The 57,671-nt window shown below is 72.4% G+C and carries 49 protein-coding genes and 1 riboswitch (1 of these 50 running past the window's edge); of the genes, 13 read left to right on the forward strand and 36 right to left on the reverse strand.

From position 1 onward, the window contains the following. Positions 1-74: 74 nt before the first annotated feature. The 10 genes from rny to AB0B48_RS03250 all read right to left on the reverse strand — a co-directional run bounded on the left by rny (position 75) and on the right by AB0B48_RS03250 (position 11,718). Positions 75-1,841 carry a ribonuclease Y gene (gene rny / locus AB0B48_RS03205; RefSeq protein ID WP_357195141.1) on the reverse strand — a complete coding sequence of 589 codons (1,767 nt, stop codon included), beginning with the start codon at positions 1,839-1,841 and terminating at the stop codon, positions 75-77. A gap of 554 nt (positions 1,842-2,395) precedes the next feature. Further along, positions 2,396-3,100, reverse strand: coding sequence for a 3-keto-5-aminohexanoate cleavage protein (locus AB0B48_RS03210; RefSeq protein WP_357195144.1), 705 nt, complete (start codon positions 3,098-3,100; stop codon positions 2,396-2,398). A 37-nt stretch (positions 3,101-3,137) separates the two neighbouring features. Further along, positions 3,138-3,836 carry a regulatory protein RecX gene (locus AB0B48_RS03215; RefSeq protein WP_357195147.1) on the reverse strand — a complete coding sequence of 233 codons (699 nt, stop codon included), beginning with the start codon at positions 3,834-3,836 and terminating at the stop codon, positions 3,138-3,140. A 14-nt stretch (positions 3,837-3,850) separates the two neighbouring features. Further along, on the reverse strand, positions 3,851-4,897 hold the full coding sequence (gene recA, locus AB0B48_RS03220; protein WP_124778261.1) for a recombinase RecA: 1,047 nt from the start codon (positions 4,895-4,897) through the stop codon (positions 3,851-3,853). Positions 4,898-5,081: 184 nt separating this feature from the next. Beyond that, complete coding sequence (locus AB0B48_RS03225) at positions 5,082-5,282, reverse strand: DUF3046 domain-containing protein (RefSeq protein ID WP_030489422.1); 201 nt, start codon at positions 5,280-5,282, stop codon at positions 5,082-5,084. A 5-nt stretch (positions 5,283-5,287) separates the two neighbouring features. Further along, the gene (locus tag AB0B48_RS03230; protein WP_357195151.1) at positions 5,288-6,679 is read right to left on the reverse strand and encodes an MFS transporter; all 1,392 of its coding nucleotides are present in this window, start codon (positions 6,677-6,679) and stop codon (positions 5,288-5,290) included. Positions 6,680-6,862: 183 nt separating this feature from the next. Then, positions 6,863-7,444 carry a hypothetical protein gene (locus AB0B48_RS03235; RefSeq protein ID WP_357195154.1) on the reverse strand — a complete coding sequence of 194 codons (582 nt, stop codon included), beginning with the start codon at positions 7,442-7,444 and terminating at the stop codon, positions 6,863-6,865. A 102-nt stretch (positions 7,445-7,546) separates the two neighbouring features. Further along, positions 7,547-9,151 carry an FAD-dependent oxidoreductase gene (locus AB0B48_RS03240; protein WP_357195156.1) on the reverse strand — a complete coding sequence of 535 codons (1,605 nt, stop codon included), beginning with the start codon at positions 9,149-9,151 and terminating at the stop codon, positions 7,547-7,549. Between the two features lie 150 nt (positions 9,152-9,301). After that, on the reverse strand, positions 9,302-10,006 hold the full coding sequence (locus tag AB0B48_RS03245) for a UdgX family uracil-DNA binding protein (protein ID WP_357195159.1): 705 nt from the start codon (positions 10,004-10,006) through the stop codon (positions 9,302-9,304). Between the two features lie 371 nt (positions 10,007-10,377). Beyond that, the gene (locus AB0B48_RS03250; protein ID WP_357195162.1) at positions 10,378-11,718 is read right to left on the reverse strand and encodes an aminotransferase class I/II-fold pyridoxal phosphate-dependent enzyme; all 1,341 of its coding nucleotides are present in this window, start codon (positions 11,716-11,718) and stop codon (positions 10,378-10,380) included. A gap of 36 nt (positions 11,719-11,754) precedes the next feature. On the opposite strand from AB0B48_RS03250, the gene AB0B48_RS03255 reads away from it, so the two are divergent. Together AB0B48_RS03255 and leuE are read left to right on the forward strand one after the other, a co-directional pair. Then, a complete protein-coding gene (locus tag AB0B48_RS03255; RefSeq protein WP_357195165.1) occupies positions 11,755-12,999 on the forward strand; it encodes a bifunctional pyridoxamine 5'-phosphate oxidase family protein/GNAT family N-acetyltransferase in 1,245 nt (414 codons plus the stop codon). After that, a complete protein-coding gene (gene leuE, locus AB0B48_RS03260) occupies positions 12,999-13,670 on the forward strand; it encodes a leucine efflux protein LeuE (protein ID WP_357195268.1) in 672 nt (223 codons plus the stop codon). The genes AB0B48_RS03255 and leuE overlap by 1 nt, the downstream gene beginning before the upstream one ends. A 372-nt stretch (positions 13,671-14,042) precedes the next feature. On the opposite strand, the gene AB0B48_RS03265 is transcribed toward leuE, so the two are convergent. From AB0B48_RS03265 to AB0B48_RS03310, 10 genes are all read right to left on the reverse strand, one after another. Next, positions 14,043-14,975, reverse strand: coding sequence for a sporulation protein (locus tag AB0B48_RS03265; RefSeq protein WP_357195168.1), 933 nt, complete (start codon positions 14,973-14,975; stop codon positions 14,043-14,045). A 144-nt stretch (positions 14,976-15,119) separates the two neighbouring features. Then, complete coding sequence (locus AB0B48_RS03270; RefSeq protein ID WP_355009521.1) at positions 15,120-16,184, reverse strand: hemolysin family protein; 1,065 nt, start codon at positions 16,182-16,184, stop codon at positions 15,120-15,122. Next, positions 16,181-17,536, reverse strand: coding sequence for a hemolysin family protein (locus AB0B48_RS03275; protein WP_357195172.1), 1,356 nt, complete (start codon positions 17,534-17,536; stop codon positions 16,181-16,183). The genes AB0B48_RS03270 and AB0B48_RS03275 overlap by 4 nt, the downstream gene beginning before the upstream one ends. A 184-nt stretch (positions 17,537-17,720) precedes the next feature. Continuing rightward, on the reverse strand, positions 17,721-18,080 hold the full coding sequence (gene mnhG, locus AB0B48_RS03280) for a monovalent cation/H(+) antiporter subunit G (protein ID WP_355009596.1): 360 nt from the start codon (positions 18,078-18,080) through the stop codon (positions 17,721-17,723). Beyond that, on the reverse strand, positions 18,080-18,343 hold the full coding sequence (locus AB0B48_RS03285) for a monovalent cation/H+ antiporter complex subunit F (RefSeq protein WP_355009523.1): 264 nt from the start codon (positions 18,341-18,343) through the stop codon (positions 18,080-18,082). Before AB0B48_RS03285 ends, mnhG begins: the two co-directional genes overlap by 1 nt. Then, entirely contained in the window at positions 18,340-18,951 is a 612-nt protein-coding gene (locus AB0B48_RS03290; protein ID WP_357195176.1) for a Na+/H+ antiporter subunit E, read from the reverse strand. Before AB0B48_RS03290 ends, AB0B48_RS03285 begins: the two co-directional genes overlap by 4 nt. After that, the gene (locus AB0B48_RS03295) at positions 18,948-20,453 is read right to left on the reverse strand and encodes a Na+/H+ antiporter subunit D (protein ID WP_357195179.1); all 1,506 of its coding nucleotides are present in this window, start codon (positions 20,451-20,453) and stop codon (positions 18,948-18,950) included. The genes AB0B48_RS03290 and AB0B48_RS03295 overlap by 4 nt, the downstream gene beginning before the upstream one ends. Beyond that, positions 20,453-20,932 (reverse strand): Na(+)/H(+) antiporter subunit C, encoded by a 480-nt coding sequence (locus AB0B48_RS03300; RefSeq protein ID WP_357195182.1) that lies wholly within the window; start codon positions 20,930-20,932, stop codon positions 20,453-20,455. Before AB0B48_RS03300 ends, AB0B48_RS03295 begins: the two co-directional genes overlap by 1 nt. Next, complete coding sequence (locus tag AB0B48_RS03305; protein ID WP_357195185.1) at positions 20,929-23,763, reverse strand: Na+/H+ antiporter subunit A; 2,835 nt, start codon at positions 23,761-23,763, stop codon at positions 20,929-20,931. The genes AB0B48_RS03300 and AB0B48_RS03305 overlap by 4 nt, the downstream gene beginning before the upstream one ends. 414 nt (positions 23,764-24,177) lie before the next feature. After that, on the reverse strand, positions 24,178-24,564 hold the full coding sequence (locus AB0B48_RS03310) for a hypothetical protein (RefSeq protein ID WP_357195188.1): 387 nt from the start codon (positions 24,562-24,564) through the stop codon (positions 24,178-24,180). A 178-nt stretch (positions 24,565-24,742) separates the two neighbouring features. Here AB0B48_RS03310 and AB0B48_RS03315 point away from each other — a divergent pair, with 178 nt between their 5' ends. After that, on the forward strand, positions 24,743-29,413 hold the full coding sequence (locus AB0B48_RS03315; protein ID WP_357195191.1) for a DEAD/DEAH box helicase: 4,671 nt from the start codon (positions 24,743-24,745) through the stop codon (positions 29,411-29,413). 212 nt (positions 29,414-29,625) lie between these two features. Here AB0B48_RS03315 and AB0B48_RS03320 read toward each other — a convergent pair whose 3' ends face one another. Beyond that, positions 29,626-30,180: a hypothetical protein gene (locus tag AB0B48_RS03320; RefSeq protein WP_357195194.1), complete on the reverse strand. Its 555-nt coding sequence runs from the start codon at positions 30,178-30,180 to the stop codon at positions 29,626-29,628. Between the two features lie 102 nt (positions 30,181-30,282). Here AB0B48_RS03320 and AB0B48_RS03325 point away from each other — a divergent pair, with 102 nt between their 5' ends. Together AB0B48_RS03325 and AB0B48_RS03330 are read left to right on the forward strand one after the other, a co-directional pair. Next, a complete protein-coding gene (locus AB0B48_RS03325) occupies positions 30,283-31,083 on the forward strand; it encodes an SAM-dependent chlorinase/fluorinase (RefSeq protein ID WP_357195197.1) in 801 nt (266 codons plus the stop codon). A gap of 25 nt (positions 31,084-31,108) precedes the next feature. Next, the gene (locus tag AB0B48_RS03330; RefSeq protein ID WP_238671784.1) at positions 31,109-31,351 is read left to right on the forward strand and encodes a CPCC family cysteine-rich protein; all 243 of its coding nucleotides are present in this window, start codon (positions 31,109-31,111) and stop codon (positions 31,349-31,351) included. Between the two features lie 33 nt (positions 31,352-31,384). Here the strand turns inward: AB0B48_RS03330 and AB0B48_RS03335 are convergent, their stop codons facing one another. Then, complete coding sequence (locus AB0B48_RS03335; protein WP_357195200.1) at positions 31,385-32,644, reverse strand: hypothetical protein; 1,260 nt, start codon at positions 32,642-32,644, stop codon at positions 31,385-31,387. 109 nt (positions 32,645-32,753) lie between these two features. Here AB0B48_RS03335 and AB0B48_RS03340 point away from each other — a divergent pair, with 109 nt between their 5' ends. Beyond that, positions 32,754-33,563, forward strand: a complete 810-nt coding sequence (locus AB0B48_RS03340) for a DNA-formamidopyrimidine glycosylase family protein (protein ID WP_357195203.1) — start codon at positions 32,754-32,756, stop codon at positions 33,561-33,563. A 165-nt stretch (positions 33,564-33,728) separates the two neighbouring features. Further along, complete coding sequence (locus AB0B48_RS03345) at positions 33,729-37,340, forward strand: hypothetical protein (protein WP_357195206.1); 3,612 nt, start codon at positions 33,729-33,731, stop codon at positions 37,338-37,340. 71 nt (positions 37,341-37,411) lie between these two features. Here AB0B48_RS03345 and AB0B48_RS03350 read toward each other — a convergent pair whose 3' ends face one another. From AB0B48_RS03350 to AB0B48_RS03380, 7 genes are all read right to left on the reverse strand, one after another. Further along, on the reverse strand, positions 37,412-38,197 hold the full coding sequence (locus AB0B48_RS03350; protein WP_357195209.1) for a hypothetical protein: 786 nt from the start codon (positions 38,195-38,197) through the stop codon (positions 37,412-37,414). A gap of 23 nt (positions 38,198-38,220) precedes the next feature. After that, positions 38,221-39,093, reverse strand: coding sequence for a PspA/IM30 family protein (locus AB0B48_RS03355; RefSeq protein WP_357195212.1), 873 nt, complete (start codon positions 39,091-39,093; stop codon positions 38,221-38,223). 197 nt (positions 39,094-39,290) lie between these two features. Beyond that, positions 39,291-39,725 (reverse strand): helix-turn-helix transcriptional regulator, encoded by a 435-nt coding sequence (locus AB0B48_RS03360; RefSeq protein ID WP_357195216.1) that lies wholly within the window; start codon positions 39,723-39,725, stop codon positions 39,291-39,293. A 209-nt stretch (positions 39,726-39,934) separates the two neighbouring features. Beyond that, entirely contained in the window at positions 39,935-40,414 is a 480-nt protein-coding gene (locus tag AB0B48_RS03365) for a CinA family protein (RefSeq protein ID WP_357195271.1), read from the reverse strand. A gap of 240 nt (positions 40,415-40,654) precedes the next feature. After that, positions 40,655-41,245, reverse strand: coding sequence for a CDP-diacylglycerol--glycerol-3-phosphate 3-phosphatidyltransferase (pgsA, locus tag AB0B48_RS03370; protein WP_357195219.1), 591 nt, complete (start codon positions 41,243-41,245; stop codon positions 40,655-40,657). Between the two features lie 77 nt (positions 41,246-41,322). Then, the gene (gene rimO / locus AB0B48_RS03375; RefSeq protein WP_357195273.1) at positions 41,323-42,831 is read right to left on the reverse strand and encodes a 30S ribosomal protein S12 methylthiotransferase RimO; all 1,509 of its coding nucleotides are present in this window, start codon (positions 42,829-42,831) and stop codon (positions 41,323-41,325) included. A gap of 79 nt (positions 42,832-42,910) precedes the next feature. Then, entirely contained in the window at positions 42,911-43,834 is a 924-nt protein-coding gene (locus tag AB0B48_RS03380; protein WP_357195222.1) for an ornithine cyclodeaminase family protein, read from the reverse strand. A gap of 92 nt (positions 43,835-43,926) precedes the next feature. Then, positions 43,927-43,996, forward strand: a riboswitch (guanidine-III (ykkC-III) riboswitch). Between the two features lie 62 nt (positions 43,997-44,058). Between AB0B48_RS03380 and AB0B48_RS03385 the strand changes: the two genes are divergently transcribed. Together AB0B48_RS03385 and AB0B48_RS03390 are read left to right on the forward strand one after the other, a co-directional pair. Further along, entirely contained in the window at positions 44,059-44,373 is a 315-nt protein-coding gene (locus tag AB0B48_RS03385) for an SMR family transporter (RefSeq protein WP_357195224.1), read from the forward strand. An 82-nt stretch (positions 44,374-44,455) separates the two neighbouring features. Beyond that, entirely contained in the window at positions 44,456-44,701 is a 246-nt protein-coding gene (locus AB0B48_RS03390; protein ID WP_112586600.1) for a hypothetical protein, read from the forward strand. Positions 44,702-44,767: 66 nt separating this feature from the next. On the opposite strand, the gene AB0B48_RS03395 is transcribed toward AB0B48_RS03390, so the two are convergent. Further along, positions 44,768-47,227: a DNA translocase FtsK 4TM domain-containing protein gene (locus AB0B48_RS03395; protein ID WP_357195229.1), complete on the reverse strand. Its 2,460-nt coding sequence runs from the start codon at positions 47,225-47,227 to the stop codon at positions 44,768-44,770. A gap of 113 nt (positions 47,228-47,340) precedes the next feature. On the opposite strand from AB0B48_RS03395, the gene AB0B48_RS03400 reads away from it, so the two are divergent. Both AB0B48_RS03400 and AB0B48_RS03405 read left to right on the forward strand, forming a co-directional pair. Continuing rightward, positions 47,341-47,820 carry a YbjN domain-containing protein gene (locus AB0B48_RS03400; protein WP_355009542.1) on the forward strand — a complete coding sequence of 160 codons (480 nt, stop codon included), beginning with the start codon at positions 47,341-47,343 and terminating at the stop codon, positions 47,818-47,820. An 86-nt stretch (positions 47,821-47,906) separates the two neighbouring features. Further along, positions 47,907-49,478, forward strand: a complete 1,572-nt coding sequence (locus AB0B48_RS03405) for a YbjN domain-containing protein (protein WP_357195276.1) — start codon at positions 47,907-47,909, stop codon at positions 49,476-49,478. A 63-nt stretch (positions 49,479-49,541) separates the two neighbouring features. On the opposite strand, the gene AB0B48_RS03410 is transcribed toward AB0B48_RS03405, so the two are convergent. The 5 genes from AB0B48_RS03410 to AB0B48_RS03430 form a co-directional block, all read right to left on the reverse strand. Further along, positions 49,542-51,230, reverse strand: a complete 1,689-nt coding sequence (locus AB0B48_RS03410) for a ribonuclease J (protein WP_355009544.1) — start codon at positions 51,228-51,230, stop codon at positions 49,542-49,544. Positions 51,231-51,282: 52 nt separating this feature from the next. Further along, positions 51,283-52,209, reverse strand: a complete 927-nt coding sequence (gene dapA / locus AB0B48_RS03415) for a 4-hydroxy-tetrahydrodipicolinate synthase (protein WP_357195234.1) — start codon at positions 52,207-52,209, stop codon at positions 51,283-51,285. 47 nt (positions 52,210-52,256) lie between these two features. Beyond that, positions 52,257-52,997, reverse strand: coding sequence for an FAD-dependent thymidylate synthase (thyX, locus tag AB0B48_RS03420; RefSeq protein WP_357195279.1), 741 nt, complete (start codon positions 52,995-52,997; stop codon positions 52,257-52,259). Between the two features lie 640 nt (positions 52,998-53,637). Then, on the reverse strand, positions 53,638-54,261 hold the full coding sequence (locus AB0B48_RS03425) for a DUF2752 domain-containing protein (protein ID WP_357195237.1): 624 nt from the start codon (positions 54,259-54,261) through the stop codon (positions 53,638-53,640). Positions 54,262-54,265: 4 nt separating this feature from the next. Next, positions 54,266-55,495, reverse strand: a complete 1,230-nt coding sequence (locus tag AB0B48_RS03430) for a crosslink repair DNA glycosylase YcaQ family protein (protein WP_357195240.1) — start codon at positions 55,493-55,495, stop codon at positions 54,266-54,268. A gap of 79 nt (positions 55,496-55,574) precedes the next feature. On the opposite strand from AB0B48_RS03430, the gene AB0B48_RS03435 reads away from it, so the two are divergent. Next, positions 55,575-56,126, forward strand: a complete 552-nt coding sequence (locus AB0B48_RS03435; RefSeq protein WP_357195244.1) for a GNAT family N-acetyltransferase — start codon at positions 55,575-55,577, stop codon at positions 56,124-56,126. Here AB0B48_RS03435 and AB0B48_RS03440 read toward each other — a convergent pair. Beyond that, positions 56,025-57,299 carry a glycosyltransferase 87 family protein gene (locus AB0B48_RS03440; protein ID WP_357195247.1) on the reverse strand — a complete coding sequence of 425 codons (1,275 nt, stop codon included), beginning with the start codon at positions 57,297-57,299 and terminating at the stop codon, positions 56,025-56,027. The genes AB0B48_RS03435 and AB0B48_RS03440 overlap by 102 nt on opposite strands. A gap of 35 nt (positions 57,300-57,334) precedes the next feature. Between AB0B48_RS03440 and AB0B48_RS03445 the strand changes: the two genes are divergently transcribed. Further along, on the forward strand, positions 57,335-57,671 hold the 5' portion of the coding sequence (locus AB0B48_RS03445; protein WP_357195250.1) for a GNAT family N-acetyltransferase. It continues 239 nt past the right edge of the window; 337 of the gene's 576 nt are visible here — the first part of the coding sequence; the start codon lies at positions 57,335-57,337; the stop codon falls past the right edge of the window.

The following is a 57,671-nucleotide window of genomic DNA, read 5'->3' on the forward strand; positions in this document are numbered from 1 at the left end:
GGGCGTACCAGTCGGCCTGCGGGTCCTCGTCGAACGCCGCCAGCGGGACCAGCTCGTCGGGCGGCCGGGCCGACTCAGCGGGCGATCTCGGTGACCCGGGACTCGCGGACCACCGTGACCCGGATCTGACCCGGGTAGGTCAGCTCCTCCTCGATCTGCTTGGCCACGTCGCGGGCCAGCACCGCCGCCCCGATGTCGTCCACGTCGTCCGGCTTGACCATCACCCGGATCTCGCGGCCGGCCTGCATGGCGAAGACCCTGTCCACGCCGAGCTTGCCGGCCGCGATCTCCTCGATCCGCTCCAGCCGCTTGACGTACGCCTCCAGGCTTTCCCGGCGCGCGCCCGGCCGACCACCCGAGCAGGCGTCGGAAGCCTGGGTGAGCACGGCCTCGATGGTCTGCGGGGGCACCTCGTTGTGGTGCGCCTCGATGGCGTGCACCACGTCCTCGTGCTCGCCGTATTTGCGGGCCAGGTCCGCGCCGATGATGGCGTGGCTGCCCTCCACCTCGTGGGTGAGCGCCTTGCCGATGTCGTGCAGGAACGCGGACCGTTTGATGATCGGCACGTCCAACCGCAGCTCGGCGGCCATGATGCCGGCGATGTGGGCGGTCTCGACCAGGTGCTTGAGCACGTTCTGCCCGTACGAGGTGCGGTAACGCAGCCGACCGAGCAGCGTCACCAGCTCCGGGTGGATCTCGGTGATGCCGACTTCGACAAGGGCGTCCTCGGCGGCACGGAGGCAGAGCTGCTCCACCTCCTGCCGGGCCAGGTCGTAGACCTCCTCGATCCGGTGCGGGTGGATGCGCCCGTCCAGGACCAGCTTCTCCAGAGTCACCCGACCCACCTCGCGACGAACCGGGTCGAAGCAGGAGAGCAGCACCGCCTCGGGGGTGTCGTCGATGATCAGGTTGACGCCGGTCACCGACTCGAAGGCGCGGATGTTGCGCCCTTCCCGGCCGATGATCCGCCCCTTCATCTCGTCACCGGGGAGGTGCAGGACGCTGACCACGCTCTCCGCGGTCTGCTCGCTGGCGACCCGCTGGATCGCGTCCACCACGATGTGTCTGGCGCGCTGCTCGGCCGTGTTGCGCGCGTCGGACTCGATGTCCCGCACGAGCAGCGCCGCTTCCCGCTTGGCAGACGTCTCGATGGCGTCGACCAGCTCCAGACGGGCGGAGTCGGCGGTGAGCCCGGCGACCCTCTCCAGCTCCCGGCGGCGCAGCTCCTCCGACTCGGCCAGCTCGGCCTCGCGCTGGGCGAGCGCGGCCTCCCGGGCGGCGAGGGCGGCTTTCGCGGCGGTGAGCTGCCGCTCCCGCTCGGCGAACCGCTCCACCTCCTCGGTGTGCATCCGCTCCCGCTCGTCCATCCGAGCTGCCCGACGTTCCACCTCGGCGGCCTGTTCCCGGGTGGTGGCGGCGAGTACGGCGACCTCCCGCTCGCCGCTGCGCCGGGCTGCCGTCCGCAACTGTTCGGCGTCCGCCTCGGCCTGCTTGTGGGCGCGTTCCAGAACGGTGTCCGCCTCGGCCCGGGCGTCGTCGAGGACCCGCCGTGCCTCGGCGCGGGCCGCCTTCGCCTCGGCCTTCGCCGCCGCCGCCTCGGTACGGGCCGCCGCGGCCGCTGACTTCGCCACGTCGATCGTGCTGTTCGCCTCGTCGGCCGCGGTCCGTAGGGCAGCCAGGGACTGCTCCTGGCGGTCCTTCTCGGCGATGAAGGCGGGATCCTCCGGTGCCGGCGCGGCGCCCATCCGGCGCAGTGTCCGGATGCCGACCAGCACGGCCCCGATCACCACCACCGCGAGGACGAGGACGGCCGCGAGGAGCACGACGTCGAACGCGTTCATGCCGGGACCCCGTCGGGTCTACCGCTGAACCTGTGCCGCCGCCCCGCCATGGCCGCCTCCCCTAACGTCGAGACCGCAGCGACCGTGCCGGGGGCACACTCCTGCGGCTGTGGACGCCCGACCGGAGCGGCTGGCCGTGGGTAGCTTTCTCCGCCGGCGGTGCCCATGGGGCAGCGTCGGCGGCCGGGTGCAGTTGTCGCAGCGTTCCGGACCGGCCTGTCCGGAACTGCCGCCAAAGGCCGCGGAGTCGGCCAAAGTGATGCTGTTCTGTTACGCGATCTATGTTGTGCGCTTAGCCTGCGCTGGTCGGGCAATGTGAGCCTGTATGGCGAGGCTAGGTCTCCGGGGGTGTTCTGGTCAAGGACTCATGATCAAACCCCCCGAACGGAGAGAAGTTGAACCGTCACCGCGCGCTGATATCTCGGCGGACAGGAGGGGACAAACTCCGCGAGGCTGCCGAGGCCTTGACGTGTCGAGCCTGCTCAGCGCCGTCCAGCCGACTGTCAGACGCGGCCGACGACAAGCGAGGTGTGACGGAACCGTCTCACCAGACGTCAGTCGGCTCCGACCGCCACCGCCGCGACGACCAGTGCCGCGTTGCCCCCGGCGGGTGAGCCGTCCGGCAGGCACAGGGTGTCCTCGAGCCCGATTCGGGTGTCCAGACCCCGGCGCACCGCCTCGGCGAGGACCGGCCAGGTCGCCGGACCCTCGCCGTGCAGCAGCACCGACGGCGCGCCCGCCGGCAGCGCGGCGAGAATCCGGGAGGCGTCGGCCAACGCGACAGCCACGTCCTCGGCCATGCACTCGACCAGAACCCGCCCGGCCGGCACCCGCCACCGCCGGTACGCCGCGACCGCGTCGAGCGTCCACAGCCCTGCCTCGACGAGCACACCACGCTCGTGCAGGGCAGCCGCGACCGCCTCGGCACCGGGCTCGTGCGCGTTGACCGAGGCGAAGTCGGGCAGCACCGGCCAGGCCCGGACGGCGGCCACGCGGGCAGCCGGATCCGGCGAGATCCAGGCGCCGGTGCTCACCCCGACCGGCAGCCCCGGCCGAGCGGCACGGATCGCGGTCAGCGCGTCGGCGATCACCGCCGGCCGCAGCGACTCGGCACCGGCCTCGTCCCGGGGATGGACATGGACGGCCGCCACGCCGAGCGCCGCGCAACGGGCCGCGTCGGCGGCCAGCTCCGCCGCCGTCAGCGGCACGGCCGGATGGGCCTCCCGGCCGTGCCCGCCGTTCAGACATGCCTTCAACATCGGGCCCGCACCTCCATCGGGAGTCGCAGCGGACCGCTCACTCGACCAGACGGTTGTCGCGCTCCAACTCACCCTCGGCGTCGGCGAGAGCGTCGGCGTCGATCTGCTCGGCAAACTCGGCCGCCTCGGCGCTCTGCGCGGCGAGCGCGTCCTTCACCGCCCGGATGGCCACACCGGGTGGGTAACCCTTGCGGGCCAGCATGCCCACCAGCCGGCGGAAGACCGCGTCCGGCTCGCCTCGGGCGGTGCGCAGCTTGCGCTCCACCAGACCACGGGCGGTGTCCGCCTCGGTCTCCTCGTCCAGCTCACCCAGCGCCTCGGTGGCCACCTCGCCGTCCACGCCCTTGCGGCGCAGCTCGTTGGCGAGTGCCCGGCGAGCGAGGCCGCGGCCGTTGTGCCGGCTGGACACCCAGGCCCGGGCGAACGCGGCGTCGTCGATGATGCCGACCTCGTCATACCGGTCGAGCACCTCGGCCGAGACCTCCTCGGAGATGCCCCGCTTCGCCAACACCCCGGCCAGCTCGGCCCGGGTGCGGGGCCGGACAGCAAGCTGGCGCAGACAGATCTCGCGGGCCACCTCGGACTCGTCGCGGGGAGGGGCCGGAGACTCGACGGAGTCGGCCTCCTCGGACCGACCCCGGCGGCCTCGGCGAGGGCGGGGTGCATCGGTGGCGTCGCCCGTACGAGGCGGACTGGCATCCCAGCCCCGCCCCGTACGAGCGCGTCGTCCTGCCATGGGTCAGCGACCGGTCAGAAGTCGACCGGCGGCAGCTCCGGGCCACCGGCGGCGTCACCCGCGCCGACCCCGACGCCGAGCTTCTCCAGGATCTTCTTCTCGATCTCGGCGGCCACGTCCGGGTTTTCCTTCAGGAACTCCCGGGCCTTCTCCTTGCCCTGGCCGAGCTGGTCGCCGTCGTACGTGTACCACGCTCCGGACTTGCGGATGATCGCCTGCTCCACGCCGACGTCGATCAGCGAGCCCTCACGCGAGATGCCCTTGCCGTACATGATGTCGAACTCGGCCTGCTTGAACGGCGCGGCGACCTTGTTCTTCACGACCTTGACCCGGGTGCGGTTACCGACCACGTCGGTGCCGTCCTTGAGGCTCTCGATGCGTCGCACGTCGAGCCGGACCGAGGCGTAGAACTTCAGCGCCCGACCACCGGTGGTGGTCTCCGGGCTGCCGAACATGACACCGATCTTTTCCCGCAGCTGGTTGATGAAGATCGCCGTGGTGCCGGTGTTGCTGAGAACACCGGTGATCTTCCGGAGCGCCTGGCTCATCAGCCGGGCCTGGAGGCCCACGTGGCTGTCGCCCATCTCGCCCTCGATCTCGGCGCGTGGCACCAGGGCCGCCACCGAGTCGATCACGATGATGTCCAGAGCGCCGGAGCGGATCAGCATGTCCGCGATCTCCAGCGCCTGCTCGCCGGTGTCCGGCTGGGAGACCAGCATCGCGTCGGTGTCGACGCCGAGGGCCTTCGCGTACTCCGGGTCGAGCGCGTGCTCGGCGTCGATGAAGGCGGCGATGCCGCCGTTGCGCTGGGCGTTGGCCACCGCGTGCAGTGCCACAGTGGTCTTACCGCTGGACTCGGGACCGTAGATCTCGACCACCCGGCCACGGGGCAGGCCGCCAATGCCGAGGGCCACGTCGAGCGCGATGGAGCCGGTCGGAATGATCGCGGTCTGGATGACCGGCCGATCACCCAACCGCATCACCGAGCCCTTGCCAAATTGCTTGTCAATCTGAGCGAGAGCAAGGTCGAGTGCCTTCTCCCGGTCAGGCCCTGCTGCCATGGTTGCCACCCCTGCCTTCGCCGGCGTCTTTGCTGAGCTTCGCGTCACGCGGACACGCTAGGCGCTAGGTCCGACAGAAAACCAGCCGACGGGCCGCGAGCTGTGGACGAGCACCCCGCTGTGGACAATAGCCGAACAGGTGTACGACTCGACAAGCGACACGCGGAACCGGCAAAAAGGCTGCTCAGCGTAGTCGCGCGGGCACGCGGTCGGGGTACGCGGCACAAACCGCCCGCCACACCACGTGCGTCTGCTCCCCCGATGCCAGGGCCTGCTCGATGGTCCGCCCGCCGAGCTGGGACAGCACCTGATCGCGGGCGATGCTGGCCGCGTAGCCGGGCCCGAACGCCTCGTCCAGCCGCGTCCAGAAGTCGGTCAGCCGCACAGTGATCAGCCCTCCTCGTCCGGTGCCCCGGTCGGCACCGGGCGCAACGCTAGCGCCACCAGGGGCGCCGCCGCGACCGCTGCGAGCAGGGTGAGCACGGGATAACCGGCGAACTGCATGACAAACCCGCTGACCACGGCAGCCCCGGCCCCGGCCAACCCCATGATCAGGTCGGACAGCCCCTGAACGCTCGGCCGCACGGCAGCCGCCACCGACTCGGACAGCAGGGTCGAGCCGGCCACCATCGTCCCCGACCAGCCCAACCCGAGCAGAACCAGACCGACCGAGAGCCGAGGCGTGTGGTGCCCGGCGGTGCCGGCGACCGCGCAGGCGGCCAGCAGCAGGCCGACCCCACCGAGGATCACCGCCCGTCGACCGAGCCGGTCGGTGAGCCAACCCACCACCGGGGAGAACGCGTACATGCCGGCGATGTGCAGGCTCAGCACGATGCCGACCAGCCGCAACACGTCGGCGTCGGCGTGCGACTCACCGAGCCGGACCGGGGTCATCGCCATCACCGCCACCATCACCAGGTGACCCACCGCCACGGCGGCGATGCCGAGTCGGGCGGCGGGCTGTCCGCGTACCACCGACCAGGCCGCACGCATCCCGGCGCCGCGCGGCACGCGCACCTTGACCGGCGCGGCGGCCGGCGTCGCGTCGCCACCCGCCGCCGGCGCCTCGGCCGCCACAGCGGTCGCCGTCGCGTCGGCGGCCGGCGGCAGATCGGCGGCCGGTGCGTCGGCCGCCGCGAGCCGCCGCGCCGCGAGCAGCGGGTCGGGCCGGAGCAACCCGAGGAGTACGACGGCAGCCAACACGAACGCGGCCGCGCTGAACGCGAACGGGCCGGCCAACGGGGGCAACCCCCAGCCGGTGGTGACGCGGTCGGCCAGCGCGGCGAAGTTCGGCGCGGCCACCGCACCGATGGTGGTGGCCCAGACGATCAGGGAGAGCTGCCGCCCTCGGCGGACCGGCTCGGCGAGGTCCACGGCCGTGTAGCGGGCCTGGAGGTTCGCCGCGGTGCCCCCGCCGAAGAGCAGCATGCCGAGGAAGAGCAGCGGCACCCAGCGGGTGGCCGCGGCCAGCACCACCAGCAGACCACCGACGGCGCCGATCGCGTACGCCAGCACCAGGCCCGGCCGGCGGCCGTGCCGCGCCATGATCCGGGTGACCGGGACGGCGAGCAGCGCAGCACCGACCACCCCGGCGCTCTGCGCGACACCGGCCACCGCGGTCCCGGCGATCCGTGCCGCGAGCAGCGCGCCCACGGCGATGCCGATGGTCACGCCGATCCCGCCGATGATCTGGGTGGTGAAGAGCAGCCGCAGGGTACGCCGCTGGATCGACGCGACGTCGGGTCGGGCGACGGTACGCGGCGCGGTCAGGTCGGTCGCCATCGGCGCTCCTGTCGGAAGGGGTGGCTCATCCTCGCGCACCCACACCTACCAGCGGCAGTGGGTTTTGCCGACAGCCGAACCGACAGCCGGTTCCCGGCGGGCGGCGGGCGGCGGGCGGCGGGCGGCGGGCGGCGGGCGGCGGGCGGCGGGCGGCGGGCGGCGGGCGGCGGGCGGGAAATCGTCCTACCCGCGCGGTTGTGGTGGGTTGGGCGCGGCCAGCAGGGATGCCAGCCGACGGATCCGGGTCAGGGTGCGTGCGGCGACGACCACACTGACGGCGGCGACCACACCGAAGATCACCGCGAAGCCCTCGTTGTCGGCGGCGAGCAGAGCGAGCAGGACCAGCCCGAGGCAGATGCCCAGGATGGCCAGCAGCGCTGCCCAGGTGGCCCGCCGCTGCTCGACCAGATAGCGGGGCAGTATGGCCCGTGTGGCCTCGTCCGCGGGCACGGCGCTGGTGTGCACTGCCTGGCGCAGCGCGTACCCCTCGGGATCGCGCCGGGCGGCCTGCTCGCCCGCGCTCCACCGACTGAAGTACACGGCGGGGCCGACCCAGACGAGGTTCAGCGCACCGTTCAGCACGGCCTCGACCAGCGGCTCCTGCCGGTCGAGGAGCCAGCGCACCGGCAGCCCGATGAGCACCGTCATCGGCACCCAGTAGACGGCCATGAGCTGCAAGCCGGGCGCCCGCTCGAAGAACCGCTTCCATCTCCCGCGCCGCCCGGCGGCCACACCCACCCGACGCTCCCCGTTGTCAATGTCCATCGACACCGGTTACCCAGCCACTCGATCCGCGACGCACCGTCAATCTTGGACAGTTTCCGTCATCCGCTGACGGAAACTGTCCAAGATCTGCACAGCTCAGGGTCAGCCGGCCATCACCCGCTGGTGCAGCGCGGAGACCGCCGAACGCGCCGCCACGAAAGCGCCGTGCTGCCAGGCCACCTCGTGGCTGAGCCAGTCCCCGGCGAAGTAGACCCGCCCGGCCGGCTGGAGCAGCAGGTTGTAGCCGGCCGTGCCGTACCGGGGCGACGTCCAGGCGCCCTCGATGTAGCGGGTCCGGTCCCAGGCGTGGGAGTACGAGGTGACCAGCTCACTGCGGTACTTGTCACCGTGGATCTTCACACCCTGGCTGATCGCGCGCTCGCTGCGCTGCTCCGGCGTGAGCCCGCTGTACGCCCTGGCGTTCGCCCCGGTGTTGTAGTACCCGACCACCAGGCCGCGCTTCCCGTGGAAGCCGTAGGACGGGTACCAGATGTGCGACAGGTCCAGGTCGGTCTCGGTGATGCCGCCGTAGATCCGCTGATCGGTCTCCCACCAGCGGCTGCGGTATTCCAGGCCGATCTTCCCGGAGGCGGTGACCGGAAAATCGGCCAGGGCCGCGGTCACCGCCGTGCCGAGATTGTGCGGCACCCGGGCCATCAGGTGCGGCGGTAGCGCCGCCACGCAGTAGTCGGCGGTGATCTGCGACTGCCGGCCGCCCTGCCGATAGGTCACCTCGACCCGGCTGCCCCGGTCGGTCACCCCGGTGACCTCGGCGTTGAGTCGGATCCGGTGCGGGCCCACCGCGCGGGCCAGGGCTCGGGGGATCTGGTCCATCCCGCCGACCGGCTGGAACATCAGCATGGCCTGGTCGTAGCCGAACTCGAAGGAGAAGTACCGGCCGATGTTGCTGGCGAACACGTCGGCGAGCGCCGGCGGCGCACCGAGCGGACTCCCCACGTCGTTACCCGCACCGGGATACGCGGAGAAGCCGCGACGGTTGGTCCCGGTGTACGCCCAGTCGCTGGTCCGTCCGCCGATCGCGCCGAAGCTCTGCAGGAACGACAGCAGCCGGTCACGGTCCTCGGTGGTGAGCCGGGCGTCCAGCGCGCCCTGGTCGGTGGCCTTGGCGAGCAGCTCCGAGACGTAGCCGTACACGTCGGCCTTGGCGGTGCGGTACCGGACCGGCTCGGTCATCCCGGCGGACTCGTTGTAGATCCAGACGTCGGCGTTCTGGTTGGTGAAGACCTCGATGGGTACGCCGAGTTCCCGGCAGTAGTCCATCGTGACCATCCACTGTGCGATGCGGCCCGGCCCGGCGTTGAAGTAGACCCCGTCGGAGAAGCCGGCCCGCTGGGTGCGTCCGTCGAGGTCGGTCTCGACGTCGCCGCCCCGAATGGTCAGGTTCCGCCCACCGACGCGGTGCCGCGCCTCCAGGACGGTGCAGTGATAGCCGGCCTTGCCCAACTCGTACGCCGTGGTGAGCCCGGCGATGCCGCCGCCGAGCACGACCACGCTGGCGCCCGACCGCCCGCTGAGAGTGAAGTCGGAGGGTTCCGGCGGCCGGAATGCCGGGGTGACCGAGGCCGCCGCGCTGGGGGCCAGCCCCATGGCGCCCATGGTGGCGAGCATCGCTCCGGCACCACCGCTGATTCCGACCGTACGCAGGAACCCACGCCGGCTGACCATCGACTGCGTCTGATCGCTCATAACGGCCTCCCCTACAAGATCGACTCGCATGAGTCTGCAGAGGATCTGTTACGCGGTTCACGCATCGCCGTTTCCGACGGGTATCGCCTCGGCGCGCGACCCGGGCGGCAATTTCCGCCGGCTCGGGCCGCGGTAGGCCCTGGTCGCCAGCTAGGCAGGCAGGGCGCGGGTGACGACGGTGAGGTCGGCGACCAGCCCCTCGTACGCCTTGTCCTGGTCGTCGGCCCGCAGGACGGCGGACGGGTGGATGGTGGCCAACAGCCGAGCCTGCGGCGCGTCGGCCCGCTTTCCGGCGTTGTCCACCGGCACCTGCTCGAAGTCCGCGGGATGTTGGGCCGACTCCGGCCAGGGCAGCAGCTCGCCCCGCTGCCGGGTCACCCGGAAGGACGGGCCGAGCAACGCCTTGGCGGCGGTCGCGCCGAGCACCACCACGACCTCCGGACGCAGCCGGGCGAACTCGGCGACCAACCAGGGGCGGCAGGCGGTGATGTGCGCCTGGTCCGGGGTCTGGTGGATCCGCCGCTTGCCGCGCAGCTCAAAACGGAAGTGCTTTACGGCATTTGTCAGGTAAAGGTGGCCCGGGTCCAGTCCGGCGTCGTCGACCGCGCGGCGCAGCAGGCGGCCGGCCGGGCCGACGAAGGGCAGCCCTTTCTGGTCCTCCATGTCGCCGGGCTGCTCGCCGACGAGCACCACGCGGGCGCTCTCGTCACCCCGGCCGAAGACCGTCTGCGAGGCGTCCCGGTACAGCTCGCAGCCCCGGCAGCCGCCTGCGGCGGTGCGCAGGTCGTCGATGGTGTCGGCGTCGGGCGGGATGAACCGCTGGGCGCCCGGAGCACTCCCGGTCTGCTCGGCCATGCCGACTGTTATATACCCGTTCGATGCTCACCGCCGGATACGCCCCGGCCGCGACGCGTCAGTACCCGTTTCCACCGCCGTCGCCGCCGGACGCGATCGCGATCAGCACGATGACGATGATGATGATCGCCACCGCAATGGCGATCCAGATCCCCTTACGAGCCCCACCTGAAGCCATGTCCCCCACCTCCGGGCGCCCGCATACCCGTCCCCGCCGTCCCGAATCCCCGCGATCTTGCACTTTCTGCGCCGACGAACCTCCACAGGCCCGACATTTCGCCAACCGAAACTGCAAGATCGCGGGGGCGGGGCGGGGCGGGGCGGGGCGGGGCGGGGGCGGGGGCGGGGCGCGCGGGGGGCGAGGGCGGGGGTCAGGTGGGGAAGCCTTTGGTGGGGGGTGGGTTTTCGGCGTGGGTCAGGGCGGCGGCCAGCGGGGCCAGGTCGGCGATGTCCAGGGAACTGACGGTGATGCGCAGGGCCGGCGGGGCGGCGATCCGGTAGAGCGCGCCGGGGGCCACCGCCCAGCCGGCGTCGCGGAGCGCTGTCACAGTGCTGGTCTCGTCCGCGACCGGCAGCCAGACGTTGATGCCGCTGCGACCGTGTGCGGTCAGGCCGCGATCGGCCAGAGCGGCGAGCAGCCCCTCGCGGCGCTGCTCGTAGCTCTGCGCCGCCCGCTGCACCAACTCGGTGACCGCCGGGTCCCGCCAGAGGGCGAGCACCAGACGTTGCAGCACTGTGGAGACCCAGCCGGCACCGACCCGGGTACGACCGCTCACCCGGGCCACTGTCGTTTCGTCGCCAACCAGCACCGCAAGCCGTAGGTCCGGGCCGAAGGGCTTGCTCACCGAGCGGAGGAAGGCCCAACTCGCTGTCGCACCGGCGAGCGGGTGCAGGGGTACGAGGGCCAGTTCGGCAGCGTGGTCGTCCTCGATCAACAGCAGGTCCCGTCGGCCGGCGAGGAGCGTCCGCAGCGCCTCGGCGCGGTCCGCGGAGACGGCGGCACCGGTCGGATTCTGTGCCCGGCTGGTGACGATCAGCGCCCGCGCCCCGGCGGCGAGCGCCGCGGCCACCCCGGCGACCAGCGGCCCTTCGTCGTCCACTGGTACGCCGATCGGGCGCAGGCCCAGCGCGGCGACGAGGTCGAGCAGGTTGGCCCAGCCCGGGTCCTCGACCGCCACCGCGTCGCCGGGGCGCAGGTGGGCGCCGAGCAACCGCTCGATGCCGTCCAGCGCACCGCCGGTCAGGGTCAACTCCCCGGCCGGTACGCCGTCGGCACGCAGCCGGGCGCGGGCCGTCTCGGCCAGTTCGGGCAGGACTCCGGCATCGGAGTAGCCGACCGACGGGCCGTTCTCGCCGGCGAGCGCCGCCAGGTGCGGGCCCAGCGGGGGCAGCAGACGGGGGTCGGGTTCACCGCGGGACAGGTCCCGGGCGCCGGGCAACGGTGGGGGACGCAGTGCGGAGCGACGGGCGGCCACCGGCGGGCGGGGGCGCACCCGGGTGCCGTGCCGGCCAGCGGTGGCGAGCAGTCCGCGCTGGCGTAGTTCCTGGTAGGCGCGGGCGACGGTGGCGGGGCTGACACCCAACTCGGTGGCGAGCGCCCGCACGGGCGGCAGGGCGGCTCCCGGTGACAGGGCGCCGGTACGGATGCCCGACTCGATGCTGGCCGAAATCTCGACGGCTGTCGTCCCGGTGAGCTGATACTGTGCTGACACAAACAAGAGATTGTACTAGAACAAAGGGGCGAGCGCATGTATCCACCCACCGCCCGGACCACACCCCACCGCTCCCGCGACAAGATGAGCTACGACCAGGCCGCCGCCCACGCCGTGCTCGACGAGGCGTACGACTGCGCGCTCAGCTTCACCGTCGACGGCCAGCCACGGGTGCTGCCCACCCTGCACGTCCGCATCGGCGACACGCTCTACCTGCACGGCTCCACCGGCAGTCGGCCGCTGCTCGCCGCCCGGGGCGACGACGGGTTGCCGGTCTGCGTCGCGGTGACGATTCTCGACGGGCTGGTCTACGCCCGCTCCCAGTTCCACCACAGCGCCAACTACCGCTCGATCGTCGCGCACGGCACCGCCCGACTGGTCACCGACGAGCGGGAGAAGCTCGCCATGCTCACCGCGCTGGTCGAGAAGGTCGGCGCGGGACGCAGCACCGCCACTCGTCCGCCCAGCCGTCGCGAGTTGGCCGAGACCGCCGTACTGGCGCTACCACTGCGCGAGGTGTCCGTCCGGGCCCGCACCGGAGGGGTCCGCGAGGACGAGGCCGACCTGGACCTGCCGCACTGGGCCGGCGTGCTGCCGCTGCGACTGACCGCCGGGGCACCCGAGCCGGACGCCGGAGTCACCGCGCCGCTGCCGGCGTACCTGCGGACGCCCCGCACACCCTGGCACGACCCGGTGCCGCTGCACGGCGAGCACGTTCGGCTGGAGCCGCTGGACCTCGCGCACACCGACGAGTTGCACGCCGCCACCACGGACCCTGAGGTGTGGCGACACCTCAACGTCGCGCCGCCCGCCGTCCCCGCCGAAACCGCCGAGGTGATCGGCACCGCCCTGGCCGCCCAGCACCGGGGCGAGCGGGTGGCCTGGGTGCAGCGGTGCACGGCGACCGGGGCGGTGGTGGGCAGCACGTCCTACTACGAGATCGACCCGGAGCGGCGGGCGGTGGCCATCGGGCACACCTTCCTCGGCCGGCCCTGGTGGCGTACCGGGATCAACACCGAGGCGAAGTTGCTGCTGCTCGGTCGGGCCTTCGACGACCTGGGCGCGGTACGGGTCACCTGGCACACCGACATCCGCAACGTTCGCTCCCAGGCGGCCATCGAACGGCTCGGGGCGACCCGGGAAGGGGTGCTGCGAATGCACCGACAACGCCTGGACGGCTCCTGGCGGGACACCGTGCAGTACGCGATGACCGTCGACGAGTGGCCGAACGCACAGGCCAGGCTGCGGGAAAGACTTCTGCGGACGGCACCGGTGGCGTGATGATGGCGGGCGTGCTGGGGATCACCGACATCTGGACGTACGTGCTGGGCACCGTGGCCATCATCCTGCTGCCCGGGCCGAACTCACTCTTCGTGCTCTCCACCGCCGCCAAACGAGGCGTCGCGGTCGGCTACCGGGCCGCCGCGGGCGTGTTCGTCGGCGACGGGGTGCTGATGTTCCTCTCCGCCGCCGGGGTGGCGTCGTTGCTCAAGGCGTACCCGCCGCTGTTCATGGTGATCAAGTACGCCGGTGCCGCGTACCTCGGTTATGTCGGGGTGACCATGCTGCTCGGCGCCGTGCGGCGCTGGCGCGACCGCAACGACCCGAGCACGCCGCGGCTCATCGACGCCGCGGAGCCGGCGGCGATGCGCAGCCCGTTCCGAAAGGCGCTGGTGATCAGCCTGCTGAACCCGAAGGCGATCCTGTTCTTCATCTCGTTCTTCATCCAGTTCGTCGACCCCGGTTACGCGTGGCCGGCGCTGTCGTTCCTGCTGCTCGGGCTGATCGCGCAGGTGACCAGCGTGCTCTACCTGACCGCGTTGATCTTCGCGGGCACCTTCCTGGCCGCCCAGTTCCGCCAACGCCGCCGCCTGGCGGCCGGCGGCACCACCGCCGTGGCAGCCCTGTTCCTGGCCTTCAGCCTCAAGCTGGCCACCGCCACCGCCGGCTGACCCCGCGCCCCCCGCGCCCGCCCCCGCTCCCGCCCGCCCGCAGCCCCGCAGCCCCGCAGCCCGCAGCCCGCAGCCCGCAGCCCGCAGCCCGCAGCCCGCAGCCCGCAGCCCGCGATCTTGCACTTTCGGTTGACGAAACGCGCGCTTTCTACGAATTTGTCGCCGCAGAAAGTGCAAGATCGCGGAGGTCAGCGATGTCACGTCCTCCGCACGCGTCGATCTTGGAGTTGTGGTGCCTCACGAAAGGCGCGAAACGGGATGTTCATCCCACCACAACTCCATGATCGACGGGCCGTAGGACAGCGCGGGGTCGGCGCGGGGGCGGCGCGGGGCGGGCAGCGCGAAGGGGCGGGCAGGGCGGGGCTGGGGAGTTCACGTGCCGTCGCCGCCGCCGGAGCCGCCGCCTCCTATGCCGGCGCCGCCGGCTGTGCCGCCGAGGCCGTAACCCGGTCGGATCGGCTCGTCGGGGTGGCGGCTGACATGGGCCGATCCCGCGATCTGCGCTGACCAGTCGGCGTGTGCGGCAGCGGCGGCGTGCCGGTTGATCGCCTGGCGGATCCAGCCGTCCACAGTGGCGACCCAGTCCCGCCGGTCGGCGCCCTCGTGCCAGATCCGGAACCGGCTGATGCTCTGGTGGGTGATGCCGGCCAGCGCCAGCCGGCGGTCCATCCAGAGGATCGCCTCCAGACCCGCCGAGTTGGTCACGAAGATCACTTCCAGCTCGGTGATCGGGCCGGCGTAGAGCGGTCCGACCCAGTAGCCCCAGCGCTGGTGCAACGGCAGGGTGTGTTCCACCCCCGGCAGCCCGCCCTCCTGCAACCCGGACTGGCGGATCATGAAGCCGAGGGTGTCCAGCGCCGCCAGCACGTGCTGCTGGGTGGGGATCGGGTGCACGAAGACCGGCACCATGGCCCCCTGGTCGAGATCGGGGTCGAGGGACACCTCGGTCCGCAGACCCATCCGCAGGCTCAGCAGCGGCACCCCACCGAAGGTGGTCACCGGGGTCTCCCACGGCAGCGGGAACGCGAAGTCGACAGCCCGCCGCCGACCGGCCGGTACGACGAACCGGCCGGCGATCGGCAGGTCGAAGAACTGCATGAGACGCCGGGGCGCGGACGGGTCGTCCGGCTCGACGGTGGTGACCAGGCCGAGTCGGATGTGCCGCACCAGCACGTTGTCCGGGCCGGCCGCGAGGGTCACCCGCCCGGGCAGGCGCAGGCCCGGTCGGGTACTCGGGTTGGGCAGCGTGGTCTGCACGGAGAGCCCGGTCCCACCGGACTCCGGGGACACTCCCGTCAGCCGCACCGCACGCCCCCCTCCCGGGACGGGGGCCGTGCCGGCCCCACCCGGCGCGCCTACCCGGTCGAGGTGACCTCAAGCTTGCCGCGCCGACCCGGCCACGCATCCTCGACCCGGCCGCGCCTCCTCGGCGCGGCCGGGTCGTAGGGGTCAGCGCAACCGCCGCCCGCGGGGCACCGTGTCGGTCTCGTCGTCGAACTCCCCGATGACCTCCTCCAGGAGGTCCTCCAAGGCCACGAAACCGATCGGCCGGGCCGGGCCACCGCCGTTGCGGACCAGCGCGAGCTGTGACTGCCGGGCCCGCATCGCCGCCACCGCCTCGGTGACCGAGGACGTCGCGGGCAGGGTGAACGCGGGGGTCATCAGCTCCCCGGCGGTGGCGACCCGGCCGGTGGTGACCACCCGTACCGCCTCCCGCACGTGCACGAGCCCGCACACGTCGCCCGCCTCGTCGAGCACCGCGAGCCGGGATCGGCCGCTGTCCCGGCTGACCTCCTCGATCCGCTCGGCCGGGTCGTCGCGGCGGACGGTGACCATGGTCGCGAACGGTTCCATCACCTGCGCCACCGACGTGCCCTGCAACTCCAGCATGCTGGTCAGCAGCTGGTGCTGCTCAGCACCGAGCAGCCCGTGCTCCCGGGACTGCTCCAGCAGCATCCGCAGCTCGTCCGGGCCGTGCACCTGGGCGAGCTGGTCCTGCTGATTCACGCCGAACAGCCGCAGGATCGCGTTGGCCAGGGCGTTCAGTGCGGAGAGCACCGGCCGGGAAACCCGGGCGAAGGCGCGGAACGGCAACGCGAGCAGCGTCGCCGAGCGCTCCGCGTCGGTGATCGCCCACGACTTCGGTGCCATCTCCCCCACCACCAGGTGCAGGAAGGTCACCACCCCGAGGGCGAAGACCAGGGCGATCAGGTGACTGGCAGCGTCCGGCAGACCCACCGCGTGCAGCAGAGGGCTGAGCAGGTGCTCGATCGCCGGCTCGGCCAGCGCGCCGAGACCCAGGGTGCACAACGTGATGCCGAGCTGCGCGCCGGCCAGCATCAGCGACAGCTCGCGGACGCCATCCAACGCGGCCCGTGCCGCCCGGCCACCGTTTGCCGCCGCCTGTTCCAGGCGGTAGCGCTTGCTGGCCACCAGGGCGAACTCGGCGGCCACGAAGAACCCGTTCAGCGCCAGCAGGATCACCGAACTGAACAGTGCGATCCCGGGGCTCATGCGGTCACCTCGGGTTTGGTCAGCTGCAACCGCACCGAGTCGGCCACGTGCCGGTCCACGGCCAGCACCTCGACCAGCGCCCGGGGCTCCGCCTCGTTGACCTCGCCGTCCGCGCCCTCGGGTTGCAGGCTGATCTCCAATCGGTCACCGACCTCGGGCACCCGGCCCAGCTCCCGCATCACCAACCCGGACAGGGTGTCGTACTCGGGGGCCTCGGGCAGGGCGATGCCGGTGCTGTCGGCGACCTCGTCGATCCGCCAGCGGGCCGGCACCACCCAGGACCCGTCGTCCTGCCGGGCGGGTGCCCGGTCCGGTGGGTCGTCCTCGTCGCGGATCGGGCCGACCAGTTCCTCGGCGATGTCCTCGAGCGTGATGACGCCGGCGAAGCCGCCGTACTCGTCGACCACGCACGCCATCTGCCGGTGCCCGGACCGCAGGCGGTCGAGCACTGTGGGCAGGGGCAACGTCTCCGGTACGAGCAGCGGCGGCCCGGCCACCGCGCTCACCGGTGTGGTGGCCCGCTCCGCCGGGGGTACGCCGAGCACGTCGGCGATACCGACGATGCCGAGCAGGTCGTCGACGCCCTCCGCACCGCGTACCGGGAAGCGGGAGTGGCCGGTGTCCAGCAGCTCGACCACCCGGCTCACCGGTTCGTGCGCCCGGAGGGTGTGCACGTCGACGCGGGGCACCATGGCCTCGCCGGCGGTCAGCTCGCGGAAGTCCAGACCTCGGTCGAGCAGCGTGGACATCTCGGCGTCGAGGCTGCCCTCCTCGCGGGACTCGGCGATGATCTGTTCCAGGTCGGCCGGGGTGGCGCCGCTGGGCAGTTCCTCGATCGGTTCGATGCCGATCCGGCGCAGCAGCCGGACCGAGGCCCGGTCGAAGAGCCGGATCAGCGGCCCGGCGACGGCCAGGTAGATGAGGGTGGACCGGCTCAGCGCCCGAGCCAGTTGCTCGGCCCGCGCGATGGCCAGGTTCTTCGGGGCCAGCTCACCGAGGACCATCTGCACGATGGTGGCGATGACCAGGGCCAACGCCACCGACAGCGGCAGGCTGACCGCCTCGCTGACGCCGGCTACGCCGAGGAGGTCGGCGAGTCCGCCGCCCAGGTACGGCTCGGCGACGTAACCGACCAGCAGGGCGGTGACGGTGATGCCGAGTTGCGCGCCGGAGAGCATGAAGGAGAGCCGGCTGGTGACGGTCAGGGCCCGGGCGGCGGCTGGATCGCCGTCGTCGGCGAGCTGGCGCAGCTTGCCCCGGTCCACGGCGACGTAGCCGAACTCCTGCGCCACGAAGTAGCCGGTGGCGGCAGTGAGAACAATGATCAGAAGGAGACCAACGACGATCAACACGGGTCGCTCAGGGCTCCCGGGGTCGTCGGTACGGGGATATGCCGGGCACGACCCGGCTGGCTACTGCTGCCCTCCTGGGCAGAAGAGTCGATCATGCCGCTATTTTATCGGCGCTGGCTGGGACTCCGCTGGGGGTGGGCCGAAGGAGCGGATCGTCCGGTTCACCGGAACCGCCCGGGGCCGTTCACGCCGGGCCCGCCGATCCACCACCTGATCCGCGTTCGGCCAGCTCATCGGCGTCGAGCAGGCTCCGGTCAAGCCGCCCCGACCGGTACGCGGCCCGCCCGATCATCTGCGCCGCGACCGGCGCGGTGGACAACTGGAAGACCGCCACCAGCAGGATCATGCCCAGGTCCGCCGGGGACCGCAGCCGCAACGCGATGCCCAGCAGCAACAGGAGCACCCCGAGCACCTGTGGTTTGGTGGCCGCGTGCATCCGGGACAGCGCGTCCGGGAACCGCAGTACGCCGATCCCGGCGGCCAGGGCGAGCAGCGCGCCGGCCACCAGACAACCGGCGCCGAGCCAGTCCGCGATCGTCGCGATCACTGCTGCTCCCGGACGGCGAAGCGGACCAGCGACACCGAGCCCACGAAGCCGAGCAGGGAGAGCACCACCAGCACGGGCAGCGTGGTGGCGTGCCGGTTGACCGCCGCCTCGGCGCCCACCCCGGCGACCATCGTGGCGAGCAGCATGTCCGCGGCGATCACCCGGTCGACCAGCGACGGGCCACGGTAGAGCCGGGCCAGCGCGAGGAGCGCGGTGACCGACAGCAGTGCGGTGAGGACGACGGCCAGGAAGGTGGTCACGGGCGGGTTCCCTTCTCGGGTGAGGTGACGTCGAGTCGGCGCAGTTCGCTGGTGGAGCCGATCGCGCGGACGATTCGCCGCTCGACGGTGAGCGTGCGGGCCCGGGCCACGTCCAGGTCCCTGGGACTGTGGGTGTCCAGGACGTGCAGGTAGAGAGTTCCGGAGTCCCGGTCCACCTCGAGGATCAACGTGCCCGGCACCAACGAGACCGCCTCGGCGGTGAGCGCCAGGTTCAGGTCGGTGGCCACCCGCAATCGGACCCCGATGATCGCCCCGCGCGGTCGGTAGCCGGGCTGCACGGCGATCCGGGCGATGTGCAGGCTCGCGCTGACCAGCTCGACGGCGAACCGGCCCGCGAACACCAGCAGCGCCCACGGTCGCAACCGGCCACCGAAGCTGACCGCCGGCAGCGGGTAGAACACCAGCACGGCCGCACCCACCAACAGGCCACCGATCAGGTTGGCCCAGTTGACGTCACCCCAGAGCAGGATCCAGACCACCACCAGCCACCCGAGCGCCACCGCCTGGTCCCGCCAGCGCCCGAGCCGCCCTCGCCCCACGATGGCGGGCCCGGGGGTGTCGGGAGCCGGCTCCGGGGGGCCGGTCACGGCACACCGCCCGGCAGCACGGCACGGACGTACGGGGTGCGCAGCCTCAGGTCTGAAGCCGCGTCGGTGGTGACGTCGAAGAGCGGACCGGCCAGCACTGTCAACGCGAGCCCGAGGGCGACCAGGGCCACTGTGGCGCCCACCATCAGCCTCGGCAGCTGGATCCCCGGCTCGCTGGTGGCCAGCCGGGGCGCGCGCCAGAAGGCGATGTTCCACACCCGGGACGCCACGTACAGGGTGAGCAGGCTGGTCAGCGTGCCGGCCGCGACCAGCACCCCGGGCAGCGGCCCGCCGGCGGCCACCCCGGCCTGGAGCAGGCCGAGCTTGCCGAGGAAGCCGGAGAACGGTGGTACGCCGGCGAGATTCATGGCCGGGATGAAGAAGAGCACGCCCAGCAGCGGCGCCACCCGGGCCAACCCGCCGATACGACGCAGGTCGGTGCTGCCGGCACGCTCCTCGACCAGGCCGGCGACGAGGAACAGCGTGGTCTGGATGGTGATGTGGTGCACCACGTAGAAGATCGCGCCGGAGAGGCCGGCTACGGTGCTCAACGCCACCCCGAAGATCATGTAGCCGATGTGACTGACCAGGGTGAACGAGAAGAGGCGCTTCAGGTCGGACTGGGCCACCGCGCCGAGGATGCCGACCACCATGGTCAGCCCGGCGACGACCATGAGCAGGATGTGGGCACGCCCACCCGGAAACAGCAACGTCTCGGTACGGATGATCGCGTAGACGCCCACCTTGGTGAGCAGACCCGCGAAGACGGCCGTGACCGGAGCCGGTGCGGTGGGGTAGCTGTCCGGCAGCCAGGCCGACAGCGGGAAGACCGCCGCCTTGATCGCGAAGGCCAGTAGCAACATCAGCTCCAGGGCCAGTCGGACACCGCCGGGCAGGTCGTCGAGACGCTGGGCGAGCTGGGCGAGATTGAGTGTGCCGGTGGCCGCGTACACCAGACCCACCGACGTCAGAAAGATCATCGAGGAGAGGATGCTGACCACCACGTACGTCGACCCGGTCCGGATCCGGGTTTCCGTCCCCCCCAGGGTGATCAGCACGAAGCTGGCGGCCAGCAGGATCTCGAACCCGACGAAGAGGTTGAACAGGTCACCTGCCAGGAACGCGTTCGTGACACCCGCCGTGAGCACCAGGTACGTCGGGTGGAAGATCGACACCGGGGAGCTCTCAATCGTCTCGCTGCCGCCCTGGCCCACCGAGTACAGCAACACGCACAGCGTCACCGCCGACGAGACCACGACCATCAGCGCGGCCAGCTGATCGGCCACCAGGACGATGCCGACCGGCGCCGGCCACCCCCCGACCGCCACCACCACCGGCCCGTGCCGGTACGCCTGCACCAGCAGCACCACCGCCACCGTGAGCGTGCCGCTCAGACACAGCACGCTGATCGCGCGCTGGATTCGGGGCTTCCCGGCCAGCAGCAGGGTCAGCGCCGCACCGAGCAGCGGCACCACCACCGGCAGCGGCACCAGGGCGCGCATCACGACTCGTCCCCGCGTCGTAGCCGTCGGCGGGCCGGCTCGGGATCGACCTGTTCCGGGTCTCCGTTCGGGCCCTCGCCACCGTGATCGACAGTACCCACCTCGTTGCGTCCGGCCCGGCGGATGATCTGCCTGTCCTCCAGGTCGTCGGGCACCTCGTCGTCCCCGGACAGATACCAACTGCGGTACGCCACAGCGAGCAGGAACGCGGCGAACCCGAAGGTGATCACGATGGAGGTCAACACCATCGCCTGCGGCAGCGGGTCGCTCATCCGCTCCACCGGACCCGTGCCGACGATCGGCGCCCCACCCGACCGGCCGCCCAACAGAATCAACAGGTTCACCCCGTTGCCGAGCATGATCACCCCGAGCAGGATCCGGGTCAGGCTGCGCTCCAACAGCAAGATCACCCCACACCCGACCAGCACCGCGACGGCGAGCACCAGCACCAACGTCGGCCCCGCACCGCTCCTCGTCATGCCCGGTCCCCCTTGTCGACGGCCAACCCGCCGCTGGCCGTTCCAGTGGCCTCGATGTGCCGGTCCACCTCGGCACCGAGGCTTCGCAGGATGTCCAGGACCAACCCGATCACCACCAGGTACACGCCGATGTCGAAGAAGAGCGACGTGACCAGATGGGCATCGCCGATCAGTGGCAGGTTTCGGTCGACCTTCGCGCTCTCCAGCACCGACCCGCCGAGCAGCAGCGCCACCACGCCACTGCCCACCGCCATCGCCAGCCCGGCGCCGAGAATCGCGCCAGCGCCGATCGGGGCCGCCTCGGTCAGCTCGTACCGGCCGCCGGCCAGGTAGCGCACCACCAGGGCGAGACCCGCCACCAGCCCGCCGGCGAACCCGCCGCCCGGCGCGTTGTGCCCGGAGAAGAGCAGGAACAGCGAGAACAGCACCACGGTGTGGAAGATCAGCCGGATGACCACCTCCAACACGATCGAGCGGCGCTCCTCGTAGAGGGTGGGGCCACCGCGCAGCCACACCGGCCGGCCGCGTCCGCTCTCCTCCTGCTCGGCACCGGGCCGGCGCGGCCGCGGCCCGGTGCGGGAGCGCTCGAAGATCAGGCTGGCCACCCCGGTCGCGGCCACCACCAGCACCGCCAGCTCGCCCATCGTGTCCCAGGCCCGGATGTCGACAAGGGTCACGTTGACCACGTTGCGGCCGTACCCGTGCACCACCGCCAGATCCGGAAAGGCGGCGGAGATGTCCGGTGCCCGGCGGGCACCGACGGCGGTGAGGGCCAACCCGGCGGCCACCACACCCGCCGCCACCCCGATCACCCGACGGACCCAACGGGTACGGCGCAGCGGGCGGGCCGAGAACCGCTCCGGCAGGCGACGCAGCACCAGCACGAAGACCGCGATCGTCGCGGTTTCCACCAGGAACTGGGTGAGCGCCAGGTCGGGCGCTCCGTGCAGCACGAACAACATCGCCGTGCCGTAGCCGGTCATGCCCACCAGCAGCATCGCGGTCAGCCGGCGACGGGCGCCGACCGCCAGCACCGCCGCCACCGTGATCACCACGACGACCACCGGTTGCAGCGCGCTGTCCCAGAGTGGAATCCGCGCACGCCAAGGGCTGGCGGAAAGCATCGCCGCACCTGGCACCAGCACCAGTGTCACCAGGATGATGCCCAGATACTGCGGCAGCGAGCCACGCTGGGTCGCGCTGGTGACCTCGATGGCCATCCGGTCGAACCGGCCGACCACCCACTCGTACCCCTGGTTGCCTCCCACCGGTGACCGGAGCCGGGCCAGCACCGGGGCGAGCGGCCCGCGCGCGGCGAAGAGCAGACCGCCACCGACGAGCGCCAGCACGGACAGGCCGAGCGCCGGGGTCGGTCCGGCCCAGAGCGCCAGGTGCGCGTCGACACCGCCGAGCAGATCGGCGTACGGGCGCAGCAGGTCGTCCAGCACGCTCGCGGCCGGACCGGCGAGCAGACCGACACCGGCGAGCACCGCGGGCGGGACCAGCAGCGACGCGGCGATCGAACCCTGCGGGACCGGCGCCACACCCGGCCGGTCGGCGAACGCGCCCCAGAGGAAGCGGGCGCTGTACGCGACGGTGAGCACCGTCCCGGCGACCAGGCCGGTGAGGAGCACCGGCTGGTCGGTGAAGGCCGCGAACACCGCCTCCTTGGCCACGAAGCCGACCAGCGGCGGCACACCGGCCATCGACGCCGCGGCCAGCACTGCGACCACTAACAGCGGCCGGGACCAGTGCCGCACCCCGGACAGCTCGCGCAGGTCACGGGTGCCGGCACCGTGGTCGATGATGCCGACGACCAGGAACAGCGCCGCCTTGAACAGGGCGTGCGACAGCAGCATCGCGGTGCCGGCCAACGCGGCGTCGGGCGTGCCCGAGCCGGTCACCGCCACCAGCAGGCCGAGCTGGCTGACCGTCCCGTACGCCAGCAGCAGCTTGAGGTCGGTCTGACGCAGCGCGGCCCACCCGCCGAGCAGCATTGTCGCCACGCCGGCGACCTGCACCAGCGGCCGCCACGGGCCGACCGTGGCGAGGACCGGCGCGAGCAGCCCGACCAGGTAGACACCGGCCTTGACCATGGCGGCGGCGTGCAGGTAGGCGCTGACCGGAGTGGGTGCCGCCATCGCGACCGGCAGCCACGAGCTGAACGGCAGCACCGCCGACTTGGACAGCGCGCCGGCCAGGATCAGCAGCACGGCGCCCACCAGGTACCCGCCGCCGGGCAGAGGCTGCTCGCTGATCTCCGACCAGCGGTAGGTGCCGGCGTGTTCGCCCAGCATGATGAAGCCGACCAGCATGGCGAGTCCGCCCAGCGTGGTGACTGTTAACGCCTGTGCCGCCGCCCAACGGCTGGACCGCCGTTCGGTGCTGTGCCCGATCAGCAGGTACGAGAAGATCGTGGTCAGCTCCCAGCCGACGTAGAGCAGCAGCAGGTCGTCGGAGAAGACCAGCGCGAGCATCGCGCCCGCGAAGGCGACCAGGACCGCGACGAACCGCGCCAGCCCGCTGGAACCGGCGCCGAAATACCGGGCGCTGTAGACCAGCACCAGCGCGCCGACGCCGCCGATCAGCAGCGTCATCAGCCAGGACAGCGTGGTGAGCCGGAACGCGATGTCGAGGCCCAACTGCCGGATCCACGGGTACGTCTCGACCACCGCCCCGCCATCGGCGACGGCCGGAGTGCGGGCCACCGCCCAGCAGAACGCGGCAGCCGGCGCGAGCGCCAGCGGGTAGCACGCACGCGGACCCCACCGGCGGACGAGCAGGGGCGCGGCGAGAGCCGCCACGAGATGGAGGATGAGCAGTACCAGCACCTGCGCTCCCGATCGACATGGCCGACGCCCGTGGCAGCGGTGGCGCCTAGCAGCGATCAGACGCCAGTTCCTCCCCCGCCGGGCGGTTTTGCCAGAATTCGTCCCCTCAAGCCCTCCAACCCCACTCCACCCCCACCCCGACCCCCGCCCCTCAGCCCCAGGAAGTGCAAGATCGCGGGGAACGAGGAGCGCACCCCGGTCGATCATGGAGTTGTGGTGCCCGATTTGGTCTTTCACGGGGCACTTGTCACCCACCACAACTCCTTGATCGACGGGTGGGTGGGGGCGGACGGGGCACGCGTGGGGCGCGGACCGCAGCCAGGGGTACGGGGCGCGGGCGAAGGCGCGGGGCGCGGGGTGGCGGTGGGGCGCGGGGTGGCCGTGGGGCGCGAGGCGCGGGGTGGGGCGGGGTTGTCAGGTCAGGAGGGCGTTGTTGAGGGGTTGCGCGTCGTCGGGTGCGGGGCGCTCTCGGCGCAGCTCGGCCAGCAGGTCGGGGCGGCCGAGTTGGCGGGCGACCCGGTCGACCACCCGCTCGGCGGCGGTCAGCGACCGCACCGACAGCAGGCGGCCACGGCTCTCGCGACGCAGCACGAAGTAGTGCACTGCCACGCGGACCTGACCACGGTCGGCGGCGCTGGCCTGGGCGGTGCAGAGAACCATCTGCCGTAGACAGTGGGCCAGGCGTTCGGCGAGCTCGAGCTCGGGGCCGTGCAGGCCAGCGCGGAGCGCGGCGAGGTGGCTGTCGACCTTGCGAATCAGCACGTCGGTGCCCGGTTCGACGGTGCGCTGCTCGCCGGCCATCACATCCCCTCACCCCGGTTCGCGTTGCGAGTGAAGTTACTTTATGTTGCTCCTCAGAAGCAAGCAGTTAAGTGAGACTTAACGTATTAAGCGCACCTTCCACGCTTTTTGCCTTTTGCTGGTTCATTCCGTCGTGAGGTCGCTCGTGCATGTCGGACCCGCGGGGCACGATGGACCGGTGACCGGGGCAGACGCAGACGCCGGCGCGGTGCTGGCCGGGTTCGGCCCGGCCACCCGCGCCTGGTTCGACAACGCCTTCGCCGCCCCGACCGCCGCGCAGACCGGCGCCTGGCGGTCGGTCGCCGCCGGCCGCAACGCGCTCGTCGTGGCGCCCACCGGCTCGGGCAAGACGCTCGCGGCCTTCCTCTGGTCACTGGACCGACTCGCCAGCGAGCCAGCACCCGCCGAGGCCCGCCAGCGGTGCCGCGTGCTCTACGTCAGCCCGCTCAAGGCTCTCGCCGTCGACGTTGAGCGCAACCTGCGCGCTCCGTTGGCCGGCATCCGGCAGGCGGCCACCCGGTTGGGCGTCGCACCGCCCGACATCACCGTCGGCATGCGCACCGGCGACACGCCCGCCGACGAGCGACGCGCCTTCGCCCGCACCCCACCGGACATCCTCATCACTACGCCCGAGTCGCTGTTCCTGCTGCTCACCTCCGCGGCTCGCGACTCGCTGCGCGGCGTCCAGACGGTGATCGTCGACGAGGTGCACGCGGTGGCCGGCAGCAAACGCGGCGCCCACCTCGCCCTCTCCCTAGAACGCCTCGACGAGCTGCTGCCCGCCCCGGCGCAGCGCATCGGCCTTTCGGCCACCGTCCGGCCGATCGACGCCTGTGCGCAGTTCCTCGGCGGCGCCCGCCCGGTCGACGTGGTGCAGCCGGCCACCCCGAAGACCATCGAGGTCAGCGTCGAGGTCCCGGTGGAGGACATGACCCGCCTGGACGAGCAGGAGCAGCCACCGGAGGACGACCTCGGCGGCCCCGGGCCACGCCGGGCGTCGATCTGGCCGGCCGTGGAGGAACGGGTCTTCACCCTCATCGGGCAGCACCGCTCGACCATCGTCTTCACCAACTCCCGGCGTAGTGCCGAGCGCCTCTGCGCCCGGCTCAACGAGCTGGCCGCCGAGGCGGTGGCCGCATCCGCGTCGGGCGAGGGCGGGATCGGCGTACCGGAGGGGTTGCCGGCCGGCGACGACCCGGCGGGCGACGGTGACCCGGCATCCGGCGCGCAGCGCTGGGGCGGTCCCGCCGGTCCGCTGCGCAACCGGCCGCCGGCCGAGGTGATGGCCCAGTCCGGCGCGGCCACCGGCGCGGCGCCCGTGATCGCCCGCGCCCACCACGGCAGCGTCTCCCGGGAGGAGCGCAAGCACATCGAGGAAGCGCTCAAGTCCGGCCAGCTCCCGGCGGTGGTGGCCACCTCAAGCCTGGAGCTCGGCATCGACATGGGCGCTGTCGACCTGGTGGTGCAGATCGAGGCGCCGCCCAGCGTGGCTGCCGGTCTGCAACGGGTCGGCCGGGCCGGGCACCAGGTGGGCGCGGTCTCGCGGGGGGTGGTCTTCCCCAAGCACCGCGGCGACCTGCTCTCCTGCGCGGTGGTCGCCGAGCGGATGACCGCCGGAGCGATCGAGGAGCTGCAATACCCGCGCAACCCGTTGGACGTGCTGGCCCAGCAGATCGTGGCGCTGGTGGCGCTGGAACCGTGGGCGCTGAGCGACCTGGCCGTGCTGGTCCGCCGGGCCGCGCCCTTCGCCGAGCTGCCCGACTCAGCGCTGCACGCCGTGCTCGACATGCTCTCCGGCCGCTACCCGTCCACGGCGTTCGCCGAGCTGCGCCCCCGGCTCGTCTGGGACCGGGCCACCGACGTGCTCACCGGCCGCCAGGGGGCGCAACGCCTCGCGGTGACCAGCGGCGGAACCATCCCCGACCGGGGTCTGTTCGGGGTCTTCCTGGCCGGCGCCGAGCGGGCCGCCCGCGTCGGCGAGCTGGACGAGGAGATGGTCTACGAGTCCCGGGTCGGCGACGTCTTCCTGCTCGGCTCGTCCTCCTGGCGGATCGAGGAGATCACTCCGGACCGGGTGCTGGTCTCGCCCGCCCCAGGGCAGGCCGCCCGCATGCCGTTCTGGAAGGGCGACCAGCTGGGCCGGCCGGTGGAGCTGGGCCGGGCGATCGGCGCCCGGGTCCGCACCCTGCTGCGCCAGACCGACGAGGCGGCAGTGGCCGCGCTACGCGACGGTGGGCTGGACGACTGGGCCGCCGGCAACCTGATGGCCTACCTGCGCGAGCAGCGGGAGGCCACCCGCTCGCTGCCCGACGACCGCACTGTGGTGGTCGAGCGGTTCCGCGACGAGCTGGGTGACTGGCGGCTGGCCGTGCACAGCGTGCTCGGTGCCCGGGTCAACGGACCCTGGGCCCTCGCGGTGGGCCGCCGGCTGGCCGAGCGGTACGGGGTCGACGCCCAGGTGATGCCCTCCGACGACGGCATCGTGGTGCGTCTTCCGGACACCGCCGACGAGCCGCCCGGCGCCGACGTGGTGGTCTTCGAGCCCGACGAGATCGCCCAGCTCGTGGAGGAGTCGGTCGGCACCTCCGCCCTGTTCGCCGCCCGTTTCCGGGAGTGCGCCGCCCGGTCCCTGCTGCTGCCGCGCCGCGACCCGCGGCGCCGCCAACCGCTCTGGCAGCAACGGCAGCGGGCCGCGCAACTGCTCGACGTCGCCCGCGAGTACGCGGACTTCCCGGTCACCCTGGAGGCTGCCCGGGAGTGCCTCCAGGACGTCTTCGACCAGCCGGCGCTGGCCGGGTTGATGCGCGACCTGGCCAGCCGCAAGGTGCGGCTGGTCGAGGTGGAGACCAGCGCGCCGTCGCCGTTCGCGCGGTCGCTGCTCTTCGGCTACGTCGGCGCGTTCCTCTACGAGGGTGACGCCCCGCTGGCCGAGCGCCGCGCCGCCGCACTCGCCCTCGACTCCACGCTCCTCGGCGAGCTGCTCGGCCGTGTCGACCTGCGGGAGTTGCTCGACCCGGCGGTGCTCACCGAGACCGACGGGCAACTGCGGTGGCTGACCGAGCAGCGCCGCCCTCGCGACGCCGAGGACGTCGTCGAGCTGCTGCGGGTGCTCGGTGACCTGAGCGACGCCGAGTTGACCGAGCGGGGTGTGCCGGAGACGTGGCTCAGTGAGCTGGAGGCCACCCGCCGGGTGCTGCGGGTCCGGATCGCGGGCGAGCAGCGCTGGGTGGGTGTCGAGGACGCCGCCCGCCTGCGCGACGCCCTCGGCGTGGCGCTGCCGATGGGGGTGGCCGAGGCGTACCTCGCCCCGGTGGCCGATCCGCTCGGTGACCTGGTGGCCCGCTACGCCCGCACCCACGGGCCGTTCGCCGCGGCCAGCTGCGCGGCCCGGTTCGGGCTCGGGGTGTTCGTCGTCGAGCAGGCGCTGCGCCGGCTCGGCGCCACCGGGCGGGTGGTCTCCGGGGAGTTCACACCGGATTCGGCCGGCGCCCAATGGTGCGACGCCGAGGTGCTGCGGATGCTGCGTCGCCGCTCCCTCGCCGCGCTGCGCCGGGAGATCGAGCCGGTGCCGCCCCGGGCCCTCGCCACGTTCCTGCCGCGCTGGCAGCAGGTCGGCTCGTCCGCACGAGGTGTGGAGGCGCTCGCCGCCACCGTGGAGCAGTTGCAGGGCACTGCGGTTCCGGCGTCAGCGCTGGAGCGGTTGGTGCTGCCCGCCCGGGTCGCTGACTACTCCCCCGCCCAGTTGGACGAGCTGTGCGCCAGCGGGGAGGTGCTCTGGGCGGGGTCGGGCGCGATCTCCGGGGGCGACGGCTGGGTCACCCTGGCGTACGCGGACGCCGCGCCGCTGCTGCTCCCGCCGCCCGACGAGGCGTTGACCCGTACCCCGCTGCACGACGCGGTGCTCGACGCGCTCGGCGACGGGCAGGCGCTCTTCTTCCGCCCGCTGGCCGACCGGGTCGGGTCGACCGACGACGCCGCGTTGACCGCTGTGATCTGGGACCTGGTCTGGGCGGGATACCTGAGCAACGACACCCTCGCCCCGCTGCGCGCGGTGCTCGGCGCCGGCGGCGCGCACCGCTCCCGGCCGTCCGCGCCCCGCACCCGTTACCGGCGGCCCGGTCGGGTGGCGCTGCCGACCCGGGGTGGCCCGCCGACGGTCGCCGGCCGCTGGTCGCGTCTTCCGGAGCGGGACCTCGACCCGACCCGGCGGGCCGCCGCGCTCGCCGACCTGCTGCTGGAGCGGCACGGGGTGGTCACCCGGGGCGCGGTGATGGCCGAGCAGGTGGTCGGTGGGTTCTCCGCGGTCTACCCGGTGCTGTCGGCGCTGGAGGAGCGCGGCGCGGCCCGCCGGGGTTACTTCGTCGAAGGGCTCGGGGCGGCGCAGTTCGCCGTACCCGGTGCTGTGGACCGGCTGCGCGCGCTGGCCGAGCCGACCGACGGCGCCCGGGGTCGGGGCGCGGTGGCGACGGTGCTCGCCGCGACCGACCCGGCCAACCCGTACGGTGCGGCGCTGCCCTGGCCGGAACGGGTGATCGACTCCGGCGACGGCGCCACCCCGGCGACCGGGCACCGGGCCGGTCGCAAGGCGGGCGCCCTGGTGGTGCAGGTCGGCGGTGACCTCGTCCTCTACGTCGAACGCGGCGGCCGAACGCTGCTCTCGTTCACCGACGACACCGACACGCTCGCCGCAGCCGGCAAGGCGCTCGCCGACGCCGTCCACTCGGGCGCGTTGGGCGCGATGTCGGTGGAGCGGGCCGACGGCGAGGCGGTGCACTCGTCGCCACTGCGGGACGCGTTGACCGCCGCCGGCTTCCGGGCCACCCCCCGGGGCCTACGCCTGCGCGGCTGACCCGCCAGTTCCGGACCACCCTTGTGGGCCGGGCGTGCCCGGCCGCCCGTCGCCTCAACACGGACGAGCGCCCGCCGATCGACGCCCGGCGCGCCACCGGCCAGCCGAGGCCCCGAAGGCAATTCCGCAGAGAGCTTGATGTCTGTGAGTCATCACGATGACTCACAGACATCACGGTCAAAAGAACAACACGCTCCGGCCACGCCGGCGGCTCAGCCCAGCCGGTCGAGGGCCTTCTCATAGCCGGGGCGGTCGGCGGCCGGGGTCTTCGCCTCCAGGTAGTTCAACACCACCGCGCCGCGCCGGTACGACTGGCCACCCCACGTCTCAGCGATGTCACTGGCGCTGGTCTCGTCCGGAAAGACGTACACCGTTACGGCGTCGGTGGCGATCAGCTCGGAACAGCCCAGGCCGAGGCCGTCGGGCCCGCAGTCGACCGAACGGTCCTTCGGGTGCGGCACCTTCAGACCGGCGGCCCGGAAAGCATCGACGACCTGCTTCGCGCCGGGCGCGCTGGCCGGGCGCTTGGGCAGCACCACCGGCGGCGGGCTGGCCGGCCGTCGCTGCGTCGTGCCCTGGGCAGCGGGGGGCGGGGTCGCGCTGTCGGCACTGGGTGCGGCCTGGGGCGTCGGCAGGCCGGTCGGGGCCGCCTCGGACGAGACGGACGGGGTCGCGGTCGGGTTGCCGTCGTCGTCACTGCCACAACCGGCGCTGAGGGCGACGGCGACCAGCAGGATTCCGACTGCGGGGAGGTTCCGAGTTGTCACCAGGGCAGTCTGCACAACGTCTTCCCGCGGCGGGAGGGGCCGGTCGGCCACTGCGCTGTCCCGTATCCGCCAGCACAGCGCGGGTTCCACTAGCCTGCGGGCATGTCCGCCGTGCCCTGGATCTCGCTGACCACCGACTACGGCCTCACCGACGGCTTCGTGGCCGCCTGCCACGGGGTCATCGCCCGGATCGCGCCGGCCGCCCGGGTGATCGACGTGACCCACCTGGTGCCACCGGCTGATGTCCGGCGCGGTGCTGCCGTACTGGCGCAGACCGTGCCGCACCTGCCGGTGGGAGTGCACGTGGCGGTGGTCGATCCGGGTGTGGGCACCGCCCGGCGGGGGGTCGCGCTGGCCACCCCGGGCGGACTGCTGGTCGGACCGGACAACGGGTTGCTGCTGGACGCGGCCACCGCGCTCGGTGGGGTGACCGACGCGGTCGAGCTGACCGAGCCGCGCTGGCTGGCCGCCCAGGTGTCCGCCACGTTCCACGGTCGGGACGTCTTCGCACCGGCGGCGGCCCGGCTGGCGCTCGGCGCACCGCTGGCCGAGGCGGGCCAACCTGTCGACCCCGCCGGGTTGGTGCGACTTCCGGCGCCGACGGTGTCCCGGGACGCCGAGGGCTTCACCGCCGAGGTGCTGACAGTGGACCACTTCGGCAACGTCCAACTTGCCGCGCCGGCCGAGTTGCTCGATCGGCTGCCGGCCACGCTGCGGGTGGGTCCGCCGGGACCGACGCCGGCCCTCACGGCGGTGCACGGGCGCACCTTCGGCGACGCCCCGGCCGGAGGCCTGGTGGCTTACGTCGACTCGGCCGGTCTGGTGGCGGTCGCGGTCAACGGCGGGCGGGCCGCGGACCTCCTCGCCGCCTTCCCGGGGGACCTCCTGCGGGTATCGGGCTGATGTTCGACTGTGGAATGCTTCTCCGGTGGGTGAGCATGTGGTTCCTGTGGGCTGTCCCTGCTGTGCATCCCGAACCGGCGGGGGGACCTGCCCCGTCTGTTTCTGGACCGACGACGGCCAGACCGACGCCGACGCCGATGCCGTCCGGGGCGGCCCCAACGGCGACCTGAGCCTGACGCACGCCCGCCTCAACTACGCCGTCTACGGTGCCAGCCACCCGCGCTACCAGGACATGGTGCGCACGGCTCGCCCCGACGAGCGCCCCTGACCTCGACGGAGCGCCCGACGGGGTGAGCGTGGCTCAGCAGACCGGCACGCTGCCGCCGTACACGCTGGAGATGTACGCGTGGCTGACGTACTGGCCACTGGCCAGACGGTTCCAGCGGGTGGTGGTCCGGTAGGGGCCGGCGACCGACTGACCGGTGACGTAGCACTGGATCGGCACATGGGCCAGCCGGGCGGCGAGGCCTCGCGTCGCGTACGACGTGCTGGCCCCGGTGCGGATGTTGAGCGGCCCGTCACCGACGACACCGCGCGGCCCCCCTCCGGTCCACAGGTACGCGACGTCCACCCAGGAGTTGGTGGTCAGTCGCAACCCGTCCCAGAACGTCCCGTCGGCCAGGTCGATGCCGGCCGGGTTGAGCACGGTCCGCCCGAACTGGTCCCGTCCGCCGTTGTAGCCGGACTGGTACGCGGCCTGCGCCTCGGGCCGGCCCTGCGGCAGGTTCTTCCAGTTCTCCCGGACCGACGAGGGGTTCCAGTAGTCGTCGCGGGTGTTCCACGGCCCGACGTCCCAGACCGGGGCGTACTCGCAGCGGGAGCCGCTGGTGGTGCAGACCCGCACTGTGTAGTCGCCGGTGTTCAACGGGGAGAGCCCCCGCCGCGACGGCAGCGCCGCGAAGTGGTCCCGAGGTTGCACGGTACGGCCGTTGGCGGTCAGCTCACCGACCAGCCCGATGCGGGTGGCGTACACCCGGTAGGTGCGGCCGGGCGTGGCGGCGGAGACTGCGGCGTTCGCGTCGGCCGTGAGCCGCACGCCCCGTACCGTCGCCGTGGCGCCGCCGTCGGGGGCGGTGAGCACCACCCGGGTCTGCACCCTGGTGACCGGCCTGTCGAAGACCGCGCCGGTGGTGGCCGCCCGCCACTCCGTCCAGCCGGCGGCCCGCCAGCCGCGAACCTGCGCCTCCACTGTCGCCCCTGCCGGAACTGCGGCGTTGATCTCAGCGCGGACCCGGGTGGCCGGCCTGGCGAGGGTGCGGGGAGCGGTCACCAGCATCCCCTCGGCGACCGCGCTGTGCGGGCTGCGGGCGCCGCGCCCGTTGGACCGGGCCTCCCGCAGGCGGAGGCCGACGGCGCTACGCCGGACGTTGACATCGTCGCGGTCGACGATGGTGAGGTCGACGCTCCACCGTTCGTCGCCAGGTGCGGCGGCGACGAGAGTGATCGGAGCGCTGCCGGGTGCGGCCGGGGCAGGGCCGCCGGGCAGCAGCGCTGCGGCGAGCAGGAGTGCGAGGGTGGCGATGAGGGCGACGGATGGGATACGACAAGAGGGTCGCGTCATGGGCATTCTCCTCAGAACCCCCTGACCTTCGCATGTCGGTAGATCATGAGGAACCTGAGTACAAATAGCGACACATGCGAATCTTGCTCGAAAGAGGGAGGATGGCAGGGTGCCCGAAGGCGACACCGTCTGGAACACCGCGCGCGTGCTGCAGCGTGCGCTGGCCGGCGCGCGGATCACCGGCAGTGAGTTCCGGGTGCCGCAGCTGGCGACCACGGACCTGACCGACTGGACCGTCCGTGAGTCGGCCAGCCGGGGCAAACACCTGCTGCTGCGGCTCGACGCCCCGACCGGGGAGCACTGGACCCTGCACTCCCACCTGCGGATGGACGGCGCTTGGCGGGCGTACGCCCCGGGGGAACGCTGGAGCGGACGGCCCGCGCACCTGATCCGGGTGGTGCTGCGCAGCCCTGGCGCTGTCGCGGTCGGCTACCACCTGCACGACCTGACCCTGGTACCGACCGCCGACGAGGACCACCTGGTCGGCCACCTCGGCCCCGACCTGCTCGGCGCCGACTGGGACCCCGCGGAGGCGGTCCGTCGGCTCGCCGACCACCCGGAGCAGACCATCGGCGAGGCGCTGCTCGACCAGCGCAACCTGGCCGGTGTGGGCAACCTCTACAAGTGCGAGGTGCTGTTCCTGCGGGGCGTGTCACCGTGGACCCCGGTCGAGAACGTGCCCGACCTGCCGGGCCTGGTGGCCCTCTCCCAGCGGCTGCTCGCCGCCAATCGGGGCCGGTGGACGCAGAGCAGCACCGGCTCACTGCACCGCGGGCAGACCAGCTACGTGTACGGCCGCCGCGCTCAGCCCTGCCGCCGCTGCGGCACCGCCATCCGCAAGGAGGAGCTCGGCGAACGGGTCACCTACTGGTGCCCGGTCTGTCAGCCCGAGCTCCCGCGCCCCTCGTCATCCGGCTGACCAGGCTCTCGCCAGACGGGATCCACGGCAGAAACGGACGATTGGGTAATTCCTAACCGGCCGCTGGAGTCGCATGCTGCGGTTGAGCGCTCACCGACCGTCAGCAGAGTGCCGAGGTCCCCCACGCCGGGGTGGCGGACCTCGCGCCCCGAACCGGGGAGAGTCATGGCGATGTTCCGCAGACTCCGCTCCACCTTCTTCGAGCGGACCACCCGCGACACCGAGGCCGACAGCCGGGCCGCGTCCGTGCCGACCCCGCGTACCGCCGACGAGGCCGTCGTCACGCCGAGCCTGGACCCGGCCGTCGTGCCCCGCTACTTCGGCCCGGTGCCGAACTTCGCCCACAGCCCCCGCCCGACCCGGGGCCCCGACGGGCAGGTGGTGGCCGGGACCGGGCTGCGCAAGTTCGTCGACCCGCTGCCTGTCCCGGGCCAGCCCGGCCGCGGCGAGCTCGGCAGCCACCTGCCGGTGGCGGTGCCGGACACCATCAGCTATCCGGGCTGCGACTACTACGAGATCGGCCTACAGGAGTACGCGCAGCGGCTGCACCGGGACCTGCCGGTCACCCGGCTGCGCGGCTACCGGCAACTCAACCTGGGCACCGACCCGGCCGGACACAACACGGTGGCGCCTCCGGAGCGGCCCTGGCACCTCGGGCCGATGATCCGCGCCCGTCGGGGTCGACCGGTCCGGGTGAAGTTCATCAACCAGCTCCCCACCGGCCGGTCCGGCGAGCTGTTCCTGCCGGTCGACGACACCGTCGAGGGAGCCGGCCTGGGCCCACTGGACGGTCCGGCGCCGTACCCACAGAACCGGGCCGTGCTGCACCTGGCCGGGGCGCAGACCGGCTGGACCAGCGCGGGCAACCCGGGGCAGTGGATCACCCCGGCCGGGGAGATCACCCCGTACCCGACCGGGCCCGGCCTGGGCAACGTGCCGGACATGCCGGCACCCGGCACCGGGGCCACCACGCTCTACTTCCCGAACGAGCAGAGCGGCCGGCTGCTGTGGTTCCACGACAACACCCTCGGTCTGGCCCGACTCACCGTCTACGGCGGACAGCTCGCGCTCTACCTGATCACCGACCCGGCCGAGGACCAGCTCGTCGCCGACGCGGTGCTGCCGGCCGACCAGGTGCCGCTGGTGATCGAGGACAAGACGTTCGTTCCGGACGACACCCAACTCGCCGCCGAGGACCCGACCTGGGACCGGGAACGCTGGGGCGCCCGGGGAAGCCTCTGGCACCCGCACGTCTACCAACCCAGGCAGAACCCGTACCGGTCCGGCGGACGCAACGCCACCGGCCGGTGGGACTACGGACCCTGGTCCCGCAACCCCGCCTCCGGCGAGGCCCCCGCCGACGGTTGGGTGCCGAACCCGCACCACGACCCGGTCGGCGCGCCGGACGAGCCGCCGTCGAGCCCCGGCGTACCGCACCCGTCGGCGGTGCCCGAGGCGTACGGCGACACAGCGCTCGTCAACGGCGTCGCCTACCCGTATCTGGAGGTGCGGCCGCGCGCGTACCGGTTCCGGATCCTCAACGCCTGCCTGGACCGCAGCCTCAACCTTCAGCTCTACCGCGCCTGCTCCGACGCGGCGATGTGGACGGCCGACGGGGCGCTCGCCGACCCCGACGCCGGTGAGGTGCCGATGGTGCCAGCCGCGCGGGCGGCGGACCGTCCGGCGGGGTGGCCCACCGACGGACGCGACGGCGGTGTGCCGGATCCGCGCGCCGCCGGCCCGGAGTTCATCCAGATCGGCAACGAGGCCGGCCTCCTGCCGGCACCGGTGGTGCTGCCGAACCAACCGATCGGCTACCGCTACGACCGGCTCGACCCGACAGTGCTGAACGTCGACGGACACACAGTGCTGCTCGCCCCGGGCGAACGGGCCGACGTGCTCGTCGATTTCACCGCCGTGCCGCCGGGTAGCACGCTGATCCTCTACAACGACGCTCCGACCCCACTGCCCGGCTTCGACAGTCGCTACGACCAGCACACCGGCGCCCCGGACCGCAGCGCCGAGGGCGGCCCGCCCTCGACCGAACCGGGGTACGGCCCGAACACCCGGACCCTGCTCCAGTTCCGGGTCACCGGGACGCCCGAGCCGCCGTACGACCTGAGCCGGCTGCGCGAACGGCTGCCCCTGGCGTACGCGGCCAGCCAACGCCCGCCGATCGTCCCGCAGCCGGCGTACGACAGGGCGTTCGGCACTCGGACACCGGCGCAGACGACGGTGCCGGTGCACGCCTCCTCTGTGACGTTCACGCCGACGGCCGGCACCGGCCCGGTGACCCTGCCGATCGCGGTGAAAGCCGCGCAGCAGATCTTCGAGCCGGACCACGGCCGGTCGGCGGGCCGGCTCGGCGTCGGGCACCCGCACGCCGGGCCGCTCAACCCGACGACGCTGCCGCTCGGTACGACCGACCCGGTCACCGAGGTGCTCTTCGCCACCGACCCCGCCGTGCCGGTGGGCTCCCCCACCGACGGCACGCAGCTCTGGCGGATCAGCGGCAACGTCCGGCAGACCGAGCCGTTGCACGTCGCCGGCTGCGACGTGCAGGTGATCAACCGGGTTGGCTGGGACGGCACGCTGCGACTGCCGCACGGCACGGAGCTGGGCTGGAAGGGGGTCATCCGGGTCAACCCCCGGGAGGACGTGGTGGTGGCGCTGCGCCCGGTCGCGCCGGTGCTTCCGTTCAAGCTGGGAGACAGCGTCCGGCTGCTCGACCCCTGTCGTCCGGCCGGAGCACGGACCGGGTCGACGCCGATCAGTCCGATCGACGGGCGACCGGCCACCGTGGTCAACCAACTGGTCAACCTGGGCTGGGAGTACCGCTGGCACAGTCAACTCGCCGGCCACCGCGACGGCGGGATGAGCCGGCCGCTGGTGCTGCGGGTGGCGCCGAAGGCGCCGACCGGGCTGACCGCCACACCGGTGTCCGGCTCGGCCACCGCGCTACCCGCGATCGCGCTGGCCTGGACCAGCAACGGCGGGCGTCCGCCCGCCACCAGCCACCTGCTGCAACGGGCCACCGACGCGACCTTCGGCGGGGAGGTCACCACGATCACCGTCGCGGCCGCCGCCACCCGCTACACCGACGCGACAGTCACCCCCGGGGTGACCTACCACTACCGGATCCGGGCGGAGAACGCGGTCAGCTACTCGTCCTGGTCGAACGGGGTACCCGCCTCGGTGCACCTGGCCGCGCCGAGCGGTCTGGCCGCGACGCTCCCGCCGGCCGCCCCGCTGCGCGTGGCGCTGCGCTGGACGAACCGCTCGTTCGCCACCGGCATCGACGTGCAGCGGGCCACCAACCCGACGTTCACCAGCGGCCCGGGCACCACGGCGATCGGGGTCGGCGACAACCACCTGGACGCGACAGTGGCACCGGACACCACGTACTACTACCGGGTGCGCACCACCTACCTGGGCTCTGCCTCCGCGTGGTCGACGGTCGCCACGGTGACCTCGCCGCCCGCGCCGGGAACCCCCACCGGGGTGAGCGCCACCGCCAGCGCACCGGGGCCGGACACCGCGACGGTGATCCTGGCCTGGGAGGCGAGCACACCCGGCGGCCCCGGGTCCGGGTTCATCGTGCAGCGGGCACTCGACCCGGCCTTCGAACAGGAGACCGCCACCTTCACGGTGACCGGCCGCGGCTTCACCAACACGGGGTTGGCCCGGGGCGTCGCGTACCACTACCGGATCCGGTCGTTCAACGTCGTTGGCACCTCGCCGTACACCGGACCGGTCCTGGTGACGACACCACAGTGACCGACCCGAGGTCCGTGCGCCGTCTCGGGCCGTGCCCCGTCAGCGCGCTGCGTTTCGGAGCGCGTGCGCCGTCAGCGCGTCGGCGCGCGCAGCGGGGTGCCGACGGCCCGCAGCTCGGCGAGCGCCCCGGCGACCCCGTGCAGCAGGTCGGTCGCCTCGGTGAGCCGGTCGGCGGCCGGATGGGCGGTCTCCGGTCGGGAGTCCTCGGCCAGGTAGCCGGCGGCGGCGACCACCAGCCGTTCGTACGCCGCCACCCCGCCCTCCAGTTGAGCGGTGAGCGCGGCGTGCGCCTCGGCCAGCGGTGGTCGGGCGTCGGCTGGGGCCAGCCGTAGCGCGCGTTCGACGCTGGCCACCCGAGCGGCCAGGTCGCGCAGCGAGCGGTCGGCTGCGGCAGCCTCCAGCACCGCCGGCTCGGCCAGCCCGGTGAGTCGGGGGGCCATTCCGGCCAGGGTGAGCGCCGCCCGGTCGAGTCGGGCCCACTGCTCTCCGGCGCTGGTGCCGCGCAGCGCGATCCGGGAGCGGACCCGGCGCACCTCGGCCAGTACACCCGGGCCGACCGGCAGCCGCTCGACGGCGGCGATCAGTCGGGCCCGCGACCGGGCCGCCGCCTCGGCCGGGTCGAGCGCTGGGGGCGCCGGCTGGGCGGTCAGGGCACGCACGTCGATCCAGCGCCAGGCGGCGAGCGCCACGGCGCTGCCCGCGGCGCCGGCCCAGGCCGCATCGGGCAGACCAAGGCCGGCGTACGGAGTCAGCACCGCCGCCGCGCCGCCGAGCCCACCGGCCAGCACGCTCCACCGTCGGGCCGACCGGCGAAGCCGACCCAGCCTCCGGAAGTACCGGGTCCGCTCGTCTGCCACAGTGCCCCCTTCGATCCGGTCGTTCAGCCGGCGGCGGTCGGGTCGCCGGTGCCCCGCTCGCGAGCCATGCTGGCGCGCAGCTCGTCCAGCCGGGCGGCGGCCGTCGGGTCGTTGGCCGGGCCGGTCTTCTCGGCCTGCGGGACGGCCGGTCGTTGGGCCGTGCCGCCGAGCTGCTCCCCCGCCATGCTGGAGCGGATCTGCTCCAGCCGGGCGGAGCCGGCCGAGTCGATCGTGGCCTTCTGAATTTCCAACATACGGCCCTCGACGGAGTTGCCGGCCAGTTCGGCGCGACCCATCGCGTTGGCGTACCGCCGCTCGATGCGGTCGCGCACCTCGTCCAGCGACGGGGTGGTGCCCGGCGCGGTCAGCGACGACATCGACTCCAGGGAACGGGCCACCGTCTCCTGCATCTTGGCCTGCTCCAGCTGGCTGAGCAGCTTGGTGCGCTCGGCGAGCTTCTGCTGGAGGATCATCGAGTTGTTCTCGACCGCTCGGCGGGCCTGGGCGGCGGCGCCCAGCGCCTGGTCGTGCAGCGTCTTCAGGTCCTCGGTGGCCTGCTCGGCGGAGACGAGCTGGCTGGCCAGCGTCTGCGCGGACTGCTCGAACCGCACGGCCTCGGCCTCGTCGCCCTTGGCCCGGGCCTGGTCGGAGAGCACCAGGGCCTGGCGGGCGTTGCCCTGCAACCGCTCGACCTCGGTCATCTGCCGGGACAGCTTCATCTCCAGCTGACGCTGGTTGCCGATCACCGCGGCAGCCTGCTGAACCAGCGCCTGGTGCTGCCGCTGGGCATCCTCGATGGCCTGCTGGATCTGCACCTTGGGATCGGCGTGCTCGTCGATCTTTGCACCGAAGAGCGCCATCAGGTAGTTCCAACCCTTGACGAACGGGTTCGCCATCTCCGCGGTATCCCCTCAGTAGCGTCGCTCCACCACGGCCGGCCGGCTGAACCGACCGGACCGTTGCCGGCCGGTCTCCATCGTCCCAGCCGAACGCCAATGAGGCATCCGTACCGGGCGGTCGACAGCACCGGCGGCTCCTGCGAGCAACCCTACGCGGCCGGGGCCAGCCCGCCCATGGTCAACAAAATCGCGGCTCAGGCCGCGCAGACCACGTCCCGGTCGCGCTCGGTCGGGCGGACCCGGGTGCTGCGCAGGGTGGCCTTGAGCGGCGAGTCCTGGCGGACCGAGACGGCGACCTTGCCGTCGGAGGTGACCTGACGGACACCCCGACTGGTGCTCTTGGCAGCGGCTTCGGCCGGCTCGTCCGGCATCGAGACGAGCACCCCGGGCATCTGCTCGGCGAGCGCCACGGTGTCGCTCACCTCACGCAGCAGCTCGGAGAGGCGGGCACCGAGGGCGTCGCAGATCGCGGCGAGCAGCTCGCTCGACGGCTCCTTGTGCCCGCGCTCGATCTCGGAGAGGTAGCCGAGGCTGACGTTGGCGGCGGTGGAGACCTCACGCAGCGTGCGCTGCTGGCCCTGCCGGCGCGCTCGCAGTGCGTCACCGATCACCCGGCGTAGCAGGATCATCGCACCTCCCCCTGAGGGATACCTCGCGCCCGCCGCTGGGCGACCGGCTGCGGCGGACCGCGCCGACCCCGAACGTCGGAGCCTTCCCGCAACCGTACCCGTTGCGGGCCCGGGCGACATCCCGCCCCGCCCGTCGGTTCGTCGGGACGGGCCCGCCGCCGCCCGTGTGGCGTCGGCTCGGGTGGCTCTGACCGTTTCGGCCCTGGCGGTCACGAGGTTGCGGCGGCCAGCCGCTCGGAGAGCAACCGCAGCGCCTCGACCACCGCCTCCGCTCTGACGTGGTCCCGCCCACCGCCCAGGTCGAGCTGACGGACCTCGCTGCCGTCCGGTCCGGCAACCGCGACGTAGACCAGGCCCACGGGTTTCCCGTCCTGCGGCTCCGGGCCGGCGACCCCGGTGGTGGCCAGCCCCCAGTCCGCGCCGCACCGCTGCCGGCCGCCCTCGGCGAGCGCCACCGCCACGTCCGGGTCCACCGGCCCCCGATCGGACAACAGATCAGCCGGTACGCCAGCCAGCGTCGCCTTCAACTCGGTGGCGTAGACCACGAGACCGCCCCGGTAGACCCCGCTGACCCCGGCGATGTTCACGATCGAAGCGGCGAGCGACCCACCGGTGAGCGATTCGACGGTGGCCAGGGTTTCGTGCCGCTCGGCCAGCCGGTGCACGACCCCCGCCGCCGCACTGCCCACGTCGGTACCGCCCACCACGTCACCAGCGACCCCGGCACCACTCGCCCCGCCACCGTTCACCGACACCCCACCCTCCGTCGCAGAAACCAGTCGTTCCCCACCCACCAGTCCCCAACCCAATCAGCCAACCCGACCCCGACCCCACCCCAATCGCGGTGATCATGGAGTTGGCATCACGACACGCCGTCCGGCAGGGCGACAATCCCATGATCAACGGCGGAAAGCGGGGGCCCGGGACTGTCAGCGGGGGCGGCGGAGGCGGAGGGCCTGCGCTACGTAGTCGAAGCCGGTGGCGACCGTGACCAGGACGGCGGCAGCCATGATCCAGGGGCCGACGGCGGCGAGCGCGGCCGGCATCGGCCAGAGGTACCAGGCGATGGCGAGGATCTGGAGCGCGGTCTTGACCTTGCCACCTCGGCTGGCGGCGATGACGCCGTGCCGGATCACCCAGAACCGCAGCCCGGTGATGCCGAGCTCGCGAACCAGAATCAGCGCGGTCACCCACCAGGGCAGCTGGTCGTACCAGGAGAGCAGCACCAGCGCCGCGCCGGTCAGCGCCTTGTCGGCGATCGGGTCGGCCACCTTGCCCACCGACGTGACCAGCCCGAAGCGGCGGGCGATCCAGCCGTCCACCAGGTCGGTCGCCGAGGCCACCGCGAAGATCAGGCAGGCCGCCATCCGCCAACCGGCGTGGGTCATCCCGGACATGATCACCGAGGCGGCGAAGACCGGCACCAGCAGCAGCCGCAGGGCGGTCAACGCGTTCGCCGCGTTGACGACGGGCACCACGGCCACCACCCGGCCCGGCGTCGACTCCGTCGCCCCGGTCACCGCCGCACTCCGCTCGGACCGCCGTGGCGTTTCCGGCACCGCACCACCTGGGTCCCCCGCTCCGCTCGGGCCCGCCGTCACCGTGCCGCGCCGGGCGCCGCCGAGATCATCTCATCCGGCACAGCGAGCAGGTCCACCCCTTCGGTGCCGGTCACCGTTGCGCGTACGAGATCGCCCGGGCGCAGCGCGGCCAGGTCGACCCCGCCCTCGACCGGGGCGACGAGGGTGGTGGAACCGTCCACCTCCGGCGCCTGGTGGGCCGCCCGGCCCTCCACCACGCCGTCCTCGATCGAGTCGACAAGCACCTCGACGGTCGAGCCGAGCCGGTCCTCGGCCCGCTGCGAGCAGAGCTCGTCGGCGAGGGCGCTGAGCCGGTCGTAGCGCCGCTTGATCGTCGCGGCGGAGACCTTGCCGGGCAGGCCGGCCGCCTCGGTGCCGTCCTCGTCGCTGTAGTCGAACATGCCGATCGCGTCGAGCCGGGCCTCGGTCAGGAACCGCACCAGCTCGTCGACGTCGCCGCGGGTCTCGCCGGGGAAACCGACGATGAAGTTGCTCCGGGCGCCGGCGTCCGGAGCCAGGGCGCGGGCACTCGCCAGCAGCTCCAGGAACCGGTCGGTGGAGCCGAAACGCCGCATCCGGCGCAGCACCGGCTCGCTGGAGTGCTGGAACGACAGGTCGAAGTACGGTGCCACGCCCGGGGTGGTGGCGATCGCCTCGACCAGCCCGGGCCGGGTCTCGGCCGGCTGGAGGTAGCTGGCCCGTACCCGGACGATGCCGGCCACCGCGGCGAGCTGGGGCAGCAGCTTCTCCAGGGCGCGCGGGTCACCCAGGTCCTTGCCGTACGAGGTGGAGTTCTCGCTGACCAGCACCAGCTCCCGTACGCCGGTCTTGGCCAGCCACTCCGCCTCGGCGAGCAGCTCGTCGGGCGTACGCGAGACGAAGGCCCCACGGAAGGCCGGGATGGCACAGAACGCGCAGCGGCGGTCGCAGCCGCTGGCGAGCTTCAGCGAGGCCACCGGACCGGTGTCGAGCCGTCGACGCAGCACCTGGCGCAGGTGGGCCGGGGTGTGCTCGTCGGTGTCGACGACGGTGCGGGTCACCGTGCCGTGGCCGGGAAGCGACACCCCGCTGTCGCGGCGCTGCACCGGGGTCAGCGGCAGCAGCTCGCGCCGGTCCCGTGGGGTGTGCGCGCTGATCTGCTCGCCGGCGACGACGGCGTTCAGCCGGGCGGCGATGTCGGGGTAGTCGTCGAAGCTCAGCACCGCCTGGGCCTCGGGCAGGCTGTCGGCCAACTCCCGGCCGTACCGCTCGGCCATGCAGCCTGCCGCGACCACCTTGGCGCCCGTTCCGGCGGCGGCGAGCAGGGTCTGGATCGAGTCCTGCTTGGCCTTCTCCACGAAGCCGCAGGTGTTGACGACCACCACGTCGGCGCCCTCGCCGTCGGTGGTCACCTGCCAGCCGTCGGCGTGCAGGCGGGCGGCCAGCTCCTCGGAGTCGACCTCGTTGCGGGCACAGCCCAGGGTCAGCAGGGCGACGCGACGGCCGTCGGCGTGGTCAGCGGGAGAAGGAGAGGTGGCAGACACCATCCGAGGGTACCGGGCCGGCCGGGTGAGCCCACGCACGCGGGCTGCGGAGACGGTCGACACGGAGGAGAACGTCATTCCGTCAGCGCGCCTCGGCGCCAACCCGGGTCAGCGCGTCGAGCAGGAACACCTCGGTGCCGGCGAGGCCGGTGCAACAGAAGACGGAGATCTGGTCCGCGGTGGTCCGGCCGGGGACCGCGCCGGCCAGGATGCCGCCCAGGTCGTGCAACCGCCCGGCGTACGGGGGTGTGGCCGCGAGCATCGGCGGCTGGTAGTCCGCCGCCTGGGCCGGTGAGTCGGTGACCAGCAGGTCGGCGGTGTCCAGCAGGTCGGTGCCGAACTCGCTGCGGTCGCGCTGCTTGAAACCGACCGCGTTGACGTGCGTGCCGGGGCTGAGGTCAGCGGCGCAGAGCACCGGGGTCGGGCTGGTGGTCGCCAGCACCACCAGGTCCCGCCCGGTGGCGGCCGACCCCGGATCTGCCACCGCCCGGGCCGGCACGCCCAGTTCGACACGGACCCGGGCGGCGAAGGCCTCCCGGCGAGCTGCGGAGCGGCTGTGCACCACCACCTCGCGCAACGGGCGGACCGCGGCGGCGGCCCAGACCTGGGTCCACGCCTGCCGACCGGAGCCGATCACCCCGAGGGTTGCGGCGTCGGGACGGGCCAGCGCGTCGACCGCGAGACCCCCCAACCCTCCGGTACGACGGGAGCCCAGCTCCTCGCCCACCGCGACCGCCCGGATCGCCCCGGTCCGGGCGTCGTGCAGCACCACCAACTGCTCGCCCTGCGGGTGACCGAAGGTGTCGTAGGAGCGGAAGCCGTACCACTCGCCGACCAGGTGCCCGGCGGTGAGCACCATCCGCCCGCCGCCCAGCGGTACGGCGGCCCGGGGCGGCGCGATCAGGCGCCCCTCGTACGCGGCCAGGAGGGCGGAGCGCATGGCGGCGACCGTGGTGGCGGCGTCCAGCGCGGCGGCGACCTCGGGGTCGGCGTAGAGCATGGTCATGGTGGCGATACTGCAACTTGAAGTCAGGTAGAGGTCAACGGATCGTGGTGGCGGTCACCGCCCCGCCACCGGGGGCGGTGCTAGCGTCGGCACCGGCGGCCCGATGCTCGTGGCCGCTCCGGACGAGTGGTGGGCGTACCCGGTCAGGCCAAGACGCCCCGCGTGACGTGCAGACTCGACTCGTCCCGGCGCGGCAGCCCCGGGCGCTTCCGGTGAGGTGAACGATGGCCTGGCTCGTACTGGTGATCTCGGGACTGTTGGAGACGGCCTGGGCGATCGCCCTGGACCGCAGCGCCGGCTTCAGCCGGCTGGTCCCGTCGGTGGTGTTCGTGGTGACCCTGCTGCTGAGCATGGCCGGGCTGTCGTACGCGCTCCGGGACATCCCCGTCGGCACCGGCTACGCGGTCTGGGTCGGCATCGGCGCGGTCGGCACCGCGCTGGTCGGGATGCTGGCGCTCGGCGAGTCGGCGAGCCTGCCCCGGATCCTCTGTCTCTTCCTGGTGGTCGCCGGCGTGATCGGCCTCAAGATCTTCCACTGAGGTGCCGCGCAGGCAGGCGTGATGGGTGCCAACAGTGGGTATTGATCGATTCGTCACGACAGGCTCTCACTTGGAGGAAGACATGGCCGACATGCCGAGCACCGCCCGTCCCCGCAGCAACGCCGCCCGCATCCTCACCATCGTGGGCTTCGTCTTCGCGGTCCTGGCCCTGCTGCTCAACCCGATCATCTTCGGCGTGCTCGGTGTCATCGCGGGCGTCGTCGGCGCGGTACTCGGTGACAAGCCGCTCGGTTGGTACGCCGCCGTGGCGAGCGTCGTCGCCGCGATCATCAGCCTGGTGATCATCGGCGCGCTGATCAACAACTGACCACTCTCCTGTCGCGGGCCCGCCGGAATCCGGCGGGCCCGTCGTGCGTCCAGCGTCGACAGTCGGTCAGTCCACGTCGCCGCGCAGGCCGGTCAGGACCTCGTCCAGCTCGTCCGGCTTGACCAGCACGTCGCGCGCCTTCGACCCCTCGGACGGCCCGACCACCCCCCGGGTCTCCATCAGGTCCATCAGGCGGCCCGCCTTGGCGAAACCGACCCGCAGCTTGCGTTGCAGCATCGAGGTCGAGCCGAACTGCGAGGTGACCACCAGCTCCACCGCCTGCACCAACAGGTCCAGGTCGTCGCCGATGTCCTCGTCGATCTTCTTCTTGCTCTCCTGCGCCGGGGCCAGCACGTCCTTGCGGAACTCGGGCTCACGCTGGTCCTTGCAGAACTTCACCACGTCGGCGATCTCGCGCTCGGTGACCCAGGCGCCCTGGATCCGGACCGGCTTGGAGGCGCCCATCGGCAGGAAGAGCCCGTCACCACGGCCGAGCAACTTCTCCGCGCCCGGCTGGTCGAGGATGACCCGGGAGTCCGCGAGGGAGGAGGTGGCGAACGCCAGCCGGGACGGCACGTTCGCCTTGATCAGACCGGTCACCACGTCGACCGAGGGACGCTGGGTGGCCAGCACCAGGTGAATGCCGGCGGCCCGGGCCAGCTGGGTGATCCGGACGACGGAGTCCTCCACGTCGCGCGGCGCGACCATCATCAGGTCCGCCAGCTCGTCCACGATCACCAACAGGTACGGGTACGGACGCATCTCGCGTTCGCTGCCCGGCGGGGCCTTGATCTCCCCGTTGCGGACCTTGCGGTTGAAGTCGTCGATGTGCCGGACCCCGTTGGCGGCGAGGTCGTCGTAGCGCATGTCCATCTCGCGGACCACCCAGTCCAGCGAGTCGGCCGCCTTCTTCGCGTTGGTCACGATCGGAGTGACCAGGTGCGGGATGCCCTCGTAACCGGTCATCTCGACCCGCTTCGGGTCGATCAGCAGCAGCCGCACCTCGTCCGGCGTGGCCCGGGTGAGGATGGACACCAGCAGGGTGTTGAGACAGCTCGATTTGCCCGCGCCAGTGGCTCCGGCGATCAGGATGTGCGGCATCTTGGCGAGGTTGGCCACCACGTAGCCGCCCTCGATGTCCTTGCCGAGCGCCACGACCATCGGGTGGTGATCGCTGGTCGCCGCGCGCGAACGCAGCACGTCGCCGAGGGCCACGTTCTCCGGGTCGGCGTTCGGAATCTCCACGCCGACGGCGCTCTTGCCCGGGATCGGACTGAGGATCCGTACGTCAGGCGACTTCACCGCGTACGCGATGTTGCGGGACAGCTGGGTGATCCGCTCGACCTTGACGCCGTGCCCCAGCTCCACCTCGTACCGCGTGACGGTCGGGCCACGGGTGAAGCCGGTGACGGCGGCGTCCACGTCGAACTGGTCGAACACGCCGGTCAGCGCGGCGATCACCTCGTCGTTGGCCTTGCTGCGGGTCTTCGCGGCGGCCCCGGCACTGAGCATGTTGGCCGGCGGCAGGGTGTAGTCCCCGGAGAGCCCGGTCAACGCGAGCTGCTCGGCCCGGGTCGGGGCGGGCGAGTGCTCCGGCGGCTCGACCGACGGCTTGCGGCTCGCCGGCACCTTCGCCGGAGACTTGCGCGGCAGCACCATGGTCTCCTGGAGGTCCGCGCCGTCCAGGTCCTCGAAGTCGTCCGGGTCCAGTGGTGCGGGCATCCGCTTCGCCGGTCGCTTACGCGCCGGCTTGGCGGCCACCTCGTCCGCCTCCTCATCCGCCTCCGGTGCGCCGACCAGCCCACCGGCGAGCAGGCCCAGCCGCTCCGGGATCTTGTTGATCGGCGTCGCGGTCACCACCAGCAGGCCGAAGAGCAGCAGCAGGACGAGCAGCGGCACCGCCACCCAGGCGGTGACCGCCCGCTCCAGCAGCCCACCGACGCCCGCGCCGACCAGACCGCCGGCGAAGTCACGCTCCAGCGGGTCGACCGGATCCTGACCGATCTGGAGCAACGCGGCGGTCGACACCAGCAGCGAACCCCAGCCGATCAACCCACGGCCTCGGTGCTCCGGATCGGCCGGCTGACGCATCAGCCGCCACGCACCGATCATCAGCAGCACCGGTACGACAACCGAGATCGCGCCCAGGAACAGCCGGATCGTGTCGGCCAGTCGCGCGCCGACCGGCCCCGCTCCGGACAACCAGAGCGCCACGGCACTGAGCAGAGCGAGCCCGAACAGGAGCAGCCCGGCACCGTCGCGGCGGTGCTCCGGGTCGAGGTCGCGGGCCGACGCAGCCTGCCGGCCAGCGGCACGCACCGCCCAGCCCATCCCGTGCGCCAGCCCCATCCACAGTGCACCCACCGCACGGCCGACGTAGACCGCCGGGCCGGGCCGGGCCGGCGTGGTGCGACGTCGGACCGGTGCCCGGGTGGTCTTCTTCGCCGGTTGACGGGCACGACTGTTGGTGCCACCGCGCGGCGACGCGCCGCGCCGCCGGCTCGCCTGAGAGGTACGGCCCGCCATAGAGTCACGGTAACGGTGAGGGCGGGCAGATCCCCGCTTTTCCGGGTCGTGTCCGCGCGTCGCAACACGAACCCCACCGCCGGTCGTGATATCCGCCTCAGAAGGGATGCCCCATGGCGTCGCCGGAAATCGAAGGCGATCCGGACGATCCACTGGCCGGGCACCCCGACTTGCTGCGTCCGCTGACCGGTGAACTGGTCGCCGCAGTGCTCGCTGCCCGGGGCCGGTCCGTCGGTCCGACCCCGGACGGCGACCTCGTCGGCCACTTCGACGACAACCTGATCTGGTTCCTCCGCGTCGGCGGGGACGGTGAGCTGCTCCAGATCCGCACCATGGTCGATCCGACCTTCGGCATCGAACGGGTGCCCGACCTGTACGCGTTCTGCAACTCCTGGAACCACGACCGGCTCTGGCCGAAAGCGTTCGTCCACGTCGCCGACGACGGTCGCGCCCGGGTGTACGGCGAGGTGATCACCGACCTGGAACGCGGCGTGACCCCACACCAGCTCGACCAACTGCTCGACTGTGGCATCTCCACCGGCTGCCAGCTCGCCGTGGCGGTTCGTCGACTGCCCGGAGCGGTGCCGTCGTGACCGGCCGGGACGAGTTCACCGGCAACCGCGCCGGCACGCCACCCACCGCTGCCGGTGAGCGGCTCGCGCGGGGCCGCGTACCGGCGCTGGAGGCCGCGCTCGCCGAGGCTCGTGACCTTCCCGACGGCCCGGCCCGGCAGGTGGCCCTGGAACGGCTCGCCGAGCGTGCCGACGCGGCCGGCGACGTCCGGTCCGGGATGGACGCACGGTTCGCGTTGATCGAGGCATACCTGCTGCACGGGGAGCGGTGGCGTCTGGTCGAGCCGGTCCGGCGCTGCCGTGCCGCCGCCGACCACCGGCCCGACGTGCTCACCGAGACGGAGACCGGGCTGCTGCTGCGTTACCAGCGGTACGCGGTGGAGGCGCTGCTCGGTACCCCCCGGGTCGGGCTGGACCAGACCCGGTCCCTGCTGCACGACCTTGCCCACCGCGTCGGCACGGATGGTCCGGACACACCGACAGTGGCGGAGCTGCACTGCCGGATCGCCGATCATCTGGGCGACGAACCCACCGCCCGGCACTGGTACGAGCGATGGTCCGGAAAACGGCCAGGCCCGGCCGGCGGCTGCCCGGGCTGCGCCTCGGCCCGGCGTGCCGAGCTGCTGGCCGGCTGGGGCGAGTGGAATGCCGCGGTCACCGAGCTCGGGAGAACCGACGGCGACCGGGAGTCCTGCACCGACCAGCCCGAGCGGGATCTGGTCGCCGGTCTGCTGCCGGCACTGCGCACCGGTGAGCCGGAACGGGCGGCGACGGCGCACGTGCGGGCGTACCGCCGGCACCGGCGGGAGCGCGCGGCGTTCCCGCACCTCGCCGCACACCTGCGGTTCTGCGCGCTGGGCGGGCACCTGGAGCGCGGGCTGACCATCCTGGCCGAGCAGTTACCCCGGTTGGACCGGCCGACCGACGATCTCGCCGCCATGGAGTTCGCCGCCGCCGGGGCACTGCTCTGCGGGCTGGCCGCCGACGCAGGGCTGGGCGGGCGGACGATGCCCCGGCCCGCGTATGGCGAGCGGACGGCCACCGAGTTGGACGTCGCCACGCTCGGGGCGCTGCTGCTCGGGGTGGCGAACGACTTGGCCGGCAGCTTCGACGCACGCAACGGCACGGGGCACCACTCCGGACGGATGGCCGCCTGGCTGGCCGAGCGCCCGCTCGCGGCACCGGTTCCGCTGCCCACCGCCGACGAAGCTGACGAGCCCGACGACGACCGGTCCGACGTCGAGGCCGACGTCGAGGCCGAGCAGTGCGAACGCGAATTGTCGGCGCTCTCCCTCGGCATGATCACCGGGATCCTGGACGGGCGCGGCGACCGGTACCTGGTGGACGAGGGCGAGACGGTGGTCGGCCACTGGGAGGGAACGGTGATCCAGTTCCGGCGGGCCGGTGAACGCGGCGAGGTGCTGCACGCCCGCGCCATGGCCAACCGCCGGCTGCCGGCAGCCCGCCGCGCTGAGGCGTACGCCTTCTGCAACGCGTGGAACCACGACCGGCTGCTGCCCAAGGCGTACGCGCACGATCTCGGCGACGAGTTGGTGCTGGCCGGCGACGTGGCCACCGACCTGGCGCACGGGGTCGCCCCGGCGCAGCTACGGGTCCTCATGGACGCCGCCATCGCCACCGGCGTCGCGTACGCCGAGGCCGTCGCCGCGCTGCCCTGATCTCCCGGGAACGGCGGACGCCGGCCCACCCCGTTCAGGTGGACCGGCGTCAGCGGGAGTCGCTCAGACCTCGACGACGGTGGGCACGATCATCGGCCGACGACGGTACTTGTCGTTGACCCACCGCCCCACGGTCCGTCGGACGATCTGCTGAAGCTGGTGCGGGTCGGTGATGCCGTCCGCCGCGGCCCGGTTGAGCGCCTCGGTGACCAACGGCACCACCGGGTTGAACGCCTCCGGGTCCTCGGAGAAGCCCTTCGCGGAGAGCGTCGGGCCGGCGACCACCTTGCCGGTGACCGAGTCGACGACCACCGTGGTGGCGATGAACCCGCCGTCACCGAGGATCCGCCGTTCGGTGAGCAGCGACTCGCTGACGTCACCGACGGCGAGGCCGTCCACGTAGACGTACCGGCTCTTCACGTGCCCGACCAGGCTGGCGCGGCCCTCGACCAGGTCGACCACGTCGCCGTCCTCGCAGATCACCACCCGGTCGGCGGCAACCCCGGACTCGATGCCGAGCCGGGCGTGGGCGCGCAGGTGACGCCACTCGCCGTGCACGGGCATCAGGTTGCTCGGCCGGACCACGTTGAGCAGGTAGAGCAGTTCCCCGGCCGGGGCGTGCCCGGAGACGTGCACCTTGGCCACGTCCTTGTGCACGACCACCGCGCCGGCCCGCGCGAGCCGGTTGATCACCCGGTAGACCGAGGTCTCGTTGCCGGGCACCAGTGAGGAGGCCAGCACGACCGTGTCACCGGGGGCGATGGTGATGTGCCGGTGGTCGCCGCTGGCCATCCGGCCCAGCGCGCTCATCGGCTCACCCTGGGAACCTGTCGACATCAGCACGATCTCGTCCGGCGGCAGCGTGGTCGCCTCGTCGATGCTGATGACCAGGCCGGCCGGGATGTTGAGCAGGCCGAGGTCCCGGGCGATGCCCATGTTGCGGACCATGGACCGGCCGATCAGCGCGACCTTGCGGCCGTGCTCGGCGGCGGAGTCGAAGACCTGCTGCACGCGGTGCACGTGCGAGGCGAACGACGCCACGATGATCCGGCCCTTGGCCTTCGCGAAGATCGAGTCGAGCACCGGGCCGATCTCCCGCTCCGGGGTGACGAAACCGGGGATCTCCGCGTTGGTGGAGTCGGACAGCAGCAGGTCGACGCCTTCGGCGCCGAGCCGGGCGAAACCGGCCAGGTCGGTGATCCGGCCGTCCAGCGGCAACTGGTCCATCTTGAAGTCGCCGGTATGCAGCACCAGGCCGGCGGGGGTGCGGATGGCCACCGCGAGGGCGTCCGGGATCGAGTGGTTGACAGCGAAGAACTCACACTCGAACGGGCCGAGCCGCTCGCGGCCGCCCTCCCGCACGGTCAGCGTGTACGGCTGGATCCGCCGCTCGGCCAACTTCGCCTCGACCAGGGCGAGGGTGAACTGTGAGCCGACCAACGGGATGTCGGGCTTGTGGGCGAGCAGGTACGGCACCGCGCCGATGTGGTCCTCGTGACCGTGCGTCAGCACGATCGCCTGGACGTCGGCCAGCCGGTCCAGGATCGGACCGAAGTCGGGCAGGATCAGATCCACACCCGGCTGCTCGACATCGGGGAACAGCACGCCGCAGTCGACGATCAGCAACTTGCCGTCGTACTCGAAGACGGTCATGTTCCGACCGATGGCGCCGAGCCCGCCGAGCGGGATGATCCGCAGGCCACCTTCCGGCAGCGGCGGGGGTAGCTCCGCCTCGATGTGCGCCTCGGTCACGCGTCCACCTCATTCTGCGACGCCGTTACTCGACGTCCATCGTGTCGTTCGTTCATTCGGGCAGCTCCAGGCCCGCTGCCGCGAAGTCCGCGCGCAGCTGGGCAATCTCGTCGTCGGTGGCGTCCACCAGCGGGGGTCGCACCGGGCCGGCCGGCAGGCCCTGCGCCGCCAGGCCTGCCTTCACCAGGATCGCGCCCTGGGTGCGGAAGATGCCGGTGAACAGCGGCAGCAGCCGCCGGTGCAGCGCCAGCGCGGTCGGCATGTCCCCCGCGTCGTACGCATCGATCAGTTGTGCGGTCAGCGCCCCGGTGAAGTGCGTGGAGGTGCCGACCACGCCCACCGAACCGACGGCCAGCGCCGGCAGGGTGAGAGCGTCCTCGCCGCAGTAGAAGGCGAGTGCGGTCCGGCTGGTCACCCAGCTGGTTGCGGTCAGGTCGCCCTTGGCGTCCTTGACCGCGACGATCCGGCCGTGCTCGCCGAGCCGCACCAGCGTCTCGGTCTCGATCGGCACACCGGAACGGTGCGGGATGTCGTACAGCATCACCGGCAGGCCGGTGGCGTCGGCGACGGCGGTGAAGTGCCGGACCAACCCCGCCTGCGGCGGCTTGTTGTAGTACGGGGTGACCACCAGCAGGCCGTGCGCACCCGCCTTCTCGGCGGCTGCGGCCAGCTCGATGGTGTGCCGCGTGTCGTTGGTGCCAACGCCCGCGACCACCTTGGCCCGGTCACCGACAGCCTCCACCACGGCCCGGATCAGCTGCTCCTTCTCCGCTTCCGTGGTGGTTGGCGACTCGCCGGTGGTGCCGTTGACCACCAGCGCGTCGTTGCCCTGCTCGTCGACCAGGTGGCTCGCCAGCCGGGCGACGCCGTCGAGATCGAGGGAACCGTCGGGGGTGAACGGAGTCACCATGGCTGTGATCAGCCGGCCGAAGGGGCGGGACGCCGGTCGGGCCGCGGCATCGAGGTGGTCGTGCGTCATACCCTCCAACCTAGCGGACGACCAGCCGGGGCCCGCCGGGGAAGGGCTCAGGACGCCTCGTGCGGGCTGGCCGCCACCTCGGTGCCGTCCGGCAGCGTGGAGATCACGAAGTCGGCGAACACGTTGGGGGCGACACCCTTCAGCTGGCGCAGGCACTCGACGGCCAGCTCACGGATCTCCACGTCGGCGTGCTCGGTGGCCCGCATCGCGATGAAGTGCCGCCAGGCCCGGTAGTTGCCGGAGACCACGATCCGGGTCTCGGTGGCGTTGGGCAGCACCGCGCGGGCCGCCTGCCGGGCCTGCTTGCGGCGCAGCGTCGGGTTGGGCTCGTCGGAGAAGCGCTGCTCCAGGCCCTCCAACAACTCGGTGTACGCCCGAACACTCGCCTCGGCGGCCTCCACGAACTTCTTGTGCAGCTCCGGGTCGTCGGCGATGACGGCCGGCTCGACCATTGCCGCGTCCCGCTCCGGGACGTAGCGCTGCGACAACTGGGAGTACGAGAAGTGCCGGTGCCGGATCAGCTCGTGGGTGAAGGAGCGGGACACCCCGGTGAAGTAGAAGGTCACCGACCCGTGCTCCAGCACACTCAGGTGCCCAACCTCGAGGATGTGCGCCAGGTAGCCGGCATTGGTGGCGGTCGCCGGGTTCGGCTTCTTCCACGACTGGTAGCAGGCCCGACCGGCGAACTCGGCGAGCGCCTGGCCGCCCTCCGCGTCGGTCGACCACGGCACGTCGTCCGGGGCCGCGAATTGGGTCCACGCGATCAACTTGACCTGGGGCTGCACCATGTCCGGCATTCCTGGGACTTTAGTGGTGGGGTGCCGCCCGACCCAACTCAGGCGCGCCCCGTGCAATGTCGATCACTCAGACAGCCGCGGACCCGCCGACGCCCAACAGCGTTGGCCGGGGTCCGGGTCCGGGGTCCGTCATAGAGGCCGGGGCGGACAGTTCCATTGGCGTCCTTTGGAGCTGAATCGTTGGCGACATCAGCCCCAGCGGATGGGCCACCCACGCCGACGACCAAGGCCCGAGCGGCCCAAAACCGAACGGCCCGAGCGGCTCGGTCGCACCTTTGGCTCGCAAGATCGCGCAACACCATGGATGTAGTGGCATCCGTCGCGCCGGACCCCACTACATCCAGGATCGAGCGCGATCTTGGGGCGAAATGCGCCGTCCGCTGTCCGCTGTCCGCTGTCCGCCGCGAGTGTGCGGCTGCCCGCTGGATGATCGACTCGGGTTCCTGAAAGTCGTGGCATGCGGGTCGGGTGGATGGACCGGTTTCCTGGAGGCCGAGTCGATCATGGGTGATGGGCGCCGGAGGGGCCCCTGATGTCGTAAACGAATCAGCTCCAAAGGACACCAGACAGCGCATGCTGGCCGAACCCCGCATCCGCACCGGCGGCGGCGGCGCGTTAGACAGCGGCGCGGTCAGACGTAGAGCGAGGTGAACGGCGCCCAGGGCAGGTTACGGAGCACCGAGAAGGCCAGCCACGCGGCCAGGAAACCGCCGATGACCTTCGAGCTGATCCGCAGCTCGGGTATGCGCCAACCGAACGCCTGGTTTCCCGCCCAGGCCACGAAGAGGTACGCGAGGAACGGCAGCGCGAAGACGAACAGGAAGTGGTGCCGGGCGGCGGCCGGCAGGTCGGCGTGCAGCACGTACCAGAGTGCTCGGGTGCCACCACAGCCCGGGCAGTCCAGCCCGGTGGTCAACTTGAGCAGGCAGGTGGGCGCGGCATCCGGGTCGGCGTAGGTCGGGTTGCTGAGCAGCGCGTAGCTCATGCCGATCGCTACGCAGCCGACCGCGGCCAGCGGCACTGCCCAGCGCGGGGAGCGTTCGTAGAGCCGCAACACGAATCGGGTGAGCCGGTCCGGCTCAGGCGCCGGGTAGCCACCTGGCGGGGTGGTCGGCCAACCCTCCGGACCCGAGCCGCCGGGACCGAAGCCACCGGGACCGAGGCCGCCGGGACCCGTGCCACCGTCGGTCGGCACCGTGTGGACCGCGCCGGGGGCTGGGTGCGGCTGGTCGACCGGTCCGGGAGCGCTCGTCACGCGCTCACGGTACACCGGACACGCCGGCCAACGCGGCGGTGAGCGGACCAGCCAGATCGCCGGCCGCTGGCGGGGCCACCGCATCCAGACCGAGCCAGCCGGCGAGGCGGTACAGCTCGGCGGCGAGCGCGACGGCGGTCTCCCCCGGGTCGGCGCCGGGTTCGAGCCAGGCGGCTGGCACGAGCAGCACCCCGGCCTTCCGATCGGCCTTCAGGTCGACCCGGGCGGTGAACCGGTCGCCCTGCAGGAACGGCAACACGTAGTAGCCGTAGACCCGCTGTGGCGCCGGGACGTAGATCTCGATCCGGTAGGTGAAGTTGAACAGCCGCTCGGTGCGAGCGCGTTCCCAGATCAGCGGATCGAAGGGGCTGACCAGTGTGTTGCCCCGCACCCAGCGGGGCAGCCGGGCGGACGCGTGCAGCCAAGCCGGCTGTCGCCAGCCCGCCACGGTGACCGGCACCAGCTCACCGGCCTCGGCCAGTTCGGCGACGGCCTGCCGGGCGCCGGCCAGCGGCAACCGGAAGTAGTCGCGCAGCTCCGGCTCGGCGGCGACCCCGAGGGATCGCGCGGCGAGCGATATCAGCGTCCGGTACGCCTCGGCGTCGGTCGGGGTGGGCGCGGCCAGCACCGCCGCTGGCAGGACCCGCTCGGGCAGGTCGTAGCGGCGGGCGAAGGAGGTGCTGCGCTCGGCGGCGGTCACCTCGCCGGCCCAGAACAGGAACTCCAACGCGCGCTTGACCGCCGACCAGTTCCACCCCCAGTTGCCGGTTTCGCGGGGGGCGTCGTGCTCGATCTCGGCAGCGGTCAGCGGCCCCCGGGCGGCCACCTCGTCCCGAACCCAGGCGACCAGCTCCGGCTGCTCCTGGGCGATCCGCCGCATGCCGCCCCAGGATTCGCTGTGCGCCCGGGCCATTCGCCAGCGCAGCATCGGGTGCAGCTCCACCGGGACCAGCGACGCCTCATGACCCCAGTATTCGAACAGGTCACGCGGGCGTCGGTAGGCGGCCTGGTCGAGCAACGTGGTCGGATAGGGCCCGAGCCGGCTGTAGAGCGGCAGGTAGTGCGCGCGTTGCAGCACGTTGACCGAGTCCATCTGGATCAGCCCGACCCGGCCCAGCACGCGACGCAGGTGCCGGCGGGTGGGCATGCCCGTCGGCGCCGGATCGGCGAAGCCCTGGGCGGCGAGCGCCACACGGCGGGCCTGGGCGAGAGAGAGTGATTCCGGCGCGGTCATCGTCGGCGACCTTAATTCATCGGTACGACGTCGGTGCGGGAAGCTGGACGTGACGACCAACGGGGCATAGAACGGTGCAATGCTGACCATCCGTCGGGAGGAGCCGGACGACGCCGAGGCGGTCGCCCGGGTACACGTGCACGGCTGGCAGGCGGGCTACGCCGGCTTCATGCCGGACGAGGTGCTCGGGCGGCTCAACGTGGTGGCCTGGGCGCAGCGTCGTCGCGACGTCGGCACCGCCGACCCGGAACACCCGTTCATCACAGTGCTCGGCGAGATGGACGGGGCGGTGGTGGGCTTCACCACCTTCGGGCCGTACCGCCGCAACCAGGACCGGGACGACCTGGACCCGACGGTCGGCGAGGTGGTGGCGCTCTACGTGGAGCCGGCCCACTGGGGTGACGGGACCGCGGCGGCGTTGCTGGACGCCGCCCGGAGCGGGCTCACCGAGCGGGGCTGGGCCGACTACCGGGCGTGGGTGCTGGCGGACAACCTACGTGCCCGGCGGTTCTGCGAACGCGCCGGCCTGTCACCGGACGGTGAGCGGTCGACCTACCAGGTGCCGCTGGCCGGTGGGGGCCCGCCGGTCGGGCTGGTCGAGCTGCGGTACGCCGGACGCCTCGACGGTTGACCCGTTCGGGGTCAGCCACCGGCGGATCGGCAGGAAGGCCAACAGCGCGAGACTGATCCACACGTAGGCGTTGCTGCCCAGGACGCCGTCGACGCCGGTGAAGTCCTTTTCCCACACCCAGACGGTACGGCTGATCAGCAGCGCGTACCCGATGGTCGCGGCGACCAGCAGGACCCGCCGTCGGCGGCCGGCCGGCGCGGCCATCGCGTTGTCGACGAGCAGGATCAACGCGGGCAGCAGCCAGACCAGATGGTGCACCCAGGTGACCGGGCTGACCAGGCACATCACCGCGCCGGTGAGCGCCAGGCCGGTCGCCTCGTCGCCGGCCGCGACGGCGGCCCGGGACCGCCAGGCCCAGAGCGCCAGGGTGCCGAGCACCAGCAGCAGCCACAGCACTGTGCTCGGGTGTTCCGGGTCGAGCCGGGCGACCACCCCGCGCAGCGACTGGTTGGAGACGAAGGCCAACTCGCCCACTCGTCCGGTGTTCCACAGGGCCTCGGTCCAGAACTCCCGGGACGCGTCCGGAAAGAGCGCGGCGGCCAGCAACGACACCCCGGCGGCGGTGCCGCTGGCGGTGAGCGCCGCCCGCCACCGCCCGGTCACCAGCAGGTAGACGATGAACACGCCGGGGGTCAGTTTGATCGCCGTGGCGAGGCCGATGCCCACCCCGGTCCACCGGTTGCCGGCCGGCATCAGCCGCAGCAGGTCCACCGCCACCAGGAAGAGCAGCAGCGTGTTGACCTGGCCGAAGTTGACGGTCTCCCGCATTGGTTCGAACGCGGCGGCCAGGCACAGCGCCACGGCGAGGGCGAACCACCGGGTCCACCCGGCGCGGCGGGCGATCGGGTCGACGAGCCACCAGATCAGCACCGTGGTGGTGGCCACGCTGGCGAGGACGCTCACCACGATCGCGGCCGTCCACGGCAGGTACGCCATCGGCAGCATGACCAGGGCGGCGAACGGCGGGTAGGTGAAGCCGTACTGCGTGTTCGGCTTGAGGTAGTCGTAGATCTCTCCGCCGTCGTGCACCCACCACGTCAACGCGCCGTAGTAGACCTTCAGGTCGAAGAAGCCGTGCCGCACGGCGGCGACGGCGAGGAACCCGGTGACCGCCGCGGCGAGCACCACCACCCCGACGACCTGCGCGGTCGTCCTGTTGGCACCCTGCGCCACCGTCGTCTCCCCCGCCCTGCGTAGGCTTCCGTCCCATGGCTCTCGGGTACGTCCGCCCGGCGCGTCCCGAGGACGCCGGCGAGATCGCACGCATCCAGCTCGCGACCTGGCGGGTCGCGTACCGCCGGATCCTGCCTCGGCATGTGCTCGACAACCTGGACGAGGCGTTCCTCGCCCGGCGGTGGAGCGCCGCCGTGCTGGAGCCGCCCTCGGGCGCGCACCGGGTGCTGGTCGCCGTCGAACAGGCCGAGCAATCGTATCTGGTGGGGTTCGCCGCGTCCGGCCCGGCCGACGGCGAGGCTCTCGCCCCGGGTGAGCCGGCCGACGCGCTCGGCCCGGACGTGGCCGCGGTGACCGACCTCCTGGTGGAGC

It is taken from the genome of Micromonospora sp. NPDC049089, from assembly GCF_040648775.1.
Taxonomy (GTDB): domain Bacteria; phylum Actinomycetota; class Actinomycetes; order Mycobacteriales; family Micromonosporaceae; genus Micromonospora.

Coding starts and splice junctions, on each gene's coding strand:
- AB0B48_RS03295 (WP_357195179.1), bottom strand. CDS start 20,453: ATGCGCGCCCTGGTGCCGCTGCCGGTGGTGGTGCCGCTGCTCGGTGCG.
- AB0B48_RS03215 (WP_357195147.1), bottom strand. CDS start 3,836: ATGGCAGGACGACGCGCTCGTACGGGGCGGGGCTGGGATGCCAGTCCG.
- AB0B48_RS03310 (WP_357195188.1), bottom strand. CDS start 24,564: ATGGCCGGCGAGCAGCGCACCGTCGAACCGGGCACCGACGTGCTGATT.
- AB0B48_RS03390 (WP_112586600.1), top strand. CDS start 44,456: ATGGCCGACATGCCGAGCACCGCCCGTCCCCGCAGCAACGCCGCCCGC.
- AB0B48_RS03235 (WP_357195154.1), bottom strand. CDS start 7,444: ATGGACATTGACAACGGGGAGCGTCGGGTGGGTGTGGCCGCCGGGCGG.
- AB0B48_RS03355 (WP_357195212.1), bottom strand. CDS start 39,093: ATGGCGAACCCGTTCGTCAAGGGTTGGAACTACCTGATGGCGCTCTTC.
- AB0B48_RS03430 (WP_357195240.1), bottom strand. CDS start 55,495: ATGACCGCGCCGGAATCACTCTCTCTCGCCCAGGCCCGCCGTGTGGCG.
- AB0B48_RS03385 (WP_357195224.1), top strand. CDS start 44,059: ATGGCCTGGCTCGTACTGGTGATCTCGGGACTGTTGGAGACGGCCTGG.
- AB0B48_RS03240 (WP_357195156.1), bottom strand. CDS start 9,151: ATGAGCGATCAGACGCAGTCGATGGTCAGCCGGCGTGGGTTCCTGCGT.
- rimO (WP_357195273.1), bottom strand. CDS start 42,831: ATGGTGTCTGCCACCTCTCCTTCTCCCGCTGACCACGCCGACGGCCGT.
- dapA (WP_357195234.1), bottom strand. CDS start 52,209: ATGACGCACGACCACCTCGATGCCGCGGCCCGACCGGCGTCCCGCCCC.
- AB0B48_RS03435 (WP_357195244.1), top strand. CDS start 55,575: ATGCTGACCATCCGTCGGGAGGAGCCGGACGACGCCGAGGCGGTCGCC.
- AB0B48_RS03335 (WP_357195200.1), bottom strand. CDS start 32,644: ATGACGCGACCCTCTTGTCGTATCCCATCCGTCGCCCTCATCGCCACC.
- AB0B48_RS03270 (WP_355009521.1), bottom strand. CDS start 16,184: ATGAGCCCCGGGATCGCACTGTTCAGTTCGGTGATCCTGCTGGCGCTG.
- thyX (WP_357195279.1), bottom strand. CDS start 52,997: ATGGTGCAGCCCCAGGTCAAGTTGATCGCGTGGACCCAATTCGCGGCC.
- AB0B48_RS03210 (WP_357195144.1), bottom strand. CDS start 3,100: ATGTTGAAGGCATGTCTGAACGGCGGGCACGGCCGGGAGGCCCATCCG.
- leuE (WP_357195268.1), top strand. CDS start 12,999: ATGATGGCGGGCGTGCTGGGGATCACCGACATCTGGACGTACGTGCTG.
- AB0B48_RS03325 (WP_357195197.1), top strand. CDS start 30,283: ATGTCCGCCGTGCCCTGGATCTCGCTGACCACCGACTACGGCCTCACC.
- AB0B48_RS03230 (WP_357195151.1), bottom strand. CDS start 6,679: ATGGCGACCGACCTGACCGCGCCGCGTACCGTCGCCCGACCCGACGTC.
- AB0B48_RS03300 (WP_357195182.1), bottom strand. CDS start 20,932: ATGACGAGGAGCGGTGCGGGGCCGACGTTGGTGCTGGTGCTCGCCGTC.
- rny (WP_357195141.1), bottom strand. CDS start 1,841: ATGAACGCGTTCGACGTCGTGCTCCTCGCGGCCGTCCTCGTCCTCGCG.
- AB0B48_RS03395 (WP_357195229.1), bottom strand. CDS start 47,227: ATGGCGGGCCGTACCTCTCAGGCGAGCCGGCGGCGCGGCGCGTCGCCG.
- AB0B48_RS03345 (WP_357195206.1), top strand. CDS start 33,729: ATGGCGATGTTCCGCAGACTCCGCTCCACCTTCTTCGAGCGGACCACC.
- AB0B48_RS03360 (WP_357195216.1), bottom strand. CDS start 39,725: ATGATCCTGCTACGCCGGGTGATCGGTGACGCACTGCGAGCGCGCCGG.
- AB0B48_RS03400 (WP_355009542.1), top strand. CDS start 47,341: ATGGCGTCGCCGGAAATCGAAGGCGATCCGGACGATCCACTGGCCGGG.
- AB0B48_RS03245 (WP_357195159.1), bottom strand. CDS start 10,006: ATGGCCGAGCAGACCGGGAGTGCTCCGGGCGCCCAGCGGTTCATCCCG.
- recA (WP_124778261.1), bottom strand. CDS start 4,897: ATGGCAGCAGGGCCTGACCGGGAGAAGGCACTCGACCTTGCTCTCGCT.
- AB0B48_RS03380 (WP_357195222.1), bottom strand. CDS start 43,834: ATGACCATGCTCTACGCCGACCCCGAGGTCGCCGCCGCGCTGGACGCC.
- AB0B48_RS03255 (WP_357195165.1), top strand. CDS start 11,755: ATGTATCCACCCACCGCCCGGACCACACCCCACCGCTCCCGCGACAAG.